Annotated in this window: 59 protein-coding genes (2 of these 59 cut by a window edge); 33 read left to right on the plus strand and 26 right to left on the minus strand. The window is 70.0% G+C overall.

What is annotated here, in order from left to right:
- The 3 genes from EIZ45_RS10050 to EIZ45_RS10060 form a co-directional block, all read left to right on the plus strand.
- Positions 1-7, plus strand: the end of a protein-coding gene (locus EIZ45_RS10050; protein ID WP_134662362.1) for a bifunctional 2-polyprenyl-6-hydroxyphenol methylase/3-demethylubiquinol 3-O-methyltransferase UbiG. 590 nt of this gene lie to the left of the window's left edge; only the last 7 of its 597 coding nucleotides appear in the window; its start codon lies off the left edge, out of view; it ends in the stop codon at positions 5-7.
- A 10-nt stretch (positions 8-17) separates the two neighbouring features.
- Positions 18-482: a DinB family protein gene (locus tag EIZ45_RS10055; protein WP_134662363.1), complete on the plus strand. Its 465-nt coding sequence runs from the start codon at positions 18-20 to the stop codon at positions 480-482.
- A 161-nt stretch (positions 483-643) separates the two neighbouring features.
- Positions 644-2,047, plus strand: coding sequence for a methionine--tRNA ligase (locus EIZ45_RS10060; RefSeq protein WP_134662364.1), 1,404 nt, complete (start codon positions 644-646; stop codon positions 2,045-2,047).
- Here EIZ45_RS10060 and EIZ45_RS10065 read toward each other — a convergent pair.
- Together EIZ45_RS10065 and EIZ45_RS10070 are read right to left on the minus strand one after the other, a co-directional pair.
- On the minus strand, positions 2,024-2,959 hold the full coding sequence (locus EIZ45_RS10065; protein ID WP_134662469.1) for a bile acid:sodium symporter: 936 nt from the start codon (positions 2,957-2,959) through the stop codon (positions 2,024-2,026). The two genes, EIZ45_RS10060 and EIZ45_RS10065, sit on opposite strands and share 24 nt — an antisense overlap.
- 70 nt (positions 2,960-3,029) lie before the next feature.
- A complete protein-coding gene (locus EIZ45_RS10070; RefSeq protein WP_078870473.1) occupies positions 3,030-3,569 on the minus strand; it encodes a TetR family transcriptional regulator in 540 nt (179 codons plus the stop codon).
- Positions 3,570-3,617: 48 nt separating this feature from the next.
- Between EIZ45_RS10070 and bioB the strand changes: the two genes are divergently transcribed.
- Together bioB and EIZ45_RS10080 are read left to right on the plus strand one after the other, a co-directional pair.
- Positions 3,618-4,676, plus strand: a complete 1,059-nt coding sequence (gene bioB, locus EIZ45_RS10075; RefSeq protein WP_037813235.1) for a biotin synthase BioB — start codon at positions 3,618-3,620, stop codon at positions 4,674-4,676.
- 5 nt (positions 4,677-4,681) lie between these two features.
- Complete coding sequence (locus EIZ45_RS10080; RefSeq protein ID WP_167756403.1) at positions 4,682-5,818, plus strand: 8-amino-7-oxononanoate synthase; 1,137 nt, start codon at positions 4,682-4,684, stop codon at positions 5,816-5,818.
- A gap of 33 nt (positions 5,819-5,851) precedes the next feature.
- On the opposite strand, the gene EIZ45_RS10085 is transcribed toward EIZ45_RS10080, so the two are convergent.
- On the minus strand, positions 5,852-6,361 hold the full coding sequence (locus EIZ45_RS10085; protein ID WP_134662366.1) for a DoxX family protein: 510 nt from the start codon (positions 6,359-6,361) through the stop codon (positions 5,852-5,854).
- A gap of 162 nt (positions 6,362-6,523) precedes the next feature.
- Here EIZ45_RS10085 and EIZ45_RS10090 point away from each other — a divergent pair, with 162 nt between their 5' ends.
- The 3 genes from EIZ45_RS10090 (at position 6,524) to EIZ45_RS10100 (ending at position 8,770) form a co-directional block, all read left to right on the plus strand.
- Positions 6,524-7,003, plus strand: coding sequence for a hypothetical protein (locus EIZ45_RS10090; RefSeq protein ID WP_134662367.1), 480 nt, complete (start codon positions 6,524-6,526; stop codon positions 7,001-7,003).
- Between the two features lie 143 nt (positions 7,004-7,146).
- The gene (locus EIZ45_RS10095) at positions 7,147-8,349 is read left to right on the plus strand and encodes an NAD(P)/FAD-dependent oxidoreductase (protein WP_134662368.1); all 1,203 of its coding nucleotides are present in this window, start codon (positions 7,147-7,149) and stop codon (positions 8,347-8,349) included.
- Between the two features lie 61 nt (positions 8,350-8,410).
- The gene (locus EIZ45_RS10100) at positions 8,411-8,770 is read left to right on the plus strand and encodes a hypothetical protein (RefSeq protein WP_134662369.1); all 360 of its coding nucleotides are present in this window, start codon (positions 8,411-8,413) and stop codon (positions 8,768-8,770) included.
- Here the strand turns inward: EIZ45_RS10100 and EIZ45_RS10105 are convergent.
- Positions 8,767-9,321 (minus strand): TetR/AcrR family transcriptional regulator, encoded by a 555-nt coding sequence (locus EIZ45_RS10105; RefSeq protein ID WP_134662370.1) that lies wholly within the window; start codon positions 9,319-9,321, stop codon positions 8,767-8,769. The genes EIZ45_RS10100 and EIZ45_RS10105 overlap by 4 nt on opposite strands.
- A gap of 65 nt (positions 9,322-9,386) precedes the next feature.
- On the opposite strand from EIZ45_RS10105, the gene EIZ45_RS10110 reads away from it, so the two are divergent.
- Positions 9,387-9,845, plus strand: a complete 459-nt coding sequence (locus EIZ45_RS10110) for a cupin domain-containing protein (RefSeq protein ID WP_134662371.1) — start codon at positions 9,387-9,389, stop codon at positions 9,843-9,845.
- Between the two features lie 3 nt (positions 9,846-9,848).
- Here EIZ45_RS10110 and EIZ45_RS46735 read toward each other — a convergent pair whose 3' ends face one another.
- The 4 genes from EIZ45_RS46735 to EIZ45_RS10130 all read right to left on the minus strand — a co-directional run bounded on the left by EIZ45_RS46735 (position 9,849) and on the right by EIZ45_RS10130 (position 12,730).
- Positions 9,849-10,103 carry a hypothetical protein gene (locus EIZ45_RS46735; protein WP_199817666.1) on the minus strand — a complete coding sequence of 85 codons (255 nt, stop codon included), beginning with the start codon at positions 10,101-10,103 and terminating at the stop codon, positions 9,849-9,851.
- Positions 10,104-10,619: 516 nt separating this feature from the next.
- Complete coding sequence (locus EIZ45_RS10120; RefSeq protein WP_134662372.1) at positions 10,620-10,853, minus strand: hypothetical protein; 234 nt, start codon at positions 10,851-10,853, stop codon at positions 10,620-10,622.
- Between the two features lie 16 nt (positions 10,854-10,869).
- Complete coding sequence (locus EIZ45_RS10125) at positions 10,870-12,483, minus strand: hypothetical protein (protein ID WP_238606997.1); 1,614 nt, start codon at positions 12,481-12,483, stop codon at positions 10,870-10,872.
- Positions 12,476-12,730, minus strand: a complete 255-nt coding sequence (locus tag EIZ45_RS10130) for a hypothetical protein (protein ID WP_134662373.1) — start codon at positions 12,728-12,730, stop codon at positions 12,476-12,478. Before EIZ45_RS10130 ends, EIZ45_RS10125 begins: the two co-directional genes overlap by 8 nt.
- Positions 12,731-13,193: 463 nt before the next feature.
- Between EIZ45_RS10130 and EIZ45_RS10135 the strand changes: the two genes are divergently transcribed.
- A complete protein-coding gene (locus EIZ45_RS10135; protein ID WP_134662374.1) occupies positions 13,194-13,727 on the plus strand; it encodes a hypothetical protein in 534 nt (177 codons plus the stop codon).
- 77 nt (positions 13,728-13,804) lie between these two features.
- On the opposite strand, the gene EIZ45_RS10140 is transcribed toward EIZ45_RS10135, so the two are convergent.
- On the minus strand, positions 13,805-14,026 hold the full coding sequence (locus EIZ45_RS10140) for a hypothetical protein (protein WP_037813255.1): 222 nt from the start codon (positions 14,024-14,026) through the stop codon (positions 13,805-13,807).
- Between the two features lie 138 nt (positions 14,027-14,164).
- Here EIZ45_RS10140 and EIZ45_RS10145 point away from each other — a divergent pair, with 138 nt between their 5' ends.
- The 3 genes from EIZ45_RS10145 to EIZ45_RS10155 are packed head-to-tail and all read left to right on the plus strand — an operon-like array spanning position 14,165 to position 16,202.
- A complete protein-coding gene (locus EIZ45_RS10145) occupies positions 14,165-14,500 on the plus strand; it encodes a DUF3040 domain-containing protein (protein WP_134662375.1) in 336 nt (111 codons plus the stop codon).
- Positions 14,485-15,576 carry an SDR family oxidoreductase gene (locus tag EIZ45_RS10150; RefSeq protein WP_134662376.1) on the plus strand — a complete coding sequence of 364 codons (1,092 nt, stop codon included), beginning with the start codon at positions 14,485-14,487 and terminating at the stop codon, positions 15,574-15,576. The genes EIZ45_RS10145 and EIZ45_RS10150 overlap by 16 nt, the downstream gene beginning before the upstream one ends.
- The gene (locus EIZ45_RS10155; protein WP_134662377.1) at positions 15,573-16,202 is read left to right on the plus strand and encodes a phosphoribosyltransferase; all 630 of its coding nucleotides are present in this window, start codon (positions 15,573-15,575) and stop codon (positions 16,200-16,202) included. Before EIZ45_RS10150 ends, EIZ45_RS10155 begins: the two co-directional genes overlap by 4 nt.
- On the opposite strand, the gene EIZ45_RS10160 is transcribed toward EIZ45_RS10155, so the two are convergent.
- Both EIZ45_RS10160 and EIZ45_RS10165 read right to left on the minus strand, forming a co-directional pair.
- Positions 16,203-17,198 carry an inorganic phosphate transporter gene (locus EIZ45_RS10160; protein WP_134662378.1) on the minus strand — a complete coding sequence of 332 codons (996 nt, stop codon included), beginning with the start codon at positions 17,196-17,198 and terminating at the stop codon, positions 16,203-16,205.
- Complete coding sequence (locus EIZ45_RS10165; RefSeq protein WP_134662379.1) at positions 17,199-17,813, minus strand: DUF47 domain-containing protein; 615 nt, start codon at positions 17,811-17,813, stop codon at positions 17,199-17,201.
- Between the two features lie 100 nt (positions 17,814-17,913).
- Here EIZ45_RS10165 and EIZ45_RS10170 point away from each other — a divergent pair, with 100 nt between their 5' ends.
- The gene (locus EIZ45_RS10170; RefSeq protein ID WP_134662380.1) at positions 17,914-18,813 is read left to right on the plus strand and encodes a Ku protein; all 900 of its coding nucleotides are present in this window, start codon (positions 17,914-17,916) and stop codon (positions 18,811-18,813) included.
- 410 nt (positions 18,814-19,223) lie between these two features.
- Here EIZ45_RS10170 and EIZ45_RS10175 read toward each other — a convergent pair whose 3' ends face one another.
- On the minus strand, positions 19,224-21,176 hold the full coding sequence (locus tag EIZ45_RS10175) for an aconitate hydratase (protein WP_134662381.1): 1,953 nt from the start codon (positions 21,174-21,176) through the stop codon (positions 19,224-19,226).
- Between the two features lie 98 nt (positions 21,177-21,274).
- Here EIZ45_RS10175 and EIZ45_RS10180 point away from each other — a divergent pair, with 98 nt between their 5' ends.
- From EIZ45_RS10180 to EIZ45_RS10200, 5 genes are read left to right on the plus strand one after another with little or no spacing between them, the layout of a single operon-like run.
- Positions 21,275-21,610, plus strand: a complete 336-nt coding sequence (locus tag EIZ45_RS10180; protein ID WP_037813276.1) for a hypothetical protein — start codon at positions 21,275-21,277, stop codon at positions 21,608-21,610.
- A gap of 10 nt (positions 21,611-21,620) precedes the next feature.
- Positions 21,621-23,432 (plus strand): glycoside hydrolase family 15 protein, encoded by a 1,812-nt coding sequence (locus tag EIZ45_RS10185; RefSeq protein ID WP_134662382.1) that lies wholly within the window; start codon positions 21,621-21,623, stop codon positions 23,430-23,432.
- Positions 23,433-23,485: 53 nt separating this feature from the next.
- On the plus strand, positions 23,486-25,279 hold the full coding sequence (locus EIZ45_RS10190; protein WP_037813280.1) for a thiamine pyrophosphate-requiring protein: 1,794 nt from the start codon (positions 23,486-23,488) through the stop codon (positions 25,277-25,279).
- Positions 25,276-26,388 (plus strand): enolase C-terminal domain-like protein, encoded by a 1,113-nt coding sequence (locus EIZ45_RS10195; RefSeq protein WP_134662383.1) that lies wholly within the window; start codon positions 25,276-25,278, stop codon positions 26,386-26,388. Before EIZ45_RS10190 ends, EIZ45_RS10195 begins: the two co-directional genes overlap by 4 nt.
- On the plus strand, positions 26,385-29,336 hold the full coding sequence (locus EIZ45_RS10200; protein ID WP_134662384.1) for an FAD-binding and (Fe-S)-binding domain-containing protein: 2,952 nt from the start codon (positions 26,385-26,387) through the stop codon (positions 29,334-29,336). The genes EIZ45_RS10195 and EIZ45_RS10200 overlap by 4 nt, the downstream gene beginning before the upstream one ends.
- A 67-nt stretch (positions 29,337-29,403) precedes the next feature.
- On the opposite strand, the gene EIZ45_RS10205 is transcribed toward EIZ45_RS10200, so the two are convergent.
- Together EIZ45_RS10205 and EIZ45_RS10210 are read right to left on the minus strand one after the other, a co-directional pair.
- Positions 29,404-30,261, minus strand: coding sequence for an SDR family oxidoreductase (locus EIZ45_RS10205; RefSeq protein ID WP_240690572.1), 858 nt, complete (start codon positions 30,259-30,261; stop codon positions 29,404-29,406).
- Positions 30,262-30,461: 200 nt separating this feature from the next.
- On the minus strand, positions 30,462-30,881 hold the full coding sequence (locus tag EIZ45_RS10210; RefSeq protein ID WP_037813288.1) for a CBS domain-containing protein: 420 nt from the start codon (positions 30,879-30,881) through the stop codon (positions 30,462-30,464).
- A gap of 116 nt (positions 30,882-30,997) precedes the next feature.
- Between EIZ45_RS10210 and EIZ45_RS10215 the strand changes: the two genes are divergently transcribed.
- The 5 genes from EIZ45_RS10215 (at position 30,998) to EIZ45_RS10235 (ending at position 34,101) form a co-directional block, all read left to right on the plus strand.
- A complete protein-coding gene (locus EIZ45_RS10215) occupies positions 30,998-31,555 on the plus strand; it encodes a hypothetical protein (RefSeq protein WP_134662385.1) in 558 nt (185 codons plus the stop codon).
- Between the two features lie 54 nt (positions 31,556-31,609).
- Positions 31,610-32,035 carry a phage holin family protein gene (locus EIZ45_RS10220; protein WP_134662386.1) on the plus strand — a complete coding sequence of 142 codons (426 nt, stop codon included), beginning with the start codon at positions 31,610-31,612 and terminating at the stop codon, positions 32,033-32,035.
- Entirely contained in the window at positions 32,016-32,336 is a 321-nt protein-coding gene (locus tag EIZ45_RS10225; protein ID WP_134662387.1) for a DUF3618 domain-containing protein, read from the plus strand. Before EIZ45_RS10220 ends, EIZ45_RS10225 begins: the two co-directional genes overlap by 20 nt.
- Positions 32,330-32,602, plus strand: a complete 273-nt coding sequence (locus tag EIZ45_RS10230; protein ID WP_037813297.1) for a DUF3040 domain-containing protein — start codon at positions 32,330-32,332, stop codon at positions 32,600-32,602. The genes EIZ45_RS10225 and EIZ45_RS10230 overlap by 7 nt, the downstream gene beginning before the upstream one ends.
- A gap of 356 nt (positions 32,603-32,958) precedes the next feature.
- On the plus strand, positions 32,959-34,101 hold the full coding sequence (locus EIZ45_RS10235; protein WP_134662388.1) for a M48 family metalloprotease: 1,143 nt from the start codon (positions 32,959-32,961) through the stop codon (positions 34,099-34,101).
- Positions 34,102-34,331: 230 nt separating this feature from the next.
- On the opposite strand, the gene EIZ45_RS10240 is transcribed toward EIZ45_RS10235, so the two are convergent.
- Entirely contained in the window at positions 34,332-34,691 is a 360-nt protein-coding gene (locus EIZ45_RS10240) for a darcynin family protein (protein WP_134662389.1), read from the minus strand.
- Positions 34,692-34,700: 9 nt separating this feature from the next.
- Positions 34,701-35,582: an NAD(P)H-binding protein gene (locus EIZ45_RS10245; RefSeq protein WP_134662390.1), complete on the minus strand. Its 882-nt coding sequence runs from the start codon at positions 35,580-35,582 to the stop codon at positions 34,701-34,703.
- 101 nt (positions 35,583-35,683) lie between these two features.
- On the opposite strand from EIZ45_RS10245, the gene EIZ45_RS10250 reads away from it, so the two are divergent.
- From EIZ45_RS10250 to EIZ45_RS10260, 3 genes are all read left to right on the plus strand, one after another.
- On the plus strand, positions 35,684-36,616 hold the full coding sequence (locus tag EIZ45_RS10250) for a LysR family transcriptional regulator (RefSeq protein ID WP_205669851.1): 933 nt from the start codon (positions 35,684-35,686) through the stop codon (positions 36,614-36,616).
- 33 nt (positions 36,617-36,649) lie between these two features.
- The gene (locus EIZ45_RS10255; RefSeq protein WP_134662392.1) at positions 36,650-36,997 is read left to right on the plus strand and encodes a hypothetical protein; all 348 of its coding nucleotides are present in this window, start codon (positions 36,650-36,652) and stop codon (positions 36,995-36,997) included.
- Positions 36,998-37,113: 116 nt separating this feature from the next.
- On the plus strand, positions 37,114-37,716 hold the full coding sequence (locus EIZ45_RS10260; protein ID WP_134662393.1) for an SRPBCC family protein: 603 nt from the start codon (positions 37,114-37,116) through the stop codon (positions 37,714-37,716).
- A gap of 404 nt (positions 37,717-38,120) precedes the next feature.
- Here the strand turns inward: EIZ45_RS10260 and EIZ45_RS10265 are convergent, their stop codons facing one another.
- From EIZ45_RS10265 to EIZ45_RS10285, 5 genes are all read right to left on the minus strand, one after another.
- Positions 38,121-38,549, minus strand: coding sequence for a MarR family winged helix-turn-helix transcriptional regulator (locus EIZ45_RS10265; RefSeq protein WP_134662394.1), 429 nt, complete (start codon positions 38,547-38,549; stop codon positions 38,121-38,123).
- On the minus strand, positions 38,546-38,959 hold the full coding sequence (locus tag EIZ45_RS10270) for an SRPBCC family protein (RefSeq protein WP_037813313.1): 414 nt from the start codon (positions 38,957-38,959) through the stop codon (positions 38,546-38,548). Before EIZ45_RS10270 ends, EIZ45_RS10265 begins: the two co-directional genes overlap by 4 nt.
- A 281-nt stretch (positions 38,960-39,240) precedes the next feature.
- Positions 39,241-40,938: an APC family permease gene (locus EIZ45_RS10275; protein ID WP_134662395.1), complete on the minus strand. Its 1,698-nt coding sequence runs from the start codon at positions 40,936-40,938 to the stop codon at positions 39,241-39,243.
- A 190-nt stretch (positions 40,939-41,128) separates the two neighbouring features.
- Entirely contained in the window at positions 41,129-42,298 is a 1,170-nt protein-coding gene (locus EIZ45_RS10280) for an iron-containing alcohol dehydrogenase family protein (RefSeq protein ID WP_134662396.1), read from the minus strand.
- A 2-nt stretch (positions 42,299-42,300) separates the two neighbouring features.
- Positions 42,301-43,395, minus strand: coding sequence for a mandelate racemase/muconate lactonizing enzyme family protein (locus EIZ45_RS10285; protein WP_134662397.1), 1,095 nt, complete (start codon positions 43,393-43,395; stop codon positions 42,301-42,303).
- Between the two features lie 58 nt (positions 43,396-43,453).
- Here EIZ45_RS10285 and EIZ45_RS10290 point away from each other — a divergent pair, with 58 nt between their 5' ends.
- Complete coding sequence (locus EIZ45_RS10290; RefSeq protein ID WP_037813317.1) at positions 43,454-44,254, plus strand: IclR family transcriptional regulator; 801 nt, start codon at positions 43,454-43,456, stop codon at positions 44,252-44,254.
- A gap of 47 nt (positions 44,255-44,301) precedes the next feature.
- Positions 44,302-44,739: a hypothetical protein gene (locus EIZ45_RS10295; RefSeq protein ID WP_240690573.1), complete on the plus strand. Its 438-nt coding sequence runs from the start codon at positions 44,302-44,304 to the stop codon at positions 44,737-44,739.
- An 811-nt stretch (positions 44,740-45,550) separates the two neighbouring features.
- Here the strand turns inward: EIZ45_RS10295 and EIZ45_RS10300 are convergent.
- The 5 genes from EIZ45_RS10300 to EIZ45_RS10320 are packed head-to-tail and all read right to left on the minus strand — an operon-like array spanning position 45,551 to position 50,462.
- Entirely contained in the window at positions 45,551-46,669 is a 1,119-nt protein-coding gene (locus EIZ45_RS10300; protein WP_134662399.1) for an acyl-CoA dehydrogenase family protein, read from the minus strand.
- Between the two features lies 1 nt (position 46,670).
- Positions 46,671-47,477 carry an enoyl-CoA hydratase/isomerase family protein gene (locus EIZ45_RS10305; protein ID WP_134662400.1) on the minus strand — a complete coding sequence of 269 codons (807 nt, stop codon included), beginning with the start codon at positions 47,475-47,477 and terminating at the stop codon, positions 46,671-46,673.
- Positions 47,474-48,403: an acyl-CoA dehydrogenase family protein gene (locus EIZ45_RS10310; RefSeq protein ID WP_134662401.1), complete on the minus strand. Its 930-nt coding sequence runs from the start codon at positions 48,401-48,403 to the stop codon at positions 47,474-47,476. Before EIZ45_RS10310 ends, EIZ45_RS10305 begins: the two co-directional genes overlap by 4 nt.
- Entirely contained in the window at positions 48,400-49,320 is a 921-nt protein-coding gene (locus EIZ45_RS10315) for an acyl-CoA dehydrogenase family protein (protein ID WP_134662402.1), read from the minus strand. Before EIZ45_RS10315 ends, EIZ45_RS10310 begins: the two co-directional genes overlap by 4 nt.
- Before the next feature lie 2 nt (positions 49,321-49,322).
- Positions 49,323-50,462: an acyl-CoA dehydrogenase family protein gene (locus EIZ45_RS10320; protein ID WP_134662403.1), complete on the minus strand. Its 1,140-nt coding sequence runs from the start codon at positions 50,460-50,462 to the stop codon at positions 49,323-49,325.
- A 255-nt stretch (positions 50,463-50,717) separates the two neighbouring features.
- On the opposite strand from EIZ45_RS10320, the gene EIZ45_RS10325 reads away from it, so the two are divergent.
- The 4 genes in view from EIZ45_RS10325 to EIZ45_RS10335 are tightly spaced (at most 13 nt apart) and all read left to right on the plus strand, a layout consistent with a single transcriptional unit that may run on beyond the window.
- Positions 50,718-52,073 (plus strand): MFS transporter, encoded by a 1,356-nt coding sequence (locus tag EIZ45_RS10325; protein WP_134662404.1) that lies wholly within the window; start codon positions 50,718-50,720, stop codon positions 52,071-52,073.
- A complete protein-coding gene (locus EIZ45_RS10330) occupies positions 52,064-53,422 on the plus strand; it encodes an amidase (protein ID WP_134662405.1) in 1,359 nt (452 codons plus the stop codon). Before EIZ45_RS10325 ends, EIZ45_RS10330 begins: the two co-directional genes overlap by 10 nt.
- Complete coding sequence (locus tag EIZ45_RS46060) at positions 53,419-53,580, plus strand: hypothetical protein (RefSeq protein WP_167754458.1); 162 nt, start codon at positions 53,419-53,421, stop codon at positions 53,578-53,580. Before EIZ45_RS10330 ends, EIZ45_RS46060 begins: the two co-directional genes overlap by 4 nt.
- 13 nt (positions 53,581-53,593) lie before the next feature.
- Positions 53,594-54,865 carry the 5' portion of a class I adenylate-forming enzyme family protein gene (locus EIZ45_RS10335; protein ID WP_134662406.1) on the plus strand. 246 nt of this gene lie beyond the right edge of the window, so only the first 1,272 of its 1,518 coding nucleotides appear in the window; the start codon lies at positions 53,594-53,596; its stop codon lies beyond the right edge, outside the window.

The following is a 54,865-nucleotide window of genomic DNA, read 5'->3' on the forward strand; positions in this document are numbered from 1 at the left end:
CCCCTGAGGAGACCACTGTGGCCCGCCGTCGCGACACCCCGCCGCCCCGCACCGGAAGCAGCGAAACCGAAGTCCTGCGCGGCTTTCTCGACTATCTCCGCACCTCCGTCGCCGCCAAGGTCGACGGCGCGCCGGAACCTGAAGCCCACACCGCCATGGTGCCGTCCGGGACGAATCTCGTCGGCCTGCTCAACCATCTGACCTTCGTGGAGCGGTCGCTGTTTCTCGGCGAAACCGTCAAGAGCTGGCCATCGACCTTTCGCACCAAGGACAACGTCGCCGACGTCGTCGCCCGCTATCGCGAAGCGGTCAAGCTCGCCAACGAAGTTCTCGACAGCTGCCCGGATCTCGCCGCGGCGCTGCCGGGTCGCGACGGCCCGAGCGTCCGCTGGGCGCTGACGCACATGATCGAGGAAACCGGACGGCACGCCGGGCACGCCGACATCCTGCGCGAGCTGATCGACGGCACGACCGGACGCTGAAAACCAGTGGCCCCGAAGCGGCGCGCCCGGCCATCATGGAAGGCATGACCACCGCACGCATGGCGAGCCCCGACCTGGGGCCCGTTCTCGTGCGCTGACACGACCAGCCCCGGCCGTCGCCGGGGTCTCTCCGCCGTCGTCCGGGGCGGAGAGGGTTCTCCATGACCGACTTGATCACCACCGCGATCCCTTATGTCAACGCGGAACCGCATTTGGGGCACGCGCTCGAACTCGTGCAAGCCGACGTCCTTGCCCGGCACCGACGGTTGCGCGGCGCCAAAGTCCACCTGCTCACCGGCACCGACGACAACGCGCTCAAGAACGTCACCGCGGCGAAGGCGGCAGGCGTGCCGGTGCAGGAGTTCGTGAACCAAGGCGCCGCGCGATTCGCCGCGCTACAGGAACCGCTCGGGCTCGCGGTCGACGATTTCCTCCGCACCAGCAGCGATCTCCGCCACCTCGACGGCGTCCGGCGCCTGTGGCGAGCCAGCGCTGAGCGCGGCGACTTCTACCGCCGCGACTACACCGGCCGCTACTGCGTGGGCTGCGAACAGTTCTACGCGGACGACGAACGCTGCCTGGAACACGAAACCCCGCCGGAAATCGTCACCGAACAGAACTGGTTCTTCCGGCTTTCCCGCTATTCCGACGAAATCCGGGACCTGCTGGAGTCCGGCCGCCTACGGATCGAGCCCGCCGCCCGGCTCCGCGAGGTGCTGGGCTTCGTGCGCTCCGAGTTGTCCGACCTCAGCGTGTCCCGGCCCGCCGCGCGCTCGGACGGCTGGGGCATCCCGGTGCCCGGCGACCCGGACCAGGTGATTTACGTCTGGTGGGACGCGCTCGCCAACTATCTCACCGCCGATCCGGCGCGCTGGGCCGAAGCGGCCGAGCGTGTGCACGTGATCGGCAAAGGCATCCTGCGGTTCCACGCCGTGTACTGGCCCGCGCTGCTGCTCTCCGCGGGCGAACGACTGCCGGACACCATCTTCGTGCACGACTACCTGACCCTCGACGGCGCGAAGATCTCCAAGAGCGCGGGCAACACCGTCCGCCCGACGGACCTGATCGGCCAGTACGGCGCGGACGCCGTCCGCTGGTGGCTGCTGCGCGAGGTCGCCCCGCTCGGCGACACCGACTTCACCGAAGCACGGCTGATCGCGCGCGCCGACGACGAACTCGCCAATGGCCTCGGCAATCTCGTGCACCGCGTGCTCAACCTGGCCCGCCGCACCGACCGGATCGCCCCGTCGAGTCCACTAAGGACCGCGCACACGCTCGCCGACCGGATCGACTCGGCACTCGCCGACTTCGACTTCCGCGCAGCCACCGGGGCTTTGGTCGAGGTGATCACCGACGCGAACCGGTACGTCGAACAGACCCGGCCCTGGACGTTGCACGGCACCGAGCTGGAAGAGGCATTGGGGACCGTCGTAAGCACTTGCCGGGAACTGGCAACGGAACTCAGCCCGTTCCTCCCGGACGGCGCCGCCCGCCTGCGCGCTCAACTGGACCGCGGCGAACCGGCGCGCCTCTATCCCCGGCTACGGCAGCAAACGGGGCACTAGGCGGACGTAACAGACCATGCCGACCACTTCGACCAGCGTCTGCGTCACCACCACGACCGCCGCGACCGCGAACTCGTCCGGCAACGCCAGCGCCAGCGGAAGCACCACCAGCGAATTCCGCGTGGCCCCGGTGAAAACGATCGCGCGCCCGCCAGGAACGTCCAACCGGAACAGCCGCGCGACGCCCAATCCGGCGAAGGCCATCACCGCCAGGAAAACCACGTAGAACGGCACCACCGACGCGACCGGGCCGAGTCCGCCGTGGAGCTTCGGGGTTTGCGACGCGACCACCGTCGCCAGCGTCGCGGCCATCAACGGCACCATGGCGGATCCGGCCGCGTCGGCGAACCGGCGGCCGGTCGCGTGCCGGGCCGCCCAGGCTTGGGTAAGCCAGGCCAGCGCCAGCGGGATCGCGATCAGCACAAGAAACGCTTCGAGAAACGGCCCGGCTCGCACCACCCGCGCCAAGTCCGCGCCGAGGAAGAGAAAAAGGAATCCGGGCAGCAGGATCATCTGCGCCAGCAGCAGCAACGGCGTCGCCGCGAGCAGGCGGCGACTGCTGCCGCCGGCAAGACCGCTGAAGACGATCACATAGTCCACGCACGGGGCCAGCAGCACGAGCAGCATGCCCAGCCGCAGCGCTTGCCCAGCCGGGAAGAAGGCGAACATCGCCGCGACGACCAGCGGCACCACGACGAAGTTCACCGCCAGCGCGGCACCGAGGAACCGGCCGTCGCGCAGCGAGCGGCCCAATTCGGCGACGGGCACCTGAAGAAAGGTGACGTACAGCAGCGCCGCCAGCACCGGGTTGATCGCCGGTTCCAGCGCCGGTCCCGCCGCCGGGACCAGCCAGCCGGCCAGTGCGCCGACGGCGAGCGCGCCGAGGTAGATGGCAACCTGGTGCCGTTCCATCCGCGACAACGGGCGTGCTCCTTGGTCGGGCCTCGTGAGTGTTCATCCCGGTTCTAACCGTGACAGACACTCACGACAGTCCACTGAGGATAGCGTCGATGCCGAACCCGAACGCCTCGTCCGAATCCCCGCTGTGCGACGGGTCCTCCTCGACGATCCCGGCCCGCACCAGCTCGGCGTGGTTCTGTTCCTCCGCGACGAACCCGAGTACATAGTGGACAACGGTGCGCGCCGCCCACTCGGCGCGCCGCTCGTCGTACTTCCCGGTGAACAGGCGGCGCAACGCGTGCGTGGGCACCAGCAGATCCGGCCGGTACGCCTGCACGAACGACACCACCTCGGCCCCGTCGCGGACCTGCAGCAGCGCCGAGCGGAAGTCCCCGGCCGCCTCGCGCGGGTCCTTCGCCACCCCGGGCAGCCCCTTCAGGATCCGCGCGGCGACGACGGCGAGCAGCTCCTGTTTGTTGGCGACGTGGTAGTACAGCGCGCCCGGCTGGACCCCCAGGTCGAGGGCCACCCGGCGCATCGACAAGCTGCTCAGCCCCGCTTCCCGCAAAAGCTCGTACGCCCGGTCGACGATCTGGTCTCGCGTCACCTTCACCCCTCTCATTCTGCCCGCCGCTTGCTTCCGGCCGATCGGCCGCCTAGGATTTGATAGGTGTTCAAAACCTTCGACGACCTGGCCGACCGGCAGCTGGCCGGCGGCGTACTCGACCGAACTGACGCCCGCGCGGTGCTGGAAGCGCCGGACGAGGACGTGCTCGGCCTGGTCGCGGCGGCCGGGCGGCTGCGGCGCGCGCACTTCGGCAACCGGGTCAAGGTCAACTACCTCGTCAACCTGAAATCGGGCCTGTGCCCCGAGGACTGCGGGTACTGCTCGCAGCGGCTCGGGTCGTCCGCGCAGATCCTCAAGTACTCGTGGCTGTCCGCCGAGGAAACGGCGCGCCAAGCCGGCGCGGGCATCCAGGGCGGCGCGTCGCGGGTCTGCCTGGTGGCGAGCGGGCGCGGGCCGAGCGACCGCGACGTCGACCGGGTCGCCCAGGCGGTCGAGGCGGTGAAGTCCGCGCATTCCGACGTGGAGGTGTGCGCCTGCCTCGGGCTGCTCAAGGAGGGGCAGGCCGAGAAGCTGCGCGACGCCGGGGTCGACGCGTACAACCACAACCTGAACACGAGCGAGTCGCGGTACTCCGAGATCTGCACGACGCACGGGTACGACGACCGCGTCGACACCGTCGAAAAGGCCAAGTCCGCGGGGCTTTCCGCGTGTTCCGGCCTGATCGTCGGCATGGGCGAGACCGACGACGAGCTGATCGACGCGATCTTCGCGCTGCGCGACATCGGCAGCGATTCGATCCCGGTCAACTTCCTGATGCCGTTCGAGGGCACGCCGCTCGCCGGGACGTGGGAACTGAGCCCGCTGCGCGCGCTGCGCATCCTCGCGCTGGCCCGGTTCGCTTGCCCGGCAACGGAAGTCCGGATGGCCGGCGGCCGCGAGATGCACCTGCGGTCGCTGCAGCCGCTCGCGCTGCACGTGGTCAACTCGCTGTTCCTCGGCGACTACCTCACCAGCGAAGGCCAGGCCGCGAAGGCCGACCTGGAGATGATCGCCGACGCCGGCTTCGAGGTCCTCGGCGCGGGCGAACAGCAGCAGGCCGCGCACGCGACCCCGGCGCTCCGGGAACGCGGGGCGGGCACCGCCGCCGCACCCAACGCGTGACCGCCATGGTGTCGATGCACGACTGGCTCACCGCCGCCGAACGGGACCGGCACGTCGCCGGTCTCGTCCGGCGGACCGATGATCGGCGGCATCCGCGAAAGTCCACATTGGACCTCGCGTCGAACGATTACCTGAGTCTCAGCACCGATCCTCGACTGCGCGCGGCCGCCGTCCAAGCCGTCGAGAAGTACGGCGTCGGCGCTGGCGCGTCCCGAGTCGTCACCGGCACCACACCGTGTCACACGGAACTGGAACGGGAACTGGCCAGCCTCACGGGGCAACCGGCCGCGCTCGGTTTTTCCAGTGGCTACACGGCAAACATCGGCGTGATCACCGCACTCGGCTCGCCGGACACGCTGCTGATCACCGACGCGCACATCCACGCCTCGCTGATCGACGGCGCGCGGCTGTCCCGCTCCCCCGTCGCGATCTGCCCGCACAACGACCTGGACGCCCTCGAGCGCTTGCTGCGGGACCGATCGCAGGAACGGGCGATCGTGGTGGTCGAGTCGATCTATTCGGTGCTCGGCGATGCCACGGACCTCGTGCGCGCGGCGGCATTGTGCGCTGACTACGATGCTTTCCTGGTGGTCGACGAAGCACACGGCATCGGCGTCGCAGGCAACGGCCGGGGCGCGGTGTACGCGGCAGGTCTCGCAGGCGCGCCGCACGTCGCGGTCACTGCCACGCTGTCGAAAGCCCTGGGCGCACAGGGCGGTGCGGTTTTGGGATCGCCGCTGCTGCGCGAACATCTGGTCAACACAGCGCGGACGTTCATCTTCGACACCGGCCTCGCCCCCGCCGCGGCAGCGAGCGCGGCGGAAGCATGCCGGATCATCGTTGCGGAGCCTTCGCGAGTCGAGGATCTGCACCGCGCCGCCGCCACGATCGCCGCCGCCGCAGGGGTTTCGCGCGCGCCAGGTGCGGTGCAGTCGATTCCCGCGGACTCTCCGGAGCAGGCTGTGGCTGCCGCGAATCAGCTGTACGAACGGGATATCGTCGTCGGCTGCTTCCGCCCGCCAAGCGTCCCGGACGGCATTTCCCGACTGCGACTGGTCGCCCGTTCCGGGGTTGACCTGGACCGCGCCGAGGACGCTGCGCGACTGGCTGCCCAGTGGTCGCGTGCGGCGAGCATCGTCTGACCGCCTCCCGACCGGCGTTCCCCAAGCCCCCGGCTACTCGCCCCCGCCAGGACTGACCTGCACCGCACTCAGCGCGCCCCGCGACTTCCCGCCCAGCGCACCCCGCGACTTCCCGCCCAGCGCACCCCGCGCGTCGTCCGACCGCTTCCGGAACAACGCGTCCACTGCCAACGCCCCCGGCCCGGTGAAGGCCAGCAACAGGAACGCCCAGCAGAACATCGCCGCGGGTTCCCCGTGGTTCTGCAGCGGCAGCAAGCCGTCCGGCTGGTGGACGACGAAATAGGCGTACGCCATCGAGCCGGACGCGAGCAGTGCCGCGATCCGGGTGCCGAAGCCGAACGCGACCAGCAGGCCGCAGCCGAGCTGGATCACCGCCGCGTACCAGGACGGCCAGGCGCCCGCCTCAACGGTTCCGCCTTTCGGGCCGCCGCCGAAGACGCCGAACAGCGCCGCCGCGCCGTGGGCCGCGAACAGCAGCCCGACGACGATCCGGAACAGGCCGAGCACGAACGGGACGGCCCGGTCGAGCGCACGCTCTGGCATGGGTCCTCCTCGGAGAGTCACTAAGGTTAGCCTTGCCATACCGTACGCACCGAGACCTCTCCCGTCCAGACGCTGTGCCGTTTAGATAAATCCGGCTGAACCGTTCTGGAGCCAGCCGCGTGTCGGAGAAAGGGCGACACCCACGCACCACTGGAGGCTGGGATGACTGGCACAACCCCAAGAACTTTCGGACTGCTGACCGCGCTGGCCGCGGCAGGCCTGTTCGCCGCGGCATGCGGCGGCGGCAACAGCGGCGGGACAACCGCCGCACCACCCGCCGCGCCGACGCATTTGACCGACAGCAAAGGCGACACGATCTACCTGTTCGCCGCGGACCACAACGGCCAGTCCGCCTGCACCGCGAGCTGCGCGAGCTACTGGCCCCCGGTCGCCGCGGGCACCCCGCTCACCGGGCCGGCCCAGGGCAGCGTCGGCGCCATCACCCGGCCGGACGGGTCCAAGCAGGAAACGCTCGGCGGCCACCCGCTGTACCGGTACATCGGCGACAAGTCCGCCGGGCAGACCAACGGCCAGGGCCTGAACCTCAACGGCGGGCTCTGGTGGATGGTCGCCTCGGACGGCACCGCGATCACCACGACCAGCTCCGCCCCGGCGGGCGGGTACGGCGGCGGCAGCTATTGAACGGCGAAGTAACACCCTTCCGGGTAGGTGCTGTCTCAATTGGGTACCTCTGATCAGGGGAACTTGACCGGGCAGCCGAATAAGACCAAACTTCGCTAGTGATATAAGTACTCCCGTCGTCCCCGCATCGAAGGAGTTCGTCAGTGACCTCGTCGTTCGTCATCATCGGAGCCGGGCTGGCCGGAGCGAAGGCCGCGGAAGCGTTGCGCGACAAGGGATTCGACGGGAAGATCACCATCGTCGGCGACGAGCGGCACCTGCCCTACGAGCGTCCGCCGCTGTCGAAGGACTACCTCGCGGGCAACGCGGAGGCCGAGAGCTTCCAGGTGCACGACGCCGCGTGGTACGCCGAGAAGAAGGTCGACCTGCGCCAGGGCGTCAAGGCGACGGCGATCGACCGGGACCGGAAGCAGGTCGCGCTCGACGACGGCACCAGCCTCGGCTACGACAAGCTCCTGCTGGCCACCGGCGCGAGCCCGCGCGAGCTGCCGGACACCGCGGGGCTCCACTACCTGCGCCGGATCGAGGACTCCGACCGGCTCAAGGAGCTGTTCGGCACCGCCTCGAAGCTGGTGGTCGTCGGCGGCGGCTGGATCGGCCTCGAAGCGACCGCCGCCGCGCGCCAGGCCGGGGTGGAGGTCACCGTGGTCGAGGCGCTCGAACTGCCGCTGATCACCGCGCTCGGCCGCGACGTCGCCCCGGTGTTCGCCGACCTGCACCGCGCGCACGGCGTCGACCTGCGGCTCGGCGTCCAGGTCGAGCACATCACCAACGGCGGCCAGGGCAAGCGGATCCGCCTCGGCGACGGCAGCGTCCTCGACGCGGACGCCGTCCTGGCCGGGATCGGCGCGAAGCCGAACGTCGAACTGGCCGAGGCGGCCGGCCTCGACGTCGACAACGGCGTGGTCACCGACGCGAGCCTGCGCACGAGCGACCCGGACATCTTCGCCGCGGGCGACGTCGCGAACGCCTACCACCCGTTCCTCGGCAAGCACCTGCGCGTCGAGCACTGGGCGAACGCGCTCAACCAGCCCGCCGTGGCCGCGGCCGGGATGCTCGGCAAGGAGGAGTCGTACGACGAGCTGCCGTACTTCTTCACCGACCAGTACGACCTCGGCATGGAATACCTGGGCACCATCGAGGGCCACGACCGCGTCGTGTTCCGCGGCGACGTGCCCGGGCGCGAGTTCATCGCCTTCTGGCTCAAGGACAACCGCGTCCTGGCCGGGATGAACGTCAACGTCTGGGACGTCACGGACCCGATCAAGGCGCTCATCCGCTCTGGCAAGGCAGTGGACCCGGACCGGCTGGCCGACCCTGAGGTCCCGCTGGAGGACCTCGCCTGATTTCGGTGCCGACGGGCCGTTCCGGACTGGTTTCCGGGGCGGCCCGTTAGGCTTTCCCTCCGTGGCGACCGAAGTTCTCTCCGCCGGGTGGGACTCCCCGTGCTACGTCGTCCGGACCTCGGCCTTCGACGCGAAGTTTCTCGTCGGCGGCGGCGAGAACCCCGACGAGGTGGACAACGTCGACGTCGAGGTCCGCTACCCCGACGGTTCCCGGTGGAGCGCGACGATGTTCACCCTCGACGAGGTGGACCGGATCATGCGCCGCTGGGAAGGCACCGGCGAATGCGCGGGCGGCAGCTACTTCGCCGTTCCAGACGGGCTGATCGTCCGCGAACCCGGCGTGCGGAAGATGACCGCCGTGCTGATCTCGATGCACGACATCGGCGAACTGAACTCTTACCTGGTGCGCTTGGACGACTAGTCCCGGGGCAGCAGCCCTTCCAACGCCAGTTCCAGAAACCGCCGCCAGTCCCCGCTCCCCGTGCGGACCACCGACGACAGACAGCCGACCAGCAGATACACGTCCCCCACCGTGCAGTCCGCGCGGAGCACCCCCGCCGCCTGGTCCGCCGCGATCGCCTGCGCCACCACGGTTTCCAGCTCCGCCAACGCCTCGCCACGCGGTTCGCTCCCCGCCGATTCGCGCGCCGTCTCGATGGCGGCCGACAGCGCCCGGTCCCCGGACAGCACCTCGCCGACGTGCCGCAGATAGCGCTTGACGCCGGATTTCCCGTCGAGGCACCGCTTCCGCGCGTACTCCGCGATCTCGGCGAACCGCTGCTCCGCCAACGCTTCCACGAGCGCCCGCCGGTCCGGGAAGTTCCGGTACACCGTCCCGACGCCCACCCCGGCCACCCGCGCGATCTCCGGCAACTGGACGTCGTCCTGCTCGGCGAGCAGCACACGGGCCGCCTCCAGGACCCGTGCCCGGTTGCGTTCCGCGTCCGCCCTCGGCTTGCGCTCCGTTGACAACCGACGCCCTCCTCCGGTTAATCTGGAAACGGACTCCGCTTCCGATTCGTCTGCGAGGATACCCCATGACGAAAGACCGCTTCCTGCTCCTGCAGCCCGGCGAGGCACGCCCGGGCCGGGTGCTGCTGCCGCCCGCATTCGCGGTGAAGGCGATGACCGGCGACACCGAGACCCGGTTCTCGCTGCTGGAGGTGACGCTGGCGCGCGACATCCCGCGGCACGTCCACCACGAGGCCGACGAATGCATTTACGTGCTCGAAGGGGAACTGGGCATCGACTTCGCCGACGAGACTCACGTCGCGGCGAAGGGGATGTTCGTGCTGCTGCCGCACGGGGTTCCGCATGCGCTGCGGGCGGTTTCGGATCCCGCGCCGCGGCTGCTGCAGATCTCCTCGCCGGGCGGGTGGGAGCACTACCTCGAGGACCTGTTCGAGGCCGGTCCGGCAGTGCTGACGGACGGCGCGGTGGACCCGGTGAAGATCAATCCGGTGGCGGCGCGGTATTCGATCACCTACGAGGAATGAGGGTCAGTTCTGCGGCACCGGCCAGACCGCTGCGAGATGACAGTGTTCCGGGCACGCGAGCAGGTACACCGCGTTGCCGAGAAACAGCACATAGGAATCTCCATAGGAATCGTGGCGCTGGTCCGCTCGGCCGGGCCGCCTCGCGAATTCGGTGCACTCCGGAATCTCGCACAAGAACGCCATCTCGGCACCGCACGCGCAGACGTGCCGTTGCGGACCCTGAAGCCAGCACGGCAGCCCGCCGACTTTGAACTCCATCCGGCCGGTGCTCCGTTCGGTGAACCCTTCGCGCGGGACAGGCCTCCACACGGTTTCCATCTCGTACTCCGGAGAACGCGCCGGGGTGATCCAGCACGTGCGGATTTTCCCAGTAGCACTCCGGAAGCTGCTCCGGATCTCCGGGCAGGCAGGCCGCGTCGTTGTGCACCGGGCACTGGAACACGAGCAGGTGGTCGCCGCCGAACTGCGGAATGTCCGGCGGGACGTCCAGCTGGAAGAACAACGCCATCCGCTCGCCGCAGTAGCACTCCGGCCAGTCCTCGCCCTCGGGCAGGATCGGCCTGCCGCCGAAGGTGTTCCGAGAACCGGGGCGCGCCCGAAGGTATGGGTTTTCCACCAGATACATCGGAAGGTCGGACCGGCGGACCTCGGGCGACGGTTCGAAGGCAGTCACCGGATCAGCCTAGGGCAGCCCGGAATTCCCGTCCGGCGTTCCGCGGAGAAACCCGGCGAAGAGCGGGCACCGCCGTGAAGTCCGGTGCCCGCTCGTGCCGGTCACGCCGTCCGCAACCGCCGCCACTCCCACGTGGCCAATCCGGCGAACAGCACCGTCGCCACGCAGGCGACCGCCGTCAGCAGCCACTCGGCTTCGCCGCCTCCGCCGTCCGGGGACGCGCCGGTCGTGCGTTCGATCCAGTCCGGGACCGTGAGCGTCAGCACCAGCGCGACCGCGCTGAGCACCGCGAGCGCGGCCTCCGCCGCGATCCGGAACTTCTGTGCAGTGTTCATGACACCCTCCCTGCTCTCAGTACTTCGCCGCGTTGAGACGGGTCCGCCAGGTGTTGCCCGCTCCGGCATATTCGCCGTAGCTCCACACGGTCCGGGAATCCGACGGGTCCCGGCCGATGCCGAAGTAGTCGCCCCATCTGCCGCCGGTGTAGGCGCTCTGCCCGGCGATCACCGAAGCGCTGCCCTGCAACGTTCCCGGCGGATCGGTGGCGAGGCGGCCGGTCTGGCGGAAGTGGCCGTACTCGTCGGCGGCGGACCGGCCGAACGCCACGTGGGCGTTGCGGGAAATGTCGGTCTGGATCACCGGGAAGAAGTAGTGCCTGCCCGGCGCGCCGAAGGCGCCCTGTTGCGTGATCGCGTGGCTGGGCACGTCGATCTCGTACCACTGCACCACTGACCGGGCTTCGGTGTCGCCCCGCCAGCTGTACGCGGACGTGTGCGTCGTCCACAACCGCTGGGTCCGGCCCGCCGCCTGGAAGACCGCGTTGAGCAGCCGGGTGTCGTTCGTGGCGATTCTCGTTGTCCCGCCGTCCTTTTGCACCGCGCCGGGCGGCAGGTTGTAGCTCCGGCACGGTACGGCGGTCGCGGCCAGCGTCGGCGCGCCGCCCGACCACAGGCCCAGCGGGTTCGACAGCGTCCACAGAGTCAGGCTCGACCCCGACGGGAACAGCGAGTTCACCAGGTAAGCGCGCGGATTCCCGCCCACGCCTTGGAAATGGCAGGCCGGCTGGACGGAGAACGCAGCGCTCCCGTCCGGGTTCTTCAGGCCCCAGAAGTCCCACCAGCGGATCGTGTGGCCGCCGCCGGACCCGCCGCCGTACAGCTCCGCCTTGTTGAAGATCCGCAGTTTCGCGTAGGCGAACCCGCCGCCGAAGGCGAATTGGTTGGTGGACACGTAAATCGCCTGGCTGTCGAAGCCCAGCATCGGGTAGTCCGACCAGTTGCCGGTGGCGGTGGCCCCGTTCGCGGTCGCGTCGGTGCTCCAGATCCAGTACGCGCCCGCGGGGTCGGCCGTCTGCGAGACGCCGAGCATGATCCACGATCCCTGCGGGTTCGCGCGCCGGGCGGCGATGCAGACGATCCAGCGGCCGCTGTAGTGGTCGTAGGCCAGTTTCGGGTCGAACAGCTGCGCCCCGGCGGGCAGCACCGGGTTGAACATCGCGGTGAAATTGGCCCACCGGAACTGTTGCAGCCCGGTCTTGTCGTAGCCGACCAGGTCCACGTTGACCGCGGCCATGACCTGCTTCGGGCCGACCGCGACCGTGCAGTCCGGCGGCCGGAACGCGGTCTGCGAAATCCCCTCGAAACTCGCCGACGCCGCCGGCGCGAGCCCCTCGACGATCTCGTCCTCCGGCGGGTTCTCCTCCGACAGTTCCGCCGCCGCTTCCTCGTCCAGCTGCGCGTCGAGCGCGTCCCCCGGGGCCAGCGCCTCCGCGCCGTGCTCGCGCGCGCCGGTCTTCAGCCGGTCGTACTCCTCGACCGGAACCGGGAACCGTTGCGCGAACAACGGCGACCGTTCCGGGGACAGCGGTTCGGCGAGCAGTTCGCCGACCGTCAGATCCGCCATTTCCCGCGACGCGCCCCCGGCCGTTTCCCCTGCCTGGCCTTCGAGCACCTGTGCTTCAGGCATCACGGTGATCACCCTCTTCCTCCGCGGCCTCGTCGCCGGCCCGTGCCGGGGCGTCGGCCTCCTCCTCCCGATCGCGGTGCCGCTCGGCGGCGGCCTTCAGCCGTTCCAGCTCGGCGGCCGGGACCGGCATCCCGATCGGAATCTCGTACCCCGCTTCCGGTTCGGCGGGCGCGTTTTCGCCCGCCGGGCCGCTTTCCGCGCCCTCTCCGCGTCCGGCTCCGGACCGCGGCCCTTCCGGTTCGCTCATCGTTCACTCCCGGGAATTCCGCCCGAAAAGATCAATTCCGGCGAGGTTCACGAAAAAGGTCGCACCAGACCCGGCGACGGATACGGGACGCCGCCACCTTCAGCCGAACGGCGCAGCGGAAATCGATTGCAGCATTTTTTCCCCGATTCGCCCGGAAGGCGCATAAAAACCGACCGGAAACAGTTCCGAAGAACCTTTCCAGCCATCCGGAGCCGCCCGTCCGGACTCGCCCCGAACGCCCGAATGCTGGCGGATCAAGCATCCCCGGCCCGTTCGCCCGGCTTGCGCCGCGTTTTCGGATCATCCCCTCAGGCGCCCAGAAGGCACGTCCACCTTGCGCATTTTGCCGTCCGGCAAGTTGAGCACCCGGTTAATTCTTCACGCATTCCTTCGAAGGTAGGTAGTGCGCTTGCCCGGAATCGGCGGACGCTGGCGCGACCGTGCTCCAGGGAGGAGATTTCCCATGTCCCGACTTGCCCGTTTCGCCGCGCCCGCCGTCATTCTGGCCGGTTCGCTCGCTTTGGCCGCGCCCGCCGCGCACGCCGCCGTTCCGCACGCTCTCGCCGCTGCCTGCTCGCAGTCCTATCTTCCGCTGCCCGACCCGGCCTGCACGCCCGGCGCGACCAACCCGGACGTCACCCAGGACACCATCGGCGACACGATCTGCGTCCCCGGCTGGACCGCGACCATCCGCCCGCCGACGACCTACACCAACAAGCTCAAGAAGCAGGGCATCATCGACTACGGCTACTCCGACACCTCGCTCAGCTCGTACGAGGAGGACCACTTCCTGCCGCTCGAACTGGGCGGCGCGCCGAAGGATCCGAAGAACCTCTGGCTCGAGCCGCACGACGGCGACCAGAACTCCTACAGCAAGGATTCCGTCGAGAACGCGGTGAAGAAGGCGGTCTGCGCCGGGAAAGCCACCCTCGCCGACGCGCAGCACGCGATGCTTGCCAACTGGACCACCGCCGAGTCCGTGCTCGGCATCGACTGAGCGGGACGTGAAGGGCTCCTTGACGGAATCTGATTCCCTCAAGGAGCCCTTCACGGACTTCTGCCGAACGCGACGGCCTAGGGCGAGCCGTCGGCGGGCCGCGAAAGCACGGCCAGCCGCGGACGTCGCGTCTCCCCCAGCCCCGGTCCCGGACGATGGGCCCGGCACACCGTGCACACCACCGCGTGGCTGACCGGCGTCCCGTCCTCCTGCACCAGCCTGCCCACGTGCACCGCCTCGCGCCCGCACTGTCCACAGGGGACGGTCGCGCTCTCCGGGTCCACCAGCAGCCTGCTCATCTCGTGCTCCCTCCGACGTGCTCCGGCGAAAGCGTCCGGTTACCCGGCGTCTTCCGGGGCAAACCGGACGCCTCCGCCGTTCCGGTTTGGCCTGGCCGGGAACGGGTAAGCCGTCGGTCAGGCGGAAGGGAGCAGGCGATGGCCGCGCACCGGCAGCCGGATCCCCACCGGGCGCTGCGTTCGATGGAACGCGAGCTGCTCGCCACCGACGCGCTGTGGATGCGGCGCGCCTTCGGACAGGCGGCGTGGCCGCTGCGCCGGGTTTGGCCGGTGGCGTGCTGGGCGCTGACCGCGGTCGCGGCCGCCCTGGTCGTCTGCGGGATCGTCTTTCCGCCGGAGGTGCCGCTCGCGCTGCTCGGCTTCGTGCTGGGGGCGATCGCGGTGTGCGGGCACGTCGCCCGCCAGGAGTGTCTGCGTCCGCCGAGCCGCCGGACTCCCGGTCCGGGGAAAGGATTTCCATGCCGCCCGTCGTAGTCGTGACCGGGGCCAGCGCCGGAGTGGGCCGGGCCGTCGCCCGAGCGTATGGCAGCCGCGGCGCGAAGGTCGCATTGCTGGCCCGGGGCGAGAAGGGGCTCGCCGCCGCGGCGGAGGACGTCCGGAAAGCCGGGGGCACGCCGCTGGAACTGCCGGCGGACGTCGCCGATTTCGCCCAGGTCGACGCTGCCGCCACCCGCGCCGAGGAGGAGCTCGGGCCGATCGACGTCTGGGTCAACGTCGCGTTCAGCTCGGTGTTCGCCCGGTTCGCCGACGTCAAGCCGGACGAATACCGCCGGGTCACCGAGGTGACCTATCTCGGTTTCGTGCACGGCACGATGGCCGCTCTCGCGCGGATGAAACCGCGGGACGCGGGCACGATCGTCCAGGTCGGCTCGGCGCTCGCGTATCGAGGGATCCCGCTGCAGAGCGCGTATTGCGGGGCCAAGCACGCGATTCAGGGCTTCAACGAGGCGCTGCGCTGCGAACTTCTCCACGAGCGCAGCGGAATCCGCACGACCATGGTGCACCTGCCCGCGGTCAACACGCCGCAGTTCACCTGGCTGTTGTCCCGGCTGCCCGAACACGCCCAGCCGGTCCCGCCGATCTACCAGCCCGAACTCGCCGCCCGCGCGGTGCTGCACGCGGCTGATCATCCGCGCCGCCGCGAATACTGGGTCGGCACCAGCACCGCCGCGACGCTGCTGGCCAACGCCGTCGCGCCGGGCCTGCTCGACCGGTACCTCGCCCGCACCGGCTTCGGTGCGCAGCAAACCGGCCAGCCGCAACGGCCGAGCCAGCCCGCGAACCTGTGGGAGCCCGCGGACGGCCCGCGCGGGTTCGACTACGGCGCGCACGGGGAGTTCGACCAGCAGGCGAAGACGCGAGACGTGCAACCAGTGCTGAGCCGCCATCACGGAGCGGTCGCCGCCGGGCTCACCGCCGCCGTAGTCGGTGCCGGGGAACTGCTGCGCCGCACCGCGAAGAAGCGAAATCGGCCCGCGGCCCGCGTAGCCGCTGGTCTGGCCACTGTCCGGCAAACGCTCCGGCGCGCTGCGAAGAAGGGCCGCCGGTGAGACCGTTCCGGGACCGCGCCGACGCGGGCGCCCGGCTCGCCGCCGCCCTGGCCTGCCGGGAATGGGCGGACCCGGTGGTCTTCGGGCTCGCCCGCGGCGGGCTTCCGGTCGCCGCGCCCGTCGCCGAAGAACTGGACGCGCCGCTGGAACTGCTCGTCACCCGCAAAATCAGCGCACCGGGGCAACCGGAACTCGGCCTCGGCGCCGTCGCGGCGGACGGGCCGCCGTTCTTCGACCGCGCCGGGCTCCGGGCGCTCGGGCTCACGCCGGAGGACATCGCCGGCCAGGTCGACCACGCCCGCACCGAGGCCCGCGACCAGGTCCGCCGCTACCTGGGCAGCCGCGCCCCGCGCTCGCCGGCGGGGCACGACGTCGTGGTGGTCGACGACGGCGTGGCCACCGGCGGGACCGCGATCGCCGCGCTGCGGGCCCTCCGGGCGCACGCACCGCTGCGGCTGGTCTTCGCCGCTCCCGTCGGCGCACCGCCCGCGCTGGACAAGCTCTCCCGCGAGGCGGACGAGGTGGTCTGCCTGCGGGAGCCGGAGGAATTCCGCGCGGTCGGCGAGTTCTATGCGGACTTCAGCCCCACCAGCGACGAGGAAGTTCTCGCCCTGGTGCCCCCGTGATCAGTTGAACGCGGACAGCAGCCAGAACATCAGCGCGGCGACCCCCGCCGCCGCCGGGAACGTCAGCACCCAGCCGAGCACGATGTCCCGCGCGATCCCCCACCGCACCGCCGAAAGCCGCCGCGTCGCGCCGACGCCCATCACCGCCGCCGTGATCACGTGCGTGGTCGAAATCGGCGCCTTCACCGCGAACGCGGTCAAGTACAGCACCGACGCCCCGACCGATTCCGCCACGAACCCGTGCGGCGGGTCGAGCGGGAAGACGCGGCGGCCGAGCGTCCGCATGATGCGCATGCCGCCCGAGCAGGTGCCGAGCGACAGCGCGCCGGCGCACACCAGCGTCACCCACAGGGGCACCGCGAACGTGTCCTGTTTGCCCGCCGCGATCAGCGCCAGGACGAGCACGCCCATGCCCTTTTGCGCGTCCTGCAACCCGTGTCCGAGCGCGAGCGCCGAGGCCGACACGATCTGCATCCGCCGGAACACCCGGCCGCTGCGGTGCGGGTTCGCCCGGCGCAGCAGCCAGAGCACCGCCACCATCGCCGCGTAGCCGAGCACGAGCCCGAGCAGCGGCGACGCGACCATCGGCACCAGCACTTTCTCCACGATGCCGGTCCAGTGCACGGTGCTCGCCGCGGCCAGCGCGGCCCCGACCATCCCGCCGATCAGCGAATGCGACGACGAGGACGGCAGCCCGAAATACCAGGTCACGAGGTTCCACGCGATCGCGCCGACCAGCGCGGCGAGCACCACGGTCAGCGCGCCCGGGCCGGGCGGGACGTCGATGATCCCCTTCGCGACGGTGGCGGCGATCCCGGTCGACAGCAGCGCTCCGGCCAGGTTCATCACCGCGGCCAGCACGAGCGCGGTGCGCAACGGGAGCGCCCGGGTCGAGACCGCGCTGGCGATCGCGTTGGCCGCGTCGTGGAAACCGTTGGTGTAGTCGAAGAAGACCGTCAGCACCACGACGGCGACCAGCGCGGCGGTGCTGTCCACTCAGGACTCCTTGACCGCGATGGTCTGCACCACGTCCGCGACGTGCTCGAAGCCGTCGGCCGCCAGTTCGAACTGTTCGACGACCTCCTTCGCCTTGAGCACCTCGAGCGCGTCGGCCCCCGGCTGGAAGAGGTCGGCGAGCATCCGCCGGTAGGTGTGGTCAGCCTCGTTCTCCAGCGCGTTGATCTCGATCCAGTACGGCGACAGCTCGCCGACCTTCGAGAGCCCCGGCATGGCTTCCGCGGTCAGCTCCGCCGCGCGGCACAGCACCCGCAGCATCCCGTCGGTGCCCGGCGGGAACTTGTCGAGCCGGTACAGCACCGCGAGGTCGGCGGCAGTGTCCACAAAGTCCAGCACGTCGTCGATCCGGGCGGCCAGCGCCTGGATGTCCTCGCGGTCGAACGGCGTGACGAACGTGCTGTTCAGCTCGACCATGATGGTGTGCGTCAGGTCGTCGCCGGCGTGTTCGACCTCGTGCAGCCGGGCCGCGATCGCCTCCCGGTCCGGCGGCGACGCCTCGGTGAGGTCCCGCAGGAGCGCGGTGGCGGTGACGAGGTTCGCGGCCGCGTCCGCGAGCAGCTGGAAGAACTGGCTTCCGCGAGGTTTTATGCGCATCGGAGCAAAAGCTACCCCGTAACCCCTTCGCTCACACCGGCGCGGTGTGCCGCGCGCCCGGATTGGGTACCCGCCGGGCAACAGGGAGGAAGGAGCGCCGATGCGTCCGGTGTGGCAGGGTGCGCTGTCGTTCGGGCTGGTCAACGTCCCGGTGCGGATGTACAAGGCGGTCGAGGACCATGCCGTGCACTTCACGCAGTTCCAGCGCGGGACTCAGGACCGCATCCGCTACCGGCGGGTGAACGAGCGGACCGGCGACGAGGTGTCCTACGACGACATCGTCCGCGGCCGGGAGGTCGGCGACGACGAGTACGTGCTGGTCGAGCAGGAGGAACTCGACGAGATCGCGCCGGGCCGGTCGAGGTCGCTCGAGGTGGAGAGCTTCGTGGACCTCGAGGAGGTCGACCCGCTGTTCTTCGACCGCGCGTACTGGCTCGCGCCCGCCAAGGAGGAAGCGCAGCGCCCGTACGTGCTGCTGCTCGACGCACTGTCCAGCCGGGACAAGGCGGCCGTCGCGAAGTTCGTCTTCCACGGCCGCGAACACCTCGCGCTCGCCCGCGCCGGCGACGGGGTGATCGTGCTCAACACGCTGCATTACGCCGCCGAGGTGCGCAACGCGGACGACGTGCCGCAGCTGCCCGCCAAGGCCAAGACGAACCAGAAGGAACTGGACCTCGCGGTCAAGCTGATCGACGCGATGACCGAGCCGTGGAAGCCCGACGAGTTCCGCGACACCTACCGCGAGCGGGTGGAGGAGCTGATCGAGGCCAAACGGGCCGGGAACACCGTCACGCCCGCCGCCGAGCCGGAGCAGCCGACGAAGGTGGTCGACCTCATGGAGGCGCTGGCGAAGAGCGTGCGCGGCAGCCGCAAGCAGCGCACGCCGGATCTGTCCGAGCTGTCCAAAACGGAGCTGCAGAAGCTCGCGAAGGAACGCGACGTCAAGGGGCGTTCGAAGATGTCGCGCGCCGACCTGGAGGCTGCGCTGAAGGCCTCCTGACCAGCCAGCGGTCCGTGAAGGACTCCTTGAGGGAATCAGATTCCCTCAAGGCGGCCCGCATGGACCGCACACCCGCATCCCAGGCCAGGCGAGAACTTCGGCCTGGGCGGACGCGGCTCGAACGCGCCCGCTGGTCCGCCTCAAGTTCCTGGTATTGGGAGAACCAGATCCCTCTGGGCTCCCCTCACAGACCTCCAGAAGCTGCCAGACAGCCGAAAGCTGGCGTTTCGCGCGGGATGTTTCCGGGGTGGGGGGCTTCAGCGCCCTGCAAGGGCTTTCGCGGGTGTTTCGGCGGTCGCCGACCCGGGCTGGAACCGTAAGGGGTGTCGTGAGGGGCCCCCTGAGGGAATCTGATTCCCTCAGGGGGCCCCTCACGACACCCAACCAGCGCGCCAGCACAGGGGACGCGCTCAGTGCAGCGCCCGAGCCAGCTGCGGAATCCGCCCGCCGGCCAGCAGCACGTCCACCTGCCGCGGCGACAGCTGGTGGCGTGCCCGGTACTCCTCGTCCCGGGTCTGGTTCCGCACCGTGAACTCCCCCGTCTCGGCCAGCCGGTGCAGCCCGGACACCGACAGCACGTCGTCGCGCTCGATCTTCTCGCTGTCCTCCGACTCGGCGAATTCCAGCGGCAGCACCCCGAAGTTGACCAGGTTCTGCCAGTGGATCCGGGCGAACGACCGGGCCAGCACCACGCGCAAACCCAGGTACCGGGCGGTGATCGCGGCGTGCTCGCGCGACGAGCCCTGGCCGTAGTTCTCCCCCGCGACCACGAAGTGCGCCGGACTGTCGGCCGCACGCTTCGGGTAGTCCTCGTCGATCCGGGTGAAGGTGAACTCGGCCAGCTTCGGGATATTCGAGCGGTAGGGCAGCGCGCGGGCTCCGGCGGGCGAGATTTCGTCGGTCGACACGTCGTCCCCGGCCTTCAGCAGGACCGGGCCCTCGAGCTCGTCCGGCAGCGGGTCGAAGTCCGGCAAGCCGGCGACGTTCGGGCCTTTCACCAGCTCCTCCCGCAGCGCCTCCTCCTCCGGCAGCGGAGCGGCGAAGACGCGCGGGTCGGCTGCCGAACGGGCTGGTCCGGCGACGCGCGGGTACGCGAGGTGGTGGGCGGTGGCGTAGTCGCGCGGATCGGTCAGCACGCCGGTCAGCGCCGACACCGCCGCGGTCTCCGGCGAGCACAGCCAGACCGAGTCGTCGGCGGTGCCGGACCGGCCGGGGAAGTTCCGCGGGAAGGTGCGCAGCGAGTTCGTGCCGGGCGCGGGCGCCTGGCCCATTCCGATGCAGCCGAGGCAGCCCGCCTGGTGCACGCGGGCCCCGGCCGCGACGAGGTCGGTGAGGTGTCCGCTGCGGGCGAGTTCGACAAGGATCTGCCGCGAGGTCGGGTTGACGTCGAAGCTCACCGAATCGGCCGTCTGCCTGCCCCGGACGGTGGCCGCGGCGACCGCGAAGTCCCGGAAACCGGGGTTGGCGGAGGAACCGATCACGACCTGGCCCACCGGCGTCCCCGACACCTCGCGCACCGGCGCCACGTTGCCCGGCGACGACGGCTTCGCCACCAATGGCTCCACTGTGGACAGATCGATCACGTCTTCGATGTCGTAGGAGGCGTCGCGTCCGGCGCGCAGGTCGCGGAAGTCGTGTTCGCGCCCCTCCGCCCGCAGGAACGCGCGGATCGCTTCGTCGGCCGGGAACACCGACGCGGTCGCGCCCAGCTCGGCGCCCATGTTGGCGATCACGTGCCGGTCCATCGCGCTCAGGCACGCCAGCCCCGGGCCGTGGTACTCGATGATCCGGTGCCGTCCGCCGCTCACGCCGTGCCGCCGCAGCATCTCCAGCACGACGTCCTTCGCCGACACCCACGGCGGCAGCTCGTTCTCCAGCCGGACGCCCCAGACCTCCGGCATCCGCAGGTAGAGCGGCTCCCCGGCGATGGCCAGCGCCACTTCGAGGCCGCCGACGCCGACGGCGAGCATGCCCAGCGCGCCCGCCGCACAGGTGTGCGAATCGGACCCGGCGAGGCTCTTGCCGGGCACGCCGAACCGCTCCATGTGCGTCGGGTGCGAAACGCCGTTGCCCGGTTTGGAGAACCACAGCCCGAACCGGCGGCAGGCGGAACGCAGGTAAGCGTGGTCCTCGGCGTTCTTCTCGTCCGCCTGCAGCAGGTTGTGGTCGACGTACTGGACGCTCAGCTCGGTTCGCGCGCGGTCGAGCCCGAGCGCCTCGAGCTCCTGCATCACGAGCGTGCCCGTGGCGTCCTGGGTCAGCGTCTGATCGACCCGCAGGCCGATTTCGGTCCCTGGTTCGAGCCGGCCGGCGACCAGGTGCTCGGCCAGCAGCCGCCCGGCGAGAGTCTGTTCGCGTCCCACTCGCGAGCGGGTACCCGTTTCCGGCGCGGCGAACCGCGATGTTTCCGCGCGCGGCACGCGGGCAATCCGGGGATCAAGAACGGCGGAAGGAGACTGGGATGCCGCAGCAGGCTTGGAGCTCGAAACGGGAACGGCAGTACCAGCACATCGAGGAGTCGCAGGAAGACCGCGGCGCCAGCAAGAAGCGCGCGAAGGAGATCGCCGCCCGCACGGTGAACAAGAACCGGGCGCAGTCGGGCGAATCGGACCGCGCGAGCAAGTCCTCGGTGCGCGACAAATCGCCGCAGAAGCGCGGCGGCCATCGTTCCGGCAAGCGGCTCGGCCCCGGGGGCCCGACGCGCGACCAGCTGTACAACGAGGCCAAGAAGCGCAATATCCACGGCCGGTCGACGATGACCAAGAAGGAACTGGCGAAGGCGCTCGGCCGGGACTGAATCCGCCGCGATGAACCAGCGCCCGATCGAAGACTATGCCCTGCTCGGCGACCTGCACACCGCGGCGTTGGTGTCGCGGGAAGGTGCGGTCGAGTGGCTGTGCCTGCCGCGGTTCGACTCCCCCGCGTGCTTCGCCGCGCTGCTGCACGACGAAAGCGCGGGGGTGTGGCAGCTCGGACCCGCGGACGGCGGGCCGACCACCCGCCGAGGTTACGTCGGCGACTCCCTGGTCCTCGCCAGCGAATGGGAAACCGCCGACGGCACCGTGCGCGTGGTCGATTTCATGCCGCCGCGCGACGGAGCGGCCGATCTCGTCCGCATCGTCGAAGGCGTGCGCGGCCGGGTCCCGATGCGGACCTGCCTGCGGCCGCGGTTCGACTACGGCTCGGTGCGGCCGTGGGTCCGGCACGTGGACGGACGATTCGACGCGGTCGCGGGCCCCGACGCGGTCCGGCTGACCACTCCGGTCGACGTGTCCACCGAGGGGTTCGCCGAATTCACCGTTGCCGAGGGCGACCGCGTTCCGTTCGTGCTGACCTACCACGCCTCGTACCAGGAACGCCCCGATCCGGCTGACGCCGAGAAAGCGCTGGCGCACACCGAACGCTTCTGGGCGGACTGGATCGGCCGCTGCCGATACGACGGCCGATGGCCCTCCGCGGTGCGCCGTGCGCTGATCACCTTGAAGGCGCTCACCTACGAACCGACGGGCGGCATTCTCGCCGCGCCGACGACCTCGCTGCCGGAACAACTCGGCGGCGAACGCAACTGGGACTACCGCTACTGCTGGCTGCGCGACGCCACCTTCACCCTGCAGGCGCTCGTCGGCACCGGCTATCCGGACGAAGCGAAAGCCTGGCGCGAATGGCTCGTCCGCGCCGCGGCCGGCGATCCGGCCGACCTCCAGGTCCTGTACGGACTCGACGGTTCCCGCCGCGTTCCGGAGTCCACATTGGACTGGCTCGACGGATACGCCGGTTCCGCCCCGGTGCGGATCGGCAACGCCGCGGCGGGCCAGGTCCAGCTCGACGTGTGGGGCGAAGCGCTCGACGGCCTGCACCTCGTCCGCGAAGCCGGACTTCCGGTGATACATCCGGCATGGGATCTGCAACGCGGATTGCTCGATTTCCTCGAAGGCCATTGGGATCAGCCCGACCGGAGCCTGTGGGAGGTCCGCGGCGAACCGCAGCATTTCGTGCATTCCAAGGTGATGGCGTGGGCGGGCGTCGACCGGGCCGTCCGGACGGTGGAATGCCACGATCTCGACGGACCGGTCGACCGCTGGCGCGCACTGCGCGACCGCATTCACGAGGAAGTCTGCCGGAAGGGTTTCGACACCGACCGCAACACTTTCACCCAGTTCTACGGCTCGCACGGCCTGGACGCCGCGTTGCTGCTCATCCCCCGCGTCGGCTTCCTCCCCGGAAGCGACCCCCGGGTGCGCGGAACCGTCGACGCGGTGCGGAAAGAACTGTCGCGGGACGGTTTCGTCCACCGTTTCGACCCGGACGCCGACTCCGGTCCCAGCGAATTGAGCGGCGGCGAAGGCGCTTTCCTGCCGTGCAGTTTCTGGCTCGCCGACGCGTTGCACGGAACCGGCCGGACCGAGGAAGCCGTCGAGGTTTTCGAGCAGATGCTGGCCGTCCGCAACGACGTCGGCCTGTTGAGCGAGGAATACGACATGAGCGCCGGACGGCAGCTCGGGAACATGCCGCAGGCGTTCAGCATGGTCGGGCTCGTCAACACCGCGCGCCACCTCGACGGAGCGGAAACCACCACAAACGCGACAGGCCACGAACAGGGGCTGCGACACGACGTGTAACGCCCCCGACCTCCGGGTAGCCGGGGAGGACTCAACGCACGGGAGGACTTGTCATGACCGAGACCGTCGGCGACTACCTGCTTTCGCGGCTGCGTGACTGGGGCGTGGAACAGGTGTTCGCGTACCCCGGCGACGGGATCAACGGTCTCGTCGCGTCCTTCGGCAAGGCGGACAACCAGCCGCGCTTCGTCCAGGCCCGGCACGAGGAGATGGCCGCCTTCTCCGCGGTCGGCTACGCGAAGTTCAGCGGGGCCGTCGGCGTGTGCATGGCGACGTCCGGGCCCGGCGCGATCCACCTGCTGAACGGGCTCTACGACGCGAAACTCGACCACGTCCCGGTCGTCGCGATCGTCGGGCAGACCGCGCGCACCGCGATGGGCGGCAGCTACCAGCAGGAGGTCGAACTCCAGGCGCTGTACCGGGATGTCGCGAACGAGTACTGCATCGAGGTGAACGTCGCCGAGCAGCTGCCCAACGCGCTCGACCGCGCGTTCCGGGTCGCGCAGGCGTCGCGCACGCCGACCGCGCTGATCATCCCGGCGGATCTGCAGGAAGAGCCGTACGAGCCGCCGCAGCACGCGTTCAAGCAGATGCCGTCGAGCCCGCCCGGGACCGCGTGGCCGAATCCGGTGCCGCCCGAACCCGCGATCAGCGAGGCAGCCGACGTGCTCAACGCCGGGGAAAAGGTCGCGATCCTCGTCGGGCAAGGCGCTCGCAGCGCGGCCGACGAGGTGCGCCAGGTCGCCGACCTCACCGGAGCCGGCGTGGCGAAAGCGTTGCTGGGCAAGGACGTTCTCCCCGACGACCTGCCGTACGTGACCGGCGCGATCGGCCTGCTCGGCACCCGGCCCAGCTACGAGATGATGCGCGACTGCGACACCCTGCTGATCGTCGGGTCCAATTTCCCGTACAGCCAGTTCCTGCCGGAGTACGGGCAGGCCCGCGCCGTGCAGATCGACATCGACGGCCGGTTCATCGGCATGCGCTACCCCACCGAGGTCAACCTCGTGGGCGACGCCGCCGCGACCCTGCGCGCGCTGCTGCCGAAGCTGAACCGGACCGAAAACCGTTCGTGGCGCGAGAAAATCGAGAAGAACGTCGGCGACTGGTGGACCACCATGGACCAGCAGGCCGAGGTCGACGCGAAACCGGTCAACCCGATGCGGATCGTGCACGAGCTGTCGAAGCAGATCCCGGGCGACGCGATGGTCACCGCCGATTCCGGCTCGTCGACCAACTGGTACGCGCGCAATCTCCGGATCCGCGAAGGCATCCGCAGCACGCTGTCCGGCACGCTCGCGACGATGGGCCCCGGCGTGCCGTACGCGATCGGCGCGAAGTTCGCGCATCCCGACCGGCCGGCGATCGCGCTCGTCGGCGACGGCGCGATGCAGATGAACGGGATGGCCGAGCTGATCACCATCGCCCGCTACCACGGGTTGTGGACCGATCCTCGGTGCATCATCTGCGTGTTCCACAACAACGACCTCAACCAGGTCACGTGGGAACTGCGCGCGATGGGCGGCGCGCCTAAGTTCGAGGAGTCGCAGTCGCTGCCGGACGTCGACTACGCCGGGTTCGCCCGCAGTGTCGGCCTCGAAGGCGTGAACGTCGACGACCCGGGTGATCTCGCCTCGGCCTGGCGGACCGCGTTCGCCGCGGACCGGCCGACCGTGCTGGACGTGCGCTGCGACGCCGAGGTTCCGCCGATTCCGCCGCACGCGACGTTCGAGCAGATGAAATCGGTGACCGAGTCCGTGCTCAAGGGCGATCCCGAAGCGTTCCACCTGATGTTCCAGGGTGCGAAGACGAAGCTGCAGGAGTTCTTGCCCGGACGGTCGCGGTGACCGTCGCCGCCCCGCACATCGAACGCATCGACGCGAGCGCCTATCAGGTGCCCACTCCTTCGCCGGAAGCCGACGGCACGCTCTCCTGGGATTCCACCACGCTCGTCGTGGCCAGGGTGCGGGCCGGCGGCACCGACGGACTCGGCTGGACGTACGCCGATTTCTCGTGCGTCCCGCTGATCGAAGGCAAACTGGCCTCCGCCGTCGTGGGAAAACCGGTCTTGGACCCGCCCGCGTGCTGGACCGCGATGCAGCACGCGATCCGGAACCTCGGCCGCCCCGGATTGGTCTCTTGTGCACTGTCCGCTGTGGACATCGCGATCTGGGACGCGGCCGCGCGGCTGCTCGACGTTCCGCTGAGCCGTCTGCTCGGCCGGGTGCACGACGAGGTCGAGGTGTACGGCAGCGGCGGCTTCACCTCGCAGGACGACGACGAGCTGGTCGCGCAGCTGGACGGCTGGGTCCGCCGGCAGCGCATTCCGCGGGTGAAGATCAAGATCGGCGAGGCTTGGGGCAACGCGGTCGCGCGCGACATCGGCCGGGTCCGGCTGGCGCGCGAGACGATCGGGGACGACGCCGCGCTGTATGTCGACGCGAACGGCGGCTACTCGGTCGGCCGGGCCCGCCGGATCGCCGACACGCTGCGGGAGTTCGGCGTGACCTGGTTCGAGGAGCCGGTGTCGAGCGACGATCTGCCCGGGCTCGCGCAGCTGCGCACGCCGGACGGGCCGGACATCGCCGCCGGCGAGTACGGGTACGACCTGCCGTACTTCGCCCGGATGCTGCCCGCGGTCGACTGCCTCCAGGTCGACGTGACGCGGTGCGGCGGCTACACGGAATGGCGGCGCGTCGCCGCGCTGGCCGCCGCCGCGAATCGCGAGGTTTCCGCGCACTGCGCGCCGAATCTGTCCGCGCACGCGGCCGCCGCGACCCCGAACTTCCGGCACATCGAATGGTTCGCCGACCACGACCGGATCGAACGGGAACTGTTCTACGGCGGCCTCGACCCGAGCGGCGGCCGGGTCGCCCCGTCGATGTCCACCGCCGGGCACGGGCTGCGCCTGCACGCCGACGCCGCGGCCGAGTATGCGGTCAAGGAGGGCCGATGAGCACCGCCGAACTCCCCAATCCCGTGGTCCGCGTGCCGGAATCCGCCGAAATCGACATCGAAGCCCTCGCTGCCGCGCTGCGCGAGCGGGTCGAGGGCGAGGTCCGCTTCGACGACGGCAGCCGCGCCGCCTACTCCACCGACGCGTCCAATTTCCGCCAGGTCCCCCTCGGCGTCGTCGTGCCGCGCTCCCCCGACGACGGCGTCGAAGCGCTGGCGGTCGCGAGGGAGTTCGGCGCACCGGTGCTCTCGCGAGGCGGCGGCACGAGCCTCGCCGGCCAGTGCACGAACACCGCGGTGGTGCTCGACTGGTCGAAGGACTGCTCCGAGCTGGAATCCGTCGACGCGGAGAACCGCACCTGCGTGGTGCAGCCGGGAATCGTGCTGGACGACCTCAACCGGCAGCTCGCCGACACCGGACTCCGGTACGGGCCCGAGCCGGCCACGCACATGAACTGCACCCTCGGCGGCATGATCGGCAACAACTCCTGCGGCGCGACCGCCCAGCGCACCGGCAAGGTCGTGGACAACATCGTGCGCCTGGAAGTGCTGCTGGCGGACGGAACCCGGTTCTGGTGCGGCAAGACCAGCGACGCCGAGTACGCCGAGATCGAGCACCACGGCGACCGGCGCGCCGCGATCTACCGGCAGCTGCGCCGGCTGCGCGACGAATACGCCGACGAGATCCGCCGCCGCTTCCCGGACATCCCGCGCCGGGTGTCCGGATACAACCTCGACTCGCTGCTGCCCGAGCACGGCTTCGACATCGCCGGGCTGCTCGTCGGCAGCGAATCGACGCTGGTCACGGTCCTGCGCGCGGAACTGAAGCTGGTGCCGGTGCTGCCGGAGCGCGCGATGGTCGTGCTCGGCTACCCGGACATCGCGACGGCCGCCGACGCGGTACCGGACATCCTGCCGCACGAACCGATCGCGCTCGAAGGCGTCGACCACCGGCTCCTCTACGACGAACGATTGAAGAACCTCAACGAAAAAGCCCGCGAAGAACTGCCGCGCGGCCGGGCGTTCCTGATGGTCCAGTTCGGCGGGCAGACGCTCGAAGAAGCCGACAAGCAAGCGCGCGGGCTGCTCGACTCCATCGAAGGTGCCGAGGTCGCTTTCCTCGACGATCCGGCGAAGGAAGCCGAACTCTGGCAGGTCCGCGAAGCCGGGCTAGGCGCGACCGCGCACGTCCCTGGCGAGCGGGACACCTTCGAGGGCTGGGAAGATTCCGCCGTAGCGCCGGAGAAACTCGGCGACTACCTCCGTCGGCTGGACGCGCTGTACGCGGAATTCGGCTACGCCGACGAGACCGGGCCGAGCCTGTACGGCCACTTCGGACAGGGCTGCGTGCACACGCGGATCCCGTTCGACCTCTACACCGCGTCCGGCGTCGCGACCTACCGGAAGTTCATGGAACGCGCCGCCGATCTCGTCGCGGAGTTCGGCGGCTCGTTCTCCGGCGAGCACGGCGACGGGCAGAGCCGCGGCGAACTGCTGCCGCGCATGTTCGGCAACGACCTGGTCACCGCTTTCGGCCAGCTCAAGGCGATCTTCGACCCCACCGACCGGATGAACCCGGGCAAGGTCGTCGCGCCGTACTCGCTGGACGAAAACCTGCGGCTCGGCGGCTCGTGGTCCCCCGCCGAGCCGCAGGACCTCTACTTCCGCTTCCCGCACGACGGCGGCTCGTTCTCCCAGGCCGCCAACCGGTGCGTCGGCGTCGGCCGCTGCCGACAGTCCACTTCGGAAAGCGGCGACGTGATGTGCCCGTCGTACCAGGTCACCGGCGAGGAGGAACACTCCACGCGCGGCCGGGCGCGGCTGCTGTTCGAGATGCTCAACGGCCACCACGACGGCCCGATCTCCGACGGCTGGCGCTCCACCGAGGTCCGCGACGCGCTCGACCTGTGCCTTTCCTGCAAAGGCTGCAAATCGGACTGCCCGGCCGATGTGGACATGGCCACCTACAAGGCGGAATTCCTTGCCCACCATTACGAAGGCCGTCCGTGGAAACGGCCGCGGTCGGACTTCAGCATGGGCTGGCTGCCGCTGGTCGCCCGGCTGGTGGGGAAAACCCGCACGGCGCGGCTGGTGAACCTGCTGAGCAAAACCCGCCTCGCGACGCGGGCCGCCGGGGTCGAGGACCGGGTAATCCCCCGCTTCGCCCCGAAAACGCTGCCGCGGTGGTTCGCCCGGCATCAACCCGGCGGCACCGGCGCGCGCGGCACCGTGCTGTTGTGGCCGGACACCTTCACGTCGTACTTCCACCCGCACGTCGCCGAGGCCGCCGTGCGAGTGCTGGAGGACGCGGGGTGGCGGGTGGAACTGCCGGAGCCGTCCGTGTGCTGCGGCCTGACCTGGATTTCCACCGGCCAGCTCGGGGTCGCGAAACGAGTTCTCACGCGCACCGTGCGCACGCTGGCCCCGCATCTCCGGAACGGCGGATTGGTGCTCGGCCTGGAACCCAGCTGCACCGCGGTGTTCCGCTCCGACGTGGCCGAACTGTTCCCCGGCGACCAGGACGTCCGGCGGCTGCGGGACCAGACCGTGACCCTCGCGGAGCTGCTGACCCAGCGCTCCCCCGGGTACCGGCCGCCGCAGATCCCGGGGCACGCACTCGCCCAAGTGCACTGTCACCAGCACGCGGTGCTGGGCTGGGATGCGGACAAGAAACTGCTGCAGGCAGCCGGAGTGGACGTCGAACGGCTGGATTCGGGCTGCTGCGGCCTCGCCGGGAACTTCGGCTTCGAGCGGGGGCATCTGGAAGTCAGCAAGGCTTGTGCGGAAAGGGTGCTGCTGCCGCGAGTACGCCAGGCGGACCGTCGGACGGCGGTGCTGGCGGACGGGTTCAGCTGCCGGACCCAACTGCACGAACTGGACAGCGGCGGACGCGAAGGCATCCATCTCGCCGAACTGCTGGCCGCCGGCCTCGACTCGAAAGACCGCTGAACGTCCGTGAAGGGCTCCTTGAGGGAACTAGATTCCGGCAAGGAGCCCTTCACGGACCGGGCCGCGGTCAGCCGCCGGGCACGGTTTCCCCGCCCAAAGCGGCCAGCACCTCACCGCTGTAATACGAGGACAGCCGATTCGACGCGAGGAACACATACGACGGCGCGAGATCATCCGGATGCGCCGCCCGCTGCATCGGCGCTTGCAAGCCGAACTTCTCCACCTTGTCCGGCGGGAAGGTCGACGGGATCAGCGGTGTCCACACCGGACCCGGCGCGACACAGTTCACCCGGATCCCCCGGTCGGCCAACGCCTGTGCCATCGCGTACGTCCACGCGTGAATCGCGCCCTTGGTCGCCGAGTAATCGATCAGGCTCTTGTTGCCGCGCAAGCCGTTCACCGAACCGGTGTTGATGATGACGTCGCCATCGCCCAGATGCGGCAACGCGGCGGCAGTCACCCGGAAGTAGCTGTGCAGATTCACGTCGAACGTGTGCATCCACTGCTCTTCGGTCAGGTCCTCGGGACGGTCCACCGGCCATTGTGTCGCCGCGTTGTTGACCAGGATGTCCAGTCCGTCCAGTTCGGACAGTGTGCGCTCGACGATGTCCCGGCACTGCTTCGCCTCGGCGAGATCGCCGGGCAGCAGCAGGCATTCCCGGCCCTCCGCGCGCACCCGGTCCGCGGTGTACTCGGCGTCCTCGTGCTCGTTGAGATACGAGATCGCGATGTCCGCGCCCTCTTTCGCGAAGGCGATCGCCACCGCGCGGCCGATTCCGGAATCGCCGCCGGTGATCAGCGCGCGTTGTCCGGCCAGCAGGCCGCGGCCCTCGTAGTCGGTCATCGAATCGCGCGGCTGCGGGTCCATTTCCGCGGTGGTGCCCGGCGGGTCCTGCTGCTGCGGAGGTCGGATGCGGTCGGCCACGGGAGTCCTCCCCGGAAAGTCGGTTCTGTTCCTTTCCGGCTACCCGCTGTGCCGCCGTTCAATCGCGGGCCCGCTCCGACGCGGGAAAGGCCGCGCAACCGTCCCCCCTGCGACGGTTGCGCGGCCCTTCGCCCCCCCTGCCCCGCTCTGCGGATGCGCGGCGGTTACCCCGGTCCGCGGCAGGCAAAACGCGGGGGCGATCAGTAATCGTGCGACAGCGCCTCGACCAGCACGCCGGTGTCCGGATTGGGCATGGCGCGGGCGACGTCCGCCTGGGCGACAACGCCGATCAGGTCGTGGCCGTCGATCACCGGCAGCCGGCGCACGCGGTGCTGCGACATGGTCTGCAGGATTTCGGTGACGTCGTCGTCCGCGCCGATCGTCACCGCTTCTCCTTGCGCCAGCTCGCCCGCGTGCACGGCGCGCGGGTCCTTGCCCTCGGCGATCACCTTCACCACGATGTCGCGGTCGGTCAGCATTCCCTTGAGCCGGTTGTCCTCGCCGCACACCGGCAGCGCGCCCAGCTGTTCGCGCGCCATCGTCTGCGCGGCGTCGTTCACGGTGTCCGACTCGCGCACGCACACGGCGTTCGGTGTCATCAAATCGCGGGCGGTGGTCATGGGTTCGTCTCCTTCCTCCCGGTCACTCCCCGGCTACCCGCGTTCCCGGCGGTTACGCCTCCCGGGCAGTTTCTCCTCCGCCCGCCCGGTAACCGGAGCGCGTGGAAGGAGCCGACATGCCAGAACCGTTCCCGTCCGACCCGGTCCGCGCGGAAGGCCCGCCGCTGGTCGCGGCAGGCCGGTCCGGCGCGCCCCGGCTGATCGTGCTCGACCCGGCGGGCGCGGCCAAACACGACGGCCTGCCCGCCACCTGGCGTCCGCTCGCCGAGGACCACGAGATCCTCTGGTACCGGATCCCGGTCGAGGGCGCGTGGCGTGAAACCGCCGAAACCCTTGCCGCTCCCGGGCACAGCGACCTCGTCACGAGCGGTCCCCTCGCTGCCGAGGCGCTGCAGCTGGCGGCCGAACATCCAGGCTCGCTGCGGTCCGTCCTGCTCGTCGACCCGGCGGCGGAAGGCGTGGTGAGCCCCGGCGACGCCGCCGTCGCCGACGAAGCCTGGCTGGTCCAGCACGACGCCGAGATCGCCGCGTTGCGCGAGTCCGGCGTCGAAGTCGAGGTGCTGGCGCACAGCCGCGACGACCCGGGCGACCAGGTGCCGAGCCCACTGCCGCTGGGCCACGACTGGGTCGTCGACGCGCTCCGCGAAACCCTCGCCCAGCTGGAATCCCGCTGATCGGTTTCGCCGTCCCCCTGCCGGGTACGCCTCGAAAAAGGAAGGGAGGAAGCCGTGCTGGAGGAAATGAACCGGACGCCCGCGCACGAGAAGTCCACCGCGGACCTCGCGGCCGATCTGACCACTTCCATCAAGCGCCTGCTCCAAGACGAATTCCGCTTGGCGATGGCCGAACTCCAGGCGAAGGGGAAGCGCTTCGGCATCGGAGCCGGGCTGGTCGGGTTCGCCGGTGTGCTCGCGCTGCTCGGCGGCGCGACGCTGATCGCCGCGGCCGTGCTCGCCTTGGCGCTCGTCGTGCCCGGCTGGCTGTCCGCGCTGATCGTCGGAGGCGCGTTGCTGCTGATCGCGGGGCTCGCCGCGCTGGTCGGCGGCAAGGAGGCACGCAGCGCCGGGCCGGTGGTGCCGGAGGAATCCGTCGAACGGGTCCGCGAAGACGTCGAGACGATGAAGGGGGGCGGTCATGACCGAACGCAAAGTTGAGCAGGCCCGGGCGGACCGGGACGTCACCCGCGAGGAACTGGCCGAGACGCTGGACGCACTGAGCCACAAACTGGACGTTCGGACGCGAGCCACCGAGAAGGTCGACGCGACCATAGACCGGGCCGCGGAGCAGGTCGAGAAGACCGTGTCGGCACCGGCCGCGGAGAAGGTCCGCGCCGGCGCGGAAGCGGTCCGGAACAACCCGCTCCCGCTGTTCGCGGCGGTTTTCGGCAGCGTGTTCGTGCTTCGTTTCCTGATCCGCCGCCGGCACGCGCACCGGAAGCAAGGCGACGCATGCTGACCGACCGGGAACAGCGTGCACTGAACGAAATAGAACGCGGTTTGTCCGCCACGGATCCGCGGCTCAGCGCCGAGCTGGCCCGCGGATCCGGGCGTCGGCGCCGTTCCGCGCTGGAGATCCTGGCGATCGTCACCAGCGTCGTGATGATCGCGACCGGGGCGTTCGACTCGCGGCCGGGCATGATCGTCGCCGGGGTGGTCGCGCTCGCCGCGCTCCTGGGCGGTCCGTTCGCGGTGCGGCACTGGAAAGCCGGATCCTCCCGTTGAGCCGCGTTCGCTGAGCACGACGAACGGCCTGGTGAGCGACACCGGCTTTCGTTGTTAGCGGACTGTCAGTCGTACCGCTACAGCGTCGGTTTCCTCGGGCTTCGCTGCTTTTCCTCGCACGGCATTCTGGTTCCCTTGCGCAGCGAAGCCCATTTTGTCCCGTTTTCCCGAATGCTCGGTTCGCCGGAACCGCGGCCGCCGTTGCCCGATAGTACTTTCGGCCGATGCCCGCAGGGCGAAAACCCGCCGAAAGGCGTGGGCCATCCCGGGGTTCTTTCCCTCGTCCCGGTTTCCGCGTCCAAGATCGTCTTAGGGTTGGGCGTACTTGGTGATCTTGAAACCGGAATGAGGGGCCCATGCGAAAACGGACCAGGATTCTCGGCAGAACGCTCGCCGCGGCGGGCACCCTCGCGGCGCTGACGATGGCCACGGCCGTCCCGGCGACCGCGGCGCCGCAGGCGGCCGAGCCGACGTCGGTCGACCAGGACATCGCGCAGCTGTACCAGGACGTCGAAGACCTCTACAACGGGCTGCCCGCGAACGCGCTGCGCGGCGTCGACCCGCTGTTCGACTCGCCGGTCAAGCGGCCGGGCCAGCAGGCGCACGCCGCGCAGGGCCCGATCCCGGGCTGCACCGAGGGATCGCTGCTGACGTACGCGAACAAGCTCGCGTCTTCGCTGTCCCCGACCGAGAACAAGGCGCTCAGCGCGCTGAGCGCGATCGGCCAGCTCTACACCCAGGCCGTCGCCAGCGACAAGACCCCGCAGGTCTTCGGCACCGACGGGCAGTACACGCCGCGCGCCGGCGCGACGATCGACAAGCTGCGCGGGTTCTGGGACATCGAGAGCTGGAACATCCAGCTGGTCGCCTGGAAGGGCACCGACCTGGGCAGCCAGGACCGCACGACGCAGACGTTCAAGCTCGGCCTCGACCCGAAGCGGGCCGCGGAAGCGGGCGCGCTCGCGACCAAGGTGCTCTACGAGGTCCCGGCGCTGCAGGGCGGCCGCCACCCGCTGCTGACCCTGAACGCGTTCTCCGCCCCGGCCGACAGCCTCGGCGGCAAGCGCATCATGCTCGGCGACGGCCTGCTCGACGTGGTCAACCACCTCGGCTTCGACGACGTGTCGGTGGAAGCGGTCGTCGGCCACGAGTACGGCCACCAGGTCGACTTCGCGCACGAGAACTACCCGCGCAACGAATCCGGCGAGATGGGCCCGGACGCCTACGGCGGCTACTTCGGAGCGCACGCCAAGGGCGAGGCCTGGAACGCCCGCACCCAGCAGGAGGTCACCTACCTCGACGCCTCCATCGGCGACTGCTACCACAGCCACGGCACCCCCGACCAGCGCAAGGCCGCCGGCGCGTGGGGCGAGAAGCAGGCCGTGAGCCAGAACAACCCGAACCGGATCATCCCGTCCGCGAAGATGATCGAGAAGTTCCAGAAGGAATACCCGAAGCTGATGCCGCCCGCCACGGCGGCACTGGCCGCGGCGCACTGAGCCACACCGGAGCGGGCCCCGTTTCTCGCGGAACGGGGCCCGTTCGCGTGCTCAGGTGCGATGCCAGGAACTCAAGGCGAGGCTGCGGGTGCGGTGTGGCTGCCCGGGGCGCAGGGACTGACGGGCTGCGTGGTCCCGGTGAATGTACGTGAGGGGAACCCTGAGGGAATCAGATTCCCTCAGGGTTCCCCTCACGACCGACGCGGGCCTTAAGTTCCCGGCATCGGTGTTCAGGTGGCGATAGTGGCCAGCGGGTCGAAGCCGTACGTGCGGGCGTAGCCGTTCTCGGTGCCGACGAGCAGGTCGACGATCTCGAAATACCGGTCCCAGAACGGAGTTTCGCGCAGAGCGTCGATCAGGAGCTGGTACGCGTGGTGGTCGTCGGCCTCCCAGACCCAGACGTCGGTGACGCGCGCGGAGTAGAACTCGGTGTCGTAGAACCGGGACCGGACGCCGGTGGTTTTCGCTTCGATCGCCGGGACGACCTGGGTGGCGAACGCGGCCGCCCGTTCCTTCGGAGTCAGGGCGAGCCATTCCGGCGTGGTTTTGACCAGCAGGAACGCGGTCACTGGCGGATTTTCGTTGGGCATTGCGGATCCTTAGGCGTCGAAAGCAGGTTTGAGGGTTTCCGCGCACCACTGTTCGAACGTGGTCGGAGACGCGGTTTCGGCAGTGCGCGCGACACCGGCGTCGAGGCCGTTGTCCTTGGCGTGCTTCATGTCCGCGATGCCGTGGACGAAAGTTTCGTCGAGCCCGTAGCCGATGAGTGTGGACCGCAGATCGTCCAGCGACTCGCGCTCGTAGCGGACCGGACGGCCGAGCTGCTCGGTCATGATGCGGGCCAAGTCGTTGGGAGACAGGTCTTCCGGCCCCAGAACCGGGACGTCGGCGAAGCCGGTCCAGGACCGGTCCCGCAACAGCCGGACGGCGACCGCGGCGATGTCCGCGACGGCGACGAGCGGAGCCTTGCGGTCCGGGTCCAGGACGTCGCTGTAAACGCCCTGCTCCCGGATCGAATCGACTTCCTCCAGCAGATTCTCGAAGAAGGACGGATTGGCCAGCGCCCGATACGCGACGCCGGTGCCCGCGATGAGCTCGTCCATCGCGAGCGACGCGGTCACGAGCCCCGCCTGGTCGGCGACCGCGGTGTCGCGGCCAAGCGCCGAAACTCCGACGACATGCCCGACGCCGTGCGCGACAAGCGCTTTCGCCGCCGGGCCAGTGAAGCCGCTCCAGCCTTCTGCCGGAGTCCGGGTGGAATCCGGTGGCACGACCCAGAAAACGGCGTCCGCGCCCGCGAAAGCCCGGTCGACCACCTCGGGGTCGCCATGCGAACCGACGACGACCTCGACGTGCTCGCGCACCGAGTCCGGCAGTCGCGCGGGGTCGCGGACGATCACCCGCGAATCCTCGCCCGCGTCGACCAGCTCGCTCAGCACGCGGCTGCCGATGTTTCCGGTAGGGGCAGTGATGACGATCATGAAAACCTCCGTGGGGTACGCCCTCGATCCTGCTGAGCGCCGCCGCGATGCCACAATGGGAACTTCGGCACGCAATCCTTGCCTGAAATGGAATTACCCTGGTGAACAGCCTGAATCCGGCCATCGACGCCAACCTCGCGGTCGCTTTGGACGCCCTGCTGACCGAGCAGAGCGTCACCCGCGCCGCCGCGCGCCTGCACACCTCGCCGGCCGCGATGAGCCGCACGCTCGCCCGGTTGCGCCGCATCCTGCAAGACCCGTTGCTGGTCCGGGCCGGGCAAGCCATGGTCCCCACGCCGCGTGCCCAGGCCCTGCGCGACGAAGCCGCCGCCGTGGTGCAAAGCCTGAACGCGCTGCTCAGCCCAGGCGCCGTCGTGGATCCCGCGACGCTGCGGTCCACCTTCACGATCCAAACCGCGGACCTGGTCGGCGCCGCCCTCGCTGTCGGGCTCCTGCGACTCACCCGCGAGGAAGCCCCCGGCATCTCCCTCCGCGTCCGGGCCGAAGAACTGGAAGCCGGTTCAGCCCTCCGCGACGGCCGCCTCGACCTGGAGGTCGGCTCCATCGACCACGTCGATCCCGAGACGCAGGTCGAAAAGCTGCTCACTTTGCGCATGGTCGCCGCCGTCCGCCCCGGCCACCCCCTGGCTTCGGAACCTTTGACCCCGGCCCGGCTCGCCGCGGCGGACCACGTCGCCGTCAGCCGCCGCGGCCGGTTCACCGGTCCCCTCGACGCGGCGCTGGCCGAACACAACCTCCGCCGCCGGGTCGCGATCGTCCTGCCGAGCCATCTGGCCGCGATGGCGGTTGCCGCCCGCAGCGATGTGGTGTGCCTGATCCCCGCGTCGCTCCCCGGCGAACCGCCCTCGCCGCTCACCGCCGACGCGACCGCGCTCGGCCTGCGACTTCTCGACATCCCGGTCCCGTTGCCGCCGTTGGAGATCGGCATGGCTTGGCATCCGCGGCAGTCCGCCGACGGAGCACACCGCTGGCTCCGGGCCGCGGTGCGGCGGACGCTTTGCTCGAACCCGTGAGGGCCGTGCTGTTTTGGCGGTAAGTTGCCCCGCGTGGAGTTCGCAGTCGCCGACGACGAGGTATGGCTATCCGTTTTCGACGCCCTCCCACAATGGGAAGACGCGTCGGGCGACAGCTACGTACGGGAACTCAAGATCCCCGTATCCGAGACCGGGGAACTCCACCTCAGCTGGGACCCAGTCGAGCGGAGCGTCCGCCTCCGGTACCGCCAGGGGCCCGACGTCGTCGTAGACGTCTTCCGCGAACAAGCGACCGTGCTGACGATCCACCAACCCGGCCCCGTCATCGCCGTCGAGTACCGCGCCCAAGACTGCCTCGGCCGGATGCGCGTGCAACTCCAGCCAACCTTCGCCCTGGACGACGTCTTCCTCCGCACCTGACGCCGAACTGCCCCCACGTCGCAGTTAAACCCCTTCACCTTTCCTATTGACCTTCACCAACGCTGCGCTATAGGCTTTCACTGTAGTTAAGCCCATTAACTTCACGGAGCAGCCCCATGCGCAGCATCAACCCGAAAACCTCACGCCCCCTTCGCCGCACAGCCTTGCTCGCCGTCCCGCTGGCCGCCGTTCTCGCCCCAGCCCCCGCCCAAGCCGCCGTTCCCGGCCCGACCTCGCTGACCTGCCAGGGCCACGGTGTCGACCTCGCCGCGAAAGCCCGTCACCGGGCGGAAATCCTCATCCACGCCCGGCTGCACCGGATCTGGGACCTCCACACCGACGTGGAAGCCTGGACGTCCTGGCAGAAACCCGCCGCCCCGATGACCGTGCGCCGCCTGGATCCCGGCCCACTGCGCAAACACTCACGGTTCCAGGCGACCGTCCAGGTGCCCTCGGTTCCGCCGAGCACAGTGGTCATCAACTCCACCGTCCGCCAACTCCAGCGCGGCAAGTGCCTCCGCTGGACCGGCCCGGCAGACGCCACCGGCTACCACATCGACGGCGTCCACGTCTGGACCTTCCGCCCCACCCGCGACGGCGTCCTCGTCCGCACCGAAGAAAGCCACTCCGGCCCCCAAGCCGACCCGACGTCCGACATGGGCCTCGAGACCTGGCTGAGCGACCTCAAAACCACCGCCGAAACCGGTTGCCGCGACTGACCCGCGCCCCGGCCGCCGCTGCACCTCGTCAGCCGCCGGATCACCCGGGACCCGGGTACCGGCCGCGAAAGCGCCCGCCGAACCAACGCCAGCCCCTCCGGGCCGCAAGCATCAACGGCTCCCCGCCGCCAACACCAATCCGCTGAACCAACCCCCGCCGCGCCCGAACCGACCAGCCGCCGCGTGGGCCGTCCGGCGAAACCGGTGCCTCGGCGCAACAGCGCAACGGATCCCGCGCGACGAGCCCCGGCCCAAAGACCTCCGCCGCACCACCCCGCCTCCGCGCAAGTCCGCTGAGACACCTCCGTCGCACCACCAATCCACCCCGCGTCCGCACAAACCCGCCCCCACGACCGCCCGCAGCTCAGAACACACCCGGACCGAAGCGACCCCGGCTCCCGCGATCACTCCGAGTCGAGCACCGACCGCAGCGTCCGCAGCAACGGCCCGGCGTCCGTCCCGAACATCTCCGTGTCCACCTGCTCCACCGCGGTCACCGCGCGACCGGCCAGATCCCGGCCCTTCTCGGTCAGCCGCACCAGTTTCGCGCGGGTGTCACCGGAGTCGACCGTCCGGGTCACCAGTCCGGCCGCCTCCAGCCGGGCGATCACCTGGGACGTCATCTTGACATCGGTCCCCGCCTGCGCGGCCAGTTCCTGTTGCCGCGGCGGTGTTCCGTGCGTTTCCAGCCACCAGCAGCACGCGAGCAGCACGAACTGCACGTGCGTGAGCCCCAGCGGTTCGAGCGTCTGCCGGATCCGCCGCTGCCACGCCAAAGTCACGTGCCACAGCAGAAAACCCGGACTGTCCCCCGGCCCCGCGAACCGCGTCATCGTGCGGACCGCTCCGCGTAGCCGAGGAGATCGCTCATGGCGACCGGAAAGTCCTCGCTGATCTGCGGTCCCAGCTCCGGCCCCGCCGAGCCTTCGATCTCCAGCCGATGCGTCACGCGCGTCCCGCCGCCGGAGAGCGGGGCGAGCGTGTGCCGGAACCGCAGCACCACGTCGCCGAAGCGGGTTTCGTCTTCGTAGACCTCGTTTTCGGCCAATTCCGTGATGCGCGAACGGAACGTGTCCTGCCCCTGCGGCGTGACCGACAGCTCGGTCCCCTTCTCGAACGGCCCGTGCAACTCGAACCGGTCACTGCGCTCGCTCAACGACGTCCCGCTGTGCAACGCCCGCAGCGCGGCCCACACCGCCTCCGGGCTCGCCGACGTCTCCGCGCTGTAGTCAGTGGTCCACATAAGCCCTCCCAGTTAGTATGCGCAGAGACTATCTGCGCGCAGACTATCTGGCAAGACCACCCGACCAGGATGGTCAGGCGAAGTATGGCCGCGTCGCACTGGGCGCGGGCGAGCAGGCGGTGATCCCGGTACGGCTACTCGAACGCATCCCAGGCGATCTCGTCACCGGCCACAGTCATGCGGCCAGCAGCCCGAGTCCCCGCACGCACAGGCGAGCATCGGGGTTGGCCGCGCCGCGGTCGAAACCAGGGCCATGGTCAGTCAACGAGCGCGGCCGCACCTCACGCAGGGCTTTCGTCCGCCTCCCGGCGCTCGGCCAGAATCTCCGTCACCCGCTCCCCAGGCAGCGCGCTCCGCAGCGCCAACGCCATCACCACCGCGGTCAGCACCAGCGACGCCACCGCACCCAGCGAAAAGTCCAGGACTCCCAGGTTCCCGGCATGCTTCGAGGCCTCCGGATACGTGCCGAGGTAGCTGATCACCGCGAGCCCGGCGAACCACACCAGCACCCACCAGCCGTGCCGGAAGTCCAGTTTCGGCGACTTCTTCGCGAACGCCTGGTTCAGCGCGAGCAGAAGATAACCGAACGCGATCACCACGAACAGTTTCCAGTTCGTGTCCCACCCGGTCCAGTAGATGATCAGGTTGGTGGAGAACAGCGCCAGGAACGCGACCGCCCACGTGAAGCCGCGGCCGAGGCGGAACGGGCGCTCGCGGCTCGGCAGCTGGCTGCGCATCGCGAGCAGCACCAACGGACCCGATCCGAACGACAGCACAGTGCTGTTCGTGACGAACGAAACCAGTTTGTTCCACCCGGGGAAGGGCAGGAAGAAGAAGCAGCCGATGACGAACGCCAGGATCAGGCTGACCCACGGCACGCCCGCGGAGTTCACCTTCGCGAGCCCGGACGGCGCGTTTCCGTTGCGCCCCATGGCATACGAGATGCGCGCGGTGACGCCGGTGTAGATCAGGCCGGTGTCGCCGGGCGAGATGATCGCGTCGGCGTACAGCAGGGTGGCCAGCCAGCCGATGCCGAGCACGCTCGAGATCGCGGCGAGCGGGCCGAACGTGGCCAGGACGTCGCTGCCCGCGGTGAAGTTCGAGCCGACGTGTTCCCAGCCCTGTTTGCCGATCGCGTCGGACGGGGCCGCGCCGATGAACGCGATCTGCAGCAGCACGTACAGGATTCCGGTGAGCACGACCGAACCGATGAGCGTGAGCGGCACGTTGCGTTTCGGGTTCGCCGTCTCCCCCGCCAGTTCGACGCCTTGCCGGAAGCCGAAAAACGAGAACGCGATGCCCGCGCTCGCGACCGCGGAGAAGATTCCGTGCGTCCCGTACGGGGCGAATCCGCCGTAGTCCATGAAATGCCCGGGATGGAACGCGGTCACCAGGAAAACGACGATCACCAGCGCGATGACCGCGAGTTTCCACCACACGAGCACATTGTTGATCCGGGCGAACCAGCGCACGCCGAAGAAATTGACCAGCACGAAGAACGCCAGCAGCAGGATCGAGATCCCGGTGCCCGCCGGGGTGAGCACGGCGTTGCGGTCGGCGTCGAGCGTTTCCAGCCAGGGCAGGTAATTCGTGGCGTACTGGACGACCGCGAGCACCTCGATCGGCGACACCGCGGCCGCCGCGATCCATGTCACCCAGCCCATGGAAAAACTCGCGAAGGAACCGAACGAATAGTGCGGGAACCGCGCGACGCCGCCCGAATGCGGGAACATCGTGCCCAATTCGGCGTACGTCATCCCGATCAGCACGAACATGACCGCGCCGATCCCCCACGACACGATCGCCGCGGGCCCGGCGAGCTGCGCGGCGTTGAGCGCGCCGAAGAGCCATCCGGACCCGATGATCGACCCCACCGCGGTGAACAGCAGCCCGATCGGGCCGAAGTGCTTCTTCAGCCGCTTGTCGTCGCCCGCGACGACCGCTGGGGACGGCTGTTCGGTCGTTCCGGCTGTGTCCATGGCGCGGCCTCCTGCCGGGTCGGCGGTCCGCTTCCACTCTCCTCCCGCGGCGGTGCGCGCAGAATAAGCGGACATAAAATTGTTACCTTGTGCACCATTCGGTGCCAGGCCGCGATCTTGCTCGGTTCGCCGTTGCCGCACAACGGTATTCGCGAGTTATGTCCGACATCGCCGGTTTCCCGCAGCGGAGCTACCAGGTCGCTCGCAGAATCCCGGTCACGTCCGCCGCCGAGGCTTCCCGCGGGGTGTTCGCCAGCACCCCGTCCGCCAGGGTGTCGGCCACCAGGTCCGGCAGATCCCCTTCGCCGATGCCGAATTCGCGCAGCCGGCCGGCCAGTTCGACCTCCGCGACCAGGCGTTCGACCGCCGCGATCGCCGCGTCCGCGTTGTGCGCGACCGATTTCCGGGCATCGGCGACGCCCAGCGGTTCCGCCAAGCGCGCCAGCCGGTCTTCCCGCACCGCGCGGTTGAACCGCAGGCATTCGGCGAGCACCAAGGCGAGCGCCTGGCCGTGCGGCAGGTCGAACCGGCCGCCAAGCGAGTGCCCGATGCCGTGCACCACGCCGAGTCCGGTCGTCCGCATCGCCTGGCCCGCCGTGTGCGCCGCGAGCATCAGGTTCGCCCGCGCGGCCAGGTCTCCGCCGACTGCGACCGCGCGGCGCAGGTTCTCCGCGACCAAACGGACGGCTTGCAGGTCCAGACCATCCGCCCATGGATTGGGCCGGGCGGAGAGAAAGGACTCCACGGCATGGGTCAGGCAGTCGATCCCGGCGGCCGCGGTCGCACGCGGCGGCAGGCTGAGGGTGAGCGCCGGGTCGAGAAGTGCGTACCGGGCAAGGCAAGCCGGCCCGCCGAGATAGCACTTGCGCTGCTGCCGGGGATCGGTGATGACGCCGAGGTCGTTGCACTCCGAACCGGTGCCGGACGTGGTCGGGATCGCCACGATCGGCAACGCGGGCACCAGGTCCGCCGAAACCTCGGTGCTCCAGGTCAGTTCGGCGGCCGGACGGTCGTTGACAGCGGCCAGCGCGATCGCCTTCGCCGCGTCCAAAGCAGACCCGCCGCCCAGCGAGACCACCGCTTCCGCCTCGGCGGCGCGCACGAAAGCACCGCCTGCGTCGACGTCGTCGATGGTGGGATTCGGGTGCACCTCGGAGAAAATCTCGACCGCGAGCCCGTCTTGACATACCAACTGGGCTGTCTGCTCGGGCAACGGAGTCGCGACGAGCCCGCGATCACTGACCAGGACAATCTTCCGCGCGCCGATCGCCCGGATCAATCGCGGCAGCTGTCCAACGGCACCAGCGGCGAACGTGGCAGCCGGATACGGACCGATTTCGATGGCTGAGATCTCAGGCATGCCTACCTCCCGAACCGGTCTTCGTCGATCGTGACGCCCAGCCCGGGCGCGGACGGCACATGCAGCAGTCCGTCCGCGTCGATGTCCAGCGGGGCGGAAAGCAAGAAGTCGCGGCGTTCCGGCGTCCACACCGGCGGGTCGTAAGGGAATTCGAGGTACGGTCCGCCGCCGACGCCAGCGGTCACATGCAGGTTCGCGAGCAGGCCGAGGCCGTTGGACCAGGTGTGCGGCGTGAAGAGCCGGTTGCGCGCCAGCACCAGCTCGGCGAGGGTGCGGGCGCGCAGCATTCCGGCGGCGAGCGCGACGTCCGGCTGGTAGACGTCGAGGGTGTCGGATTCGACCAGGTCCAGCAGCTCGCTGAAGGTCCGGACCATTTCTCCCCCGGCGACGCGGACTCCGGCGTCGCGCACCGCACGCAGGCCGGGCCGGTCGTCCAGCGGCAGCGGTTCCTCGAGCCAGAAGACGTCCACTTCGCGCAGCGCCGCGGCGAAGCGCCGGACCGCCGCCGGGTCGAGCGAAGGCCGCACGTCGCCGGGCATCCGCCACGCCTGGTTCAGGTCGGCCATCAGCGTCATCTCCGGTCCGACCGCCTCCCGGACCGCCCGCATGGTGCGGATCCCGCCCGCGAAATCGTCCGCGGCCAGCCGGATCTTCGCCGCCGGGAACCCGCGGTCGCGCACCCCAGTCATCATCTCGGCCCGCTCGTCGGGAGGCAGGATCCGGCCGGTCGACGCGTACGCCGGGATCGCGTCCGCCGCGCCGCCGAACAACGTCGCGACCGGAACGCCGAGCACCTTCCCGATGACGTCCCACAGCGCGATCTCCAGCGGCCAGTAGCGCCCGGCGTGGAACGCGATCGTCTCCAGCGCCCGCACGTGGCGGCTGATCGCCATCGGATCCTGGCCGAGGAACAGCTCCGCGTACGGCTCGAAGCCCGCCATCGTGTCGCCGGAGCCGTAGCCGACCACGCCCTCGTCGGTCACGACCTTGACCACCGTCGCGTCGAAGCGCGTGCGCGGCACCGGATCCCACGCGGCGTCGAACGGCGGATCGAGCGGCAGCGTCCCGGGCAGCAGCTGGATGTCGGCGATCTTCACGCATCGGACGGTAACCGCGGATTGACGCTCGCCCAATCGTTGTTGCACAGTCCTCAACATGGCGAACCAGCGCACCTACGGTTCGGGCCTGGTCCGCGACGTCGACCTGCTCGAAGTCCTCGCACTGCCGGAAGCGCGCGACGGGCTCGGCGTGTCCCGCGTCGCCGAACTGTCCGGGCGGGACAAAGCCCAGGTCTCGCGCGCCCTCGCGACGCTCGCCGACGCCGGCCTCGTGTCGCGCGACGAGCACACCCGCGCGTACCGGCCGGGATGGCGGCTGTTCGCCTTGGCCACGCACGCCACCGAAACGCATCTCGCGCACCTCGCCGCACCCTTTCTGCGCACGATCGTGGCGCGGCTCAACGAAACGACGCATCTGTGCGTCCTGCGCGCCGGGCAGGTGTTCACCCTCCGGAGCGAACTCGCGTCCCACGCTTTTCGCGGACTCGGCTGGGAGGGCGTCGGCGTCGACCCGTTCACGACCTCACCCGGACGGGTGTTATTGAGCGAATGGGACGAGGAAACCCTCGGACACTGGTGGCGGACCTTCGGCGCCGCCGCCACGCACCCGCTCCCCGACCTCCCCGGCACCGCCGAGGAACCGCCGCCGCTCACGCTCGACCAACTGGCCGGGAAGCTCGCGGGGATCCGGGAACGCGGCTACGAAACCGTGGACGAGGAGTTCGAGCCGGGGTTGGTCGGCGTGTCCGCCCCGGTGTACGGCTTCCGAGGCGACATCGTCGCGGCAGTCAACGTGTCCGCCCCGAAATCGCGCCTCGGCGGACGCCTGCCCGCGGCCGGCCGGTTCGCCCGCAGCGTCGCCGACCGGATCTCCGCCGTGCTCGGCGCGCCGGGATGACGGTCATTTATGCTGCGCGAAAGCGTCTCTTCCCGGTAGGTGGTCGCATGTACGAAATCCCGCCCACGGCGGCCATGCAACGCTGGTCGGTCTCGGTCGACGGCGCCCACGCGATCTTCGGCTGCGCGCCGTGGCTCGAAGACCACACCGCCGACCGGGTGCTGCCGCGCCTGTGGCCGGGCCGCGGACTGGGAGTCAGCGACGCCGACGCCGCCGGTTTCGCCGCCGCGATCGCCGAGACGATGAAGGCCCCGAACTACTGGACCGCCAGCCACGCCGCAGCGCGCGCCTGGCAGGACCAGCCGTGGTCCCCCGCCCGCCGCGACCACGACGACGGTTTCGTGTACTTCGCCGGACCTTGCGGAGAGCCGGGGGTTTCGGCGGGGTACCGACCGGCTTATCACCTGCCGCTGGCACTGCGAGACCTGCGGGGCTTGCGGATCCGGGTGACGGCTTACCTGCGCGGGGTGCGGGTGTTGAGCTGAGTCTCTCTTGCAGCTCTCTTGCGGCGGGGGGTGGTGAGCGGGGTTTCGGTGGCGGTCAGGTGATGGATAATCGCTGCTCGGTTCGCGGTTGTTCGGTTCATGCATTATCCGGTGCCTGGCTTGCAGCGTTGGATTCATGCATAAACCCGGCCCCGCGCGCGGTTGCCCGCCTCCCCTGCACACGGTTGCCCGACCCATGCATAAATCCCGCTCCGACCGCAGCCGCACGACCCACGCATAATCTCCGGCCGCCTGCAACGCCCGATCCAGGCATAATCCTGCCCGGCCCGCGAGACCCCACTCCACGCGCGATCCCCGCACCGCCCGCAACGCCCGGCCCACGCATCAACCCGCCCGGCCCGCGCGCAACCTCCGCACCGCTGCACCCAGCCCATGCATAATCCCGCCCTGCGCACCGTCGCCCGATCCATGCACAATCCCCGCGCCGCGCGCAGCGATCCGATTCCTGCATAAACCTGGCCCTGCCCGCGAGCATCCGAGCCATGCTTAAACCCCACGCGGCTCACGGTCGCCCGGGCCCGCGCGCATGTCCCGCACCGCAGTGCCCGGCCCATGCATAACCGACGCCCCGCCCCGCAGTCGCCCCATCATGCATAATAGCCGCCGCGCGCAGTCGTCCGATCCCTGCATAGACCCCGCCACGCTCATGCGCACCCAACCCACGCATAAACGCCGACCCGCCCACGAACGTCCGACTCATGCATAAACCCGCCCCGCCCGCGAGCGCCCAACTCATGCATAAATCCCGCCCACCCGGCAGCCACCGCGAACCACGCCCCAATCATCTCTCTCACGCGGGCAACCCGAACTCCTGCCTCCCGATCAACCCCCGCATCACCTCGGTCGTCCCGCCGCCGATGGTCTCCAAAACCGACTGCCGCCAAAGGAACTCCGTATCCGTCCCCGCGACCGCCGCTTCCACTCCGCCCAGTTCGATTCCTGCGCGGGCGATCTCCTGGGCCAGCACCGTGCCCGCCAGTTTGTGATACGCCGCCGGGACCGCGGCTGGTTCGCCTCGGATCACCTCGCCCAGCAGGGCCAGCGCGAGCGCGTCGACCTCGGCGAGGCGGACCGACAACTCCCCTACCCGCCGCCGCACTACCGGGTCGTCGGAGACACCGGCTGAGTCCAGTGCGGCCATCAGGTCGTGCAGGTCCCGGCGCAAGCGCTTGGGCGGGAACTGCACATGCCGCTCCACTGCGAGCGCCGAAGCCACGACCTGCCAGCCTTCGTTCTCCGCACCGACCCGGTCCTCGGCCGGGACCCGGACACCGTCGAAGCGGACCTCGTTCAGGCGTCCGCCGTCTAGGGTCGGGATCGGCGACACGGTGATCCCGGGACTGTCCAGCGGGACAATCAGCACGCTCAGCCCCCGCGACCGGCTGTCCGCCGCGCCGGTCCGGCACAGCAGCCAGATGCAGTCCGACCAGTGGGCGTTCGACGTCCAGCATTTCGCGCCGTCAACCACGTAATGGTCACCCGAGCGGCGAGCTTTGGTGCGCACCGCGGCGAGGTCCGAGCCTGCGTCGGGTTCCGAGTAGCCGAGGCAGAAGTTGAGACGGCCGCGTCGCAGGTCGGCGAGGTAGCGTTCGCGTTGCGCGTCGGTGCCGTGCGTCATCAGGGCTTTGGCCACCAAACCCGGGCCCATCGGCGGGCGCGCCACCCGCGCGTAGGCCATCTCGTCCCAGAGGATGAACTCATAGGCAGGCGAACGGCCGCCGCCGCCGAACTCGGTCGGCCAGGACAGTGACAGCCAGCCGCGGTCGCCCAGTGCGCGGTAGACCCGGCGGACGCCGTCAGCGGTGTCCTTGCCGCGGTGGAAGTAGCCGTTGGTGTCGCGGTATTCCCACAGGAATTCGAGGACCTCCGCGCGGAACGCCTCTTCCTCCGGAGTGAAGCCGAAATCCATCTCACTGCTCCCCGTCGGCGCCGGTCGTCCATCGCGGCTCGCGGCCCTCGGCGAACGCGCGCGGGCCCTCCTTCGCGTCCGGGTGCGCCCAGTGCATGCGCAGCAGCGACCAGCCGTACTCGCACGCCTGCCCGTACCCCATCTCCAGCGAGTTCCAGACCGCCTGCTTCGACAATTGCACCGCCGCCGGCGAGTGCCGCGCGATCTGCTGCGCCATCTTCTCCGCATCGGCCATCAGATCGTCCGAAGTGGACAGTTCGTCGACGAGCCCGAGCTGGTACGCGCGCTGGGCGGGCATCCGGTAGTCCTTGCCCATCAGCGTCATCCGCAGCGCCGACCCGAGCGGAAGCCGTTTCGCCAGGCCGATGTTCTCCATCGCGCCGACGAGGCCGACGTTCACGTGCGTGTCCATGAACGCCGCGTGGTCGGCGGCGAGCACGATGTCCGCGTCGACCACGAAGTGCAGCCCGGCTCCGGCGACCAGCCCGTTGACCGCGCTGATCACCGGTTTCCACACCCGGTTCTGCCGCGGCGACCAGAACACCTCGTCGCTCAGCGGCCCGTTCCCGGTGCTCATCCCGCCGCGCCCGGCGACCGCGTGCACGTCGGCACCGGTGCAGAAATGCCGTTCGCCCGCCCCGATCACGATCGCCGCGCGGATCCACGGGTCGTCGCGGACCTCGGCCCACATCTCGCGGATCACCGGCATCATCGTCCCGGTCAGCGAGTTGCCCCGGTGCGGGCGGTTGAGCGTGAGACACGCGACGTGGTCGCGCTTTTCGAACAGCACCTCGGGCGCGTCGCTCATCGTTCCTGGCCTTTCCGGCGATACATCGCCGCTACGTTGTCCGCGCACCCCGGCCGCGCGGCCTGGTGCCTGATCCGCTGCGAAAGCGGCCCGATCGGTCCCTCCACGGAGTACCCGATCGCGCCGAACGTCTGGTGCGCGACTTCCGCCGCCTCGACCGCCGCCCGTCCTCCCGAGGATCGTGCGGCGGAAGCCAGCGCGGTCCCGTCGGGATGCCCGTCGTCGAGCGCGAGCGCGGCCATCGTGGTGAGTTTTTCCGCCGAGGTAAGCGAAAGCCCGGCATTGACGAGAGGATGCGCGACCGCCTGGAATGTCCCGATTGGACGTCCGAATTGGACCCGGTTCCGGGCGTGCTCGATAGCGAGGTCGAGCAACCGCCGTCCGGCACCGCTCAGATAGGCCGCCGAAGCGATGTCCGAAAGGGCCGTCGCCGCCTCGACGCGTTCCACCGGCTCAACCCGGGTCAACGCGACCCGGCCCCACTGCTCTCCGCCCAGCACCTCCACCGGTTCAACGGAATCCGCCTCAGCCAGCCACGCGCGAGAGCCGTCCGTTTCCACGAAAACGTCTGCCGCCGGAGCCCAAGGCAGCAAGGGCGGCGCGCCGACCGAGGCCACGCAAGTTCCGTCCGCGACCTGGGCAGCCAGCGGAGGCGGAAGCACCTGCGCCGCGAACACTGACGCGGCCAACGGCCCGGGCGCGGCAGCCCGGCCCAGCTCCGTGCAGGCAGCCGCGATGTCGCCCGCTCCCCCGCCTTCGCCCGGCACCGCCAGCGAAAGCACCCCGAGCGAGGCCAGCCCCCGCCAGAACTCCGCCGGGAACGCACCGGAGCGCCACACCTCGTCCGGACAGTGCGTCCGGCAGAAACTCCGGACCACCTCGGCCAGCGCCCGCTGCTCCTCGGTGGGCATCAACGCGACGCTCATACCGCCGCCCAGCGTGCCTCGGCGACGGCCCGGCTCGGCGTCCGCCAGCTGCCCAATTCCGCGCGCACGGCTTGCAACCGCAGCGTCCACAGGTGCAGGTCGTGTTCCTCGGTCAGCCCGATCGCGCCCATGATCTGGTGGGTTTCCCTGGTCACGCGGCCGAGCGCGGACATCGTGTGCGTCGCGGCGACCGCGGCGGCTTCGGCGGGCGCACCGGCGAACGCGGCCTCGTAGACGAGCCAGCGCGCGCCCTCCACGGCCACGTTCACCTCGGCCAGCCGGTGCTGCAGCGCCTGGAACGAGCCCAGCGAGCGGCGGAACACCTTGCGGTCCTTGGCGTAGCCGACCGCGATGTCGACGGCCCGCCGCATCATGCCCACCGCCTCCGCGGACGCGCCGACCCGCCACCAGTTCACCATCGTCGCGGCGCTTCCGGGAGCCAATTCCTCCTGGCCCGCAACGACCACGCGAGCGAGCGGATACCCATAAGCCGACGGAACCCGTTCAGCCGCACCGGGATCGAGGTCAGCGGCGAAACAGCGGTCGCCGTCGACGCGAAGCATCCGCGTCGTCTCGCCGCCGTAGCGCACCGGGCCCGGACCGCCTGTCGCGAGCACTACCGGTCCGGCTGGCCGGTCGAGCCCGAGCGCGGGCAGCACCAGCAGATGCGGCACCGCGCTGACCGCGCCGAGTTCGGCGGCGATCGCCTCCACCGCCAAGGCCGCGTCGAGCGGACCGGCGTCCTCCGCGGCGAACAGGTCGAGGAAACCGTCGCGCCGCAACGCTTCTTCGAGGTTCCCGTCGTACGCGCCGCGAGCGGCCAGCTCCCGGCTGCGTTCCGGTCCGGCGTGCCGGGCCAGCAGGGTGCCCAGCGCGTCGAGCACCGCGCGCTGGGTCGAGGTCGGTTCGAAATCCACGGCTAGTCCTTCGGCAGTTCGAGGATGAGACGGCTGATCAGGTTGAGCTGCACCTCGTAGCTGCCCGCCGCGATGCCCGCGCCGAGCGAGTTGCGGAACTGCGCGTCGCCCAATGCTCCCTCGACGAGCGCTTCGCTGCCCAGCACGTCCAGCGCGAGGTCGCCCACCACGCGTTCGGCCTGCACCATCGCGGCCCGGGCCTGGTACGCCATCGGCGAGGGTTCCTTCGCCTTCGCCCGCTCGTCGATCACCCGGTACACCAGCACGCGCGCCGCCTCGCACGCTGCCCGCGCGCGGCCGAACTGCTCCTGGATCCCCGGGTCGGCAAGTTTCCCGGACGCGCCGACCTCGGCGGCCAACCGGTCCAGCACCAGGGCCGCCCGCGCGTACCGGGGCGCGCCGACGCGTTCGTAGGCGAGCGTGCGCCGGACGATCTCCCATCCCTTGTTCTCCTCCCCCAGCAGGCAGTCCGCCGGAATCCGGGCGTCGGTCAGGAAGAGCTCGTTGAAGGAATGATCGCCCACGAACCCCGGGATGCGCCGGACCTGCGCCCCCGGGGTGTTCAGCGGCAGCAGGAAGACCGAGATGCCGTCGCGGCCGTCGGCGGCCGAGCCGGTGCGCGCGAGCAGGAAGCAGTAGTCGGCGACGTTGGCGTAGGACGTCCAGATCTTCTGTCCGTTGAGGACGTAGCTGTCGCCGTCGCGGACCGCCTTCGTCCGCAGCGCGGCCAGGTCCGTTCCCGCCTCGGGTTCGGAGAAGCCCTGGCACCAGAACACCTCGCCGCGCGCGATCGGCGGCAGCAGCTTGCGCCGCTGGTCCTCGGTGCCGTACTTGATGATCGCCGGCCCGACCCAGTTGACGTTCATGTACTGCGGCCCGCGCGGCTCCCCGCGCCGCCACATCTCCTCGCCGAGCACGAAATGCTGCCACGCGCCCTGCCCGCCGCCGCCGTACTCGCGCGGCCAGTGCGGCGTGAGCCAGCCCTTGTCGGCGAGCCTGCCGACGAACCCGCGCGAAAAATCGCTGTAGACCGCGCTGCCGAGGCCGGTCTCGGACCGGCCCCATCCGGCCAGCTCGCGGTCGAGGAAGTCCCCCAGTTCGCGCCGGAACGCGACGTCGGCCTGATCCCACGCGAACTCCATCAGCGTCCCTCCGGCCCGCGCCGGCACTCGTCCAGTCGGTGCACGTCGCCGACTCCTCTCGTTCGATGAATAAAGGATACTCAATTAGCCTCGCTACGCAAGCATCCGCCTGGCCGCGCACCCTCGATGCTCCGCAAAACTGCCGGTAACAGCGCCGGTAACGGAATAGCATCCGGACCGCGCACCTCTTGCACTCCCGCTCCTGATCAGTATCCTCAACTCGGTCGCCCACCGCCCCCATTCCCGGAGGTCCCGATGGTCTCGCCCGAACCCCGGCCGCCCGCCCCCGGCAGCGCCGGGTCCCCCGAACTGCGCAAGGTGACGATGTCCAGCCTGCTGGGCACCGTGATCGAGTACTACGACTTCCTCATCTACAGCTCGATCGCCGCGCTCGTGTTCGGGCCGCTGTTCTTCCCGTCGCTGAACTCCTCGACGTCCACCATCGCCGCGTTCGGCACGCTCGCCGCCGGGTACGTCGCGCGTCCGCTCGGCGGGCTCGTCTTCGGCCACTTCGGCGACCGGCTCGGCCGCAAGTCGATGCTGATGGTGACCATGACGCTGATGGGCGCGGCCAGTTTCCTGATCGGCGTGCTGCCGACCTACAGCACGATCGGCATCGCCGCGCCGCTGCTGCTCGTCTTCCTCCGCGTAGTGCAGGGCATCGCGGTCGGCGGCGAATGGGGCGGGGCCGCGCTGATGGTCGTCGAGCACGCGAGCGCGCGCCGGCGCGGCCTGTGGGCGGGCATCATGCAACTCGGGTCGCCGCTGGGCTCGTTCCTGGCCACGCTCGTGTTCGCGCTGGTCAGCCTGCTGCCGAAGGACGCGCTGTTCTCGTGGGGCTGGCGGCTGCCGTTCCTGATGAGCGCATTGCTGCTGATCATCGGCCTGTACGTGCGGCTGCGGGTTTCGGAAAGCCCGGTCTTCCGCGAGCAGGCGGCCAAGTCGGCCGACCGGAAGCCCGCCGTCCCGGTCCTCCAGGTGCTGCGCCGCCCGCGTGCGCTGATCCTCGCCTGCGCGGCCGGGATCGGGCCGTTCGCGCTCACCGCGCTGGTCAGCTCGCACAGCATCGCCTACGCCAAAACCCTCGGCTACGACGTGTCCGATGTGGCTCGCGCGCTCCTGTTCGTCGCGGGCGTCGGCATCATCTGCATCCCGACCTTCTCCGCGTGGTCGGACCGCGTCGGGCGGCGGGTGGTCAGCCTGATCGGCGCCGTCGGCACGATTCTCTACGCGATTCCCTTGTACGCCTTGGTCAACAGCGGCTCGGTCCTGCTGCTGACGCTCGGGCTGATGGGCGCGCAGGTGCTGCAGAACCTGATGTACGCGCCGCTCGCGCCGATGCTGTCGGAGATGTTCGGCACCGGCGTGCGCTACACCGGAGTCTCGCTGGGATATCAGCTGGCGAGCCTGCTCGGAGCCGGGTTCACGCCGCTGCTCGCGAGCAGCCTGGTCGCCGGGTTCGGCGGATCGAGCCTGCCGCTGAGCGCCATCGCGGGCGTCGGGGCGGTGATCACCATCGTGGCGATCTGGCGGATCTCGGAGACCCGCGGCAGCGACCTCACCGGCTCGCCCGAGGCCGTCTCCCCCGAACCGGCCGCTCGATGGTCCTGAGCATCAGCGAAGCCGCGGTGGCCCTCCGCACCGGGAGGACCACCGCGGTGGCGTTGGCCGAGTCCGCGTTCGCCGCCGCCGACGAGCACGACGCCGCGCTGGGCATCTACCTCTCGCGGTTCGATGGACCCGCGCTGGCCGCTGCGGAACGGGCGGACGCCGAGTTGGCGGCCGGTGTCGACCGCGGGCCGCTGCACGGGATTCCCTTGGCGGTCAAGGATCTCCTCGCCACCGACGAGGGCGGGACCACGGCGCAAAGCCAGGTCCTCGATCGCGCTTGGGGTTTCCGCGGCGACGGTCCGGCGGTCGCCCGGCTGCGCGCGGCCGGCACCGTGCTCACCGGGAAGACGACCACGATGGAGTTCGGAATCGGCGCGCCGGACCGGACGAAACCGTTCCCGCTGCCGCGCAACCCGTGGCGTCCCACGCATTACACCGGCGGCTCCAGCTCCGGCAGCGCGAGCGCGGTCGCCGCGGGTCTGGTCCTCGGCAGCCTCGGCACCGACACCGCGGGCAGCATCCGGTATCCCGCCGCGTTGTGCGGGGTCACCGGGCTGAAACCGACGTACGGCCGGGTGCCGAAGAACGGCTGCGTCCCGCTCGCGCCCGGTTTCGACCACGTCGGTCCGCTCGCCCGCAGCGCCGAGGACTGCGCGCTCCTCCTGTCCGTGCTCGCCGGGCCCGATCCCGGCGATCCGTCCTCTGTGGACCAACCGGTTGAGGACTACCGCAACGGGTTGACCGAGTCCCTGTCCGGGTTGCGGATCGGGGTGGTGCCGCACGCCGAGGACCGGGTTTTCGAGCAGGCGGTGGCTGTTCTGCGCGAGGCGGGCGCGCGCACGAGACCGGTCAAGCTGCCGTACTACCAAGAACTGAAGACGGTGACCAAGTTCGGTCTCGCGGCGGAGGCTTTCGCTTGGCACCGAACGAATCTCCAGCACCGGTGGCCGGATTACGGCGCTGCCACTCGGATGGCGCTCGCGAGAGGCGCGCTGGTTTCCGCCGGTGATTACGTGCAGTTGCAGCGCGTCCGGCGGGCCGGGCAGCGGCAGCTCGCCCGGCTGTTCGCCGAGGTCGATCTCGTGGTGACGCCGACCGCCACCTGCGGCGCGCCCGAGATCGAACGGCTCAGCACGTCCGGGATGGCCGACGCCGCGCTCACGTCCTGCTGGAACGCGGCGGGCAATCCCGCGCTGTCCGTCCCGATGGGGTTCACCGGCGACGGACTGCCGCTCGGCCTGCAGATCGCCGGGCGGCCGTTCGCCGAGGCCACGGTGCTCGCCGCTGGCCACGCGTACCAGCAACGGACGAGCTGGCACCTCCGGACGCCGTGGGAGAAGGTTCGATGACCGTCGTCGAGGCCCTGCTCGCCGCGGCCGGACTCGCCCCGGCGCCGGAGGAGATCGTGCGGCTGGAGGCCGACTACCCGGGGTGGGCGGCGGAGTTGCGCGCACTGGACGAGGCACGATACGAGGAGCCCGCCCCGGTCTTCCGGGCGGAGCCGTGAAGGAGGAACGACCGTGGGCAACGACCTGACGCTGCCGAGCTGGCTGCGGACGATCGGCGAACAACCGCACGGCGCGCACCGGCGAGCGCTGGCCGACGAGCACGGCGAGCTGACCTTCGCCGAACTGGTCGCCGCCATGGACGCGACCGCGACCGCGCTGCTCGAGTCCGGGGCCGTGCCGGGCGACCGGATCGTCACCGCGATGGAACCATCGGTCCCGCACACCATCGCGATCCTCGGCGCGCTGGCGGCCGGGATGGTGGCCGCGCCGCTGAACATCCGGTTGACCGCGCCGGAAGCTCGCGCGTACCTGAGCGCGCTCGAACCCGCGATATTGCTCGCCGACCCCACGTACGCGCCGCTCGCGCGGGAGACCGGCTACCGGGTCATCGAACTGCCCGCGGCGAACCAGCCCGCGCCGATCGCCGAACGCCTGGCACCGCTGTATCGCCCCGGCAGCGACCGCACCGCACCGGACGAGGACGAGTTCGCGATCATTTTCGGCACCGGCGGCACCACCGGCAGTCCGAAGGGCGCGGTGCACACCCATCGCAGCCTGTGGTTGTGGCTGAACACCTGCGCACACGGCAACCCGCGGGTCCCGTCGGATGTCGAGCTGTTCTTCTCGCCGTTCTTCCACATCACGCTCGGCACGAACCTGCTGACGCCGCTGTTCGCCGGCGGCGAGGTCTGGATCCACCGGCGGTTCGACCCCGCGGCCGCGCTCGCCGCGATCGACCAGGGCGCGAGCAGGCTCATGGGCGCGCCGACGATGTTCGCCGCCCTGCGCGCCCGCCCCGAGTACGCGACGACGCGGCGCGAGAACGTCACCGCGATCCGGTTCGGCTCCGCGCCGTCCACCGGCGATTTCGTGCAGGACCTGCTGCGCGACTTCCCGAACGCCCGCATCCGGGCCGGTTTCGGCGCGACCGAATTCGGGTCGGTGATGGGATTCGACCACGACGACCTGCTGGCAGGCCGGTTCGCCGGGGTCGGCAGGCCGCTGCCGGGCGCGACCGTGCGCATCCTGGACGCCGACGGTCGCGAGGCCGCCCCGGGGGTCGTCGGCGATCTGGTCGTGTCGTGCCCCTGGCAGACCCACGGCTACTACGGTCTCGATGCCGAGACAGCCCTGACATACCAGGCGGACGGTGTCCACATCGGAGACCTCGCGTCGCGGAGCGAGGACGGCTGGGTGACGATCGCGGGCCGCCGCAAGGAAATGATCATCAGCGGTGGGGAGAACGTCTATCCGCGGGAGGTGGAGGAAGTCGTGCTCCGACAT

This window comes from Amycolatopsis sp. CFH S0740, from assembly GCF_004522315.1.
Lineage (GTDB): Bacteria > Actinomycetota > Actinomycetes > Mycobacteriales > Pseudonocardiaceae > Amycolatopsis > Amycolatopsis nivea.

Bases quoted from the DNA above. Each gene is read 5' to 3' on its own strand.
- EIZ45_RS10060 (WP_134662364.1), top strand. From the start codon at position 644: ATGACCGACTTGATCACCACCGCGATCCCTTATGTCAACGCGGAACCG.
- EIZ45_RS10065 (WP_134662469.1), bottom strand. From the start codon at position 2,959: ATGGAACGGCACCAGGTTGCCATCTACCTCGGCGCGCTCGCCGTCGGC.
- EIZ45_RS10070 (WP_078870473.1), bottom strand. From the start codon at position 3,569: ATGAGAGGGGTGAAGGTGACGCGAGACCAGATCGTCGACCGGGCGTAC.
- EIZ45_RS10080 (WP_167756403.1), top strand. From the start codon at position 4,682: ATGGTGTCGATGCACGACTGGCTCACCGCCGCCGAACGGGACCGGCAC.
- EIZ45_RS10085 (WP_134662366.1), bottom strand. From the start codon at position 6,361: ATGCCAGAGCGTGCGCTCGACCGGGCCGTCCCGTTCGTGCTCGGCCTG.
- EIZ45_RS10090 (WP_134662367.1), top strand. From the start codon at position 6,524: ATGACTGGCACAACCCCAAGAACTTTCGGACTGCTGACCGCGCTGGCC.
- EIZ45_RS10110 (WP_134662371.1), top strand. From the start codon at position 9,387: ATGACGAAAGACCGCTTCCTGCTCCTGCAGCCCGGCGAGGCACGCCCG.
- EIZ45_RS46735 (WP_199817666.1), bottom strand. From the start codon at position 10,103: ATGGAGTTCAAAGTCGGCGGGCTGCCGTGCTGGCTTCAGGGTCCGCAA.
- EIZ45_RS10120 (WP_134662372.1), bottom strand. From the start codon at position 10,853: ATGAACACTGCACAGAAGTTCCGGATCGCGGCGGAGGCCGCGCTCGCG.
- EIZ45_RS10125 (WP_238606997.1), bottom strand. From the start codon at position 12,483: ATGCCTGAAGCACAGGTGCTCGAAGGCCAGGCAGGGGAAACGGCCGGG.
- EIZ45_RS10130 (WP_134662373.1), bottom strand. From the start codon at position 12,730: ATGAGCGAACCGGAAGGGCCGCGGTCCGGAGCCGGACGCGGAGAGGGC.
- EIZ45_RS10135 (WP_134662374.1), top strand. From the start codon at position 13,194: ATGTCCCGACTTGCCCGTTTCGCCGCGCCCGCCGTCATTCTGGCCGGT.
- EIZ45_RS10140 (WP_037813255.1), bottom strand. From the start codon at position 14,026: ATGAGCAGGCTGCTGGTGGACCCGGAGAGCGCGACCGTCCCCTGTGGA.
- EIZ45_RS10145 (WP_134662375.1), top strand. From the start codon at position 14,165: ATGGCCGCGCACCGGCAGCCGGATCCCCACCGGGCGCTGCGTTCGATG.
- EIZ45_RS10150 (WP_134662376.1), top strand. From the start codon at position 14,485: ATGCCGCCCGTCGTAGTCGTGACCGGGGCCAGCGCCGGAGTGGGCCGG.
- EIZ45_RS10165 (WP_134662379.1), bottom strand. From the start codon at position 17,813: ATGCGCATAAAACCTCGCGGAAGCCAGTTCTTCCAGCTGCTCGCGGAC.
- EIZ45_RS10170 (WP_134662380.1), top strand. From the start codon at position 17,914: ATGCGTCCGGTGTGGCAGGGTGCGCTGTCGTTCGGGCTGGTCAACGTC.
- EIZ45_RS10180 (WP_037813276.1), top strand. From the start codon at position 21,275: ATGCCGCAGCAGGCTTGGAGCTCGAAACGGGAACGGCAGTACCAGCAC.
- EIZ45_RS10185 (WP_134662382.1), top strand. From the start codon at position 21,621: ATGAACCAGCGCCCGATCGAAGACTATGCCCTGCTCGGCGACCTGCAC.
- EIZ45_RS10190 (WP_037813280.1), top strand. From the start codon at position 23,486: ATGACCGAGACCGTCGGCGACTACCTGCTTTCGCGGCTGCGTGACTGG.
- EIZ45_RS10200 (WP_134662384.1), top strand. From the start codon at position 26,385: ATGAGCACCGCCGAACTCCCCAATCCCGTGGTCCGCGTGCCGGAATCC.
- EIZ45_RS10210 (WP_037813288.1), bottom strand. From the start codon at position 30,881: ATGACCACCGCCCGCGATTTGATGACACCGAACGCCGTGTGCGTGCGC.
- EIZ45_RS10215 (WP_134662385.1), top strand. From the start codon at position 30,998: ATGCCAGAACCGTTCCCGTCCGACCCGGTCCGCGCGGAAGGCCCGCCG.
- EIZ45_RS10225 (WP_134662387.1), top strand. From the start codon at position 32,016: ATGACCGAACGCAAAGTTGAGCAGGCCCGGGCGGACCGGGACGTCACC.
- EIZ45_RS10230 (WP_037813297.1), top strand. From the start codon at position 32,330: ATGCTGACCGACCGGGAACAGCGTGCACTGAACGAAATAGAACGCGGT.
- EIZ45_RS10235 (WP_134662388.1), top strand. From the start codon at position 32,959: ATGCGAAAACGGACCAGGATTCTCGGCAGAACGCTCGCCGCGGCGGGC.
- EIZ45_RS10240 (WP_134662389.1), bottom strand. From the start codon at position 34,691: ATGCCCAACGAAAATCCGCCAGTGACCGCGTTCCTGCTGGTCAAAACC.
- EIZ45_RS10245 (WP_134662390.1), bottom strand. From the start codon at position 35,582: ATGATCGTCATCACTGCCCCTACCGGAAACATCGGCAGCCGCGTGCTG.
- EIZ45_RS10260 (WP_134662393.1), top strand. From the start codon at position 37,114: ATGCGCAGCATCAACCCGAAAACCTCACGCCCCCTTCGCCGCACAGCC.
- EIZ45_RS10265 (WP_134662394.1), bottom strand. From the start codon at position 38,549: ATGACGCGGTTCGCGGGGCCGGGGGACAGTCCGGGTTTTCTGCTGTGG.
- EIZ45_RS10270 (WP_037813313.1), bottom strand. From the start codon at position 38,959: ATGTGGACCACTGACTACAGCGCGGAGACGTCGGCGAGCCCGGAGGCG.
- EIZ45_RS10275 (WP_134662395.1), bottom strand. From the start codon at position 40,938: ATGGACACAGCCGGAACGACCGAACAGCCGTCCCCAGCGGTCGTCGCG.
- EIZ45_RS10280 (WP_134662396.1), bottom strand. From the start codon at position 42,298: ATGCCTGAGATCTCAGCCATCGAAATCGGTCCGTATCCGGCTGCCACG.
- EIZ45_RS10290 (WP_037813317.1), top strand. From the start codon at position 43,454: ATGGCGAACCAGCGCACCTACGGTTCGGGCCTGGTCCGCGACGTCGAC.
- EIZ45_RS10295 (WP_240690573.1), top strand. From the start codon at position 44,302: ATGTACGAAATCCCGCCCACGGCGGCCATGCAACGCTGGTCGGTCTCG.
- EIZ45_RS10300 (WP_134662399.1), bottom strand. From the start codon at position 46,669: ATGGATTTCGGCTTCACTCCGGAGGAAGAGGCGTTCCGCGCGGAGGTC.
- EIZ45_RS10305 (WP_134662400.1), bottom strand. From the start codon at position 47,477: ATGAGCGACGCGCCCGAGGTGCTGTTCGAAAAGCGCGACCACGTCGCG.
- EIZ45_RS10310 (WP_134662401.1), bottom strand. From the start codon at position 48,403: ATGAGCGTCGCGTTGATGCCCACCGAGGAGCAGCGGGCGCTGGCCGAG.
- EIZ45_RS10320 (WP_134662403.1), bottom strand. From the start codon at position 50,462: ATGGAGTTCGCGTGGGATCAGGCCGACGTCGCGTTCCGGCGCGAACTG.
- EIZ45_RS10325 (WP_134662404.1), top strand. From the start codon at position 50,718: ATGGTCTCGCCCGAACCCCGGCCGCCCGCCCCCGGCAGCGCCGGGTCC.
- EIZ45_RS10330 (WP_134662405.1), top strand. From the start codon at position 52,064: ATGGTCCTGAGCATCAGCGAAGCCGCGGTGGCCCTCCGCACCGGGAGG.
- EIZ45_RS46060 (WP_167754458.1), top strand. From the start codon at position 53,419: ATGACCGTCGTCGAGGCCCTGCTCGCCGCGGCCGGACTCGCCCCGGCG.